A 56,304-nucleotide genomic window follows, 5' to 3' on the forward strand; every position below is an offset into this window, starting at 1 on the left:
CCCGCTGAAGGCATGAAATTCTTCTCAGGATTCTCTGCATTGATACGACATTCAATGGCCCAACCAGTGAACGTTACTTCTTCCTGTGTAAGAGAAAGTTTTTCTCCTGACGCTACGAGAATTTGTTCTTTAATCAAATCGACTCCTGTTACCTGTTCTGTTACAGGGTGCTCTACCTGAATACGGGTATTCATTTCCATAAAGTAGAATGATTGATTTACGTAGTCATATATAAATTCTACCGTGCCGGCACCAGTATAATCAACCGCTTGGGCTGCTTTTACTGCTGCTTCCCCCATTTTAACACGAATTTCTTCTGTTAAAGCGGGTGATGGCGTTTCCTCGATCAGTTTTTGAAGGCGGCGCTGAATCGTACAGTCACGTTCCCCAAGATGGATCACGTTCCCGAAATTATCAGCCAGCACCTGGATTTCCACATGTCTGAAGTCTTCAATATACTTTTCAATGTAAACACCAGGGTTACCGAATGCAGTCATGGCTTCTTGCTGAGTGATTGTTACCCCTTTAACAAGCTCTTCCTCACTTTTCGCAACACGGATCCCTTTTCCTCCACCACCGGCTGTGGCTTTGATGATGACAGGATACCCCATGGATTCTGCAAGCTGTACAGCATCTTCTGCGTCCTTCACGATACCTTTTGAGCCTGGTACGATGGGAACGCCTGCTTCTCTCATGGTTTCACGTGCCACGTCTTTCGTACCCATCTTCGAGATCGCTTCTGGTGAAGGACCAATGAAGATGATGTTACAATCGCGGCACAGATCTGCAAAATCAGAGTTCTCAGCTAGAAATCCGTAACCCGGGTGAATGGCGTCACAGTCTGTCAATTTTGCCACGCTAATGATGTTTGTGAAATTCAGGTAGCTGTCTTTCGATGCAGTAGGTCCGATGCAATAAGCTTCATCCGCTAATTGAACATGGAGTGCTTCTCTATCTGCTTCAGAATATACGGCTACACTTTCGATGCCTAAATCTCGGCATGCACGAATAATACGTACCGCAATTTCTCCTCGATTGGCGATTAATACTTTTTTTATCATATCTATTTTCGCTCCTTATTCAGGTTTGACCAAGAATAACGGCTGTCCATATTCAACCAATTGACCGTCTTTTACTAAGATTTCAGTAATTTCACCTTTTACTTCCGCTTCGATTTCATTAAATAATTTCATCGCTTCTACGATGCATACGACAGAGCTTTCATCGACTTTATCTCCAACTTTCACGTATGGACCTGATTCCGGGGAAGAAGACTGATAGAACGTCCCTACCATAGGAGACGTGATTTTATGTAAGTTTGAATCTTCTGCTTTTGCTTGTGGAGCTTCTTTTTCTTCTGTATTTACGGAAGGAGCTGCTTCCTGTACAGGCGCTGGAGCCTGCTGTACTGCTTGAGCTGCAGGTTTTACTTCCTCTACTGCCTGAACGACTTGTGGTTGCCCGGAAACTGTTACACCATTATTCTTTTTAAGTTTAATTTTCGAACCATCATGCTCGTATGTAAACTCATCAACACTAGAATGATCTACGAGTTTGATTATTTCACGGATTTCTTGAATTTTTAACACGGTTGACACCCCTCTTATAGTTTAAAAAATTATGACTAGCTACTAATATCATACGATAATACCTCGTATAAATTCAATATGCGATTCCTACCATTCTGTAAAGCGCATACAACCCTATTCTCTATTCTAGACCTTTTTAGGAAAAAAATAAAATAATAGAAGAATTTTTTTGTTTTCAGAGGAAGTTTAGGTGTGATGCAAGTCAAAGCATTACCTGCTTGCAAACAAAAAATGGCCGCCTGAAGGTTCCCCTTCGGCGGCAATGGTGTACATGTTAATTTGTTGGTTGGAATTCTACTGCTACCGGTTTCATCTGACCAACTTCACTCATCACGAGGCGGATGATTTCATTAGCATCGGCTGTTGAGTGCTCTTTGTCGGATTTCACTGTAATGCGGATATTTTCACCGTTAGCTCTGACTAACGCATCTTCATAACCCATTGTTTTAATCATGGTTTCCAATACTGATTCTGTCATGGCCAACTCTCTTAAGTTCTCCATTTCTTCATAGGCAGCGCTTTTTTCCTCTGCTGATACATCAGCGTTCGCCACTTTCGCTTCCAGTTCTTCACGAAGCTGTTCGCGTTGATCCAATACTTCAATTCTTAAAGCTTCGAACATTTCATTTCCAGCTGCGTCTGTCACGACTTCCATGTCAGACATGGTTTCCTTCCCATCTTCTTTCGCTTGCTCTTTTCCGTCCTTTTCTTCATATGCCATATCTGTCACTTGCTGTGTAGGAGAAGTAATGTAATACACTGAAAGCACGATCACAAGACTTAACATCGTTAATAACCAAACCGTTTGTTTTTTAAGTAACATCTATCATTTCCCCCTTATTTTTTGGGCAGAACCGATACCCTGTGACTTGGTACGTCTAATCCGCGGGTAACAGCTTCTATGATCCATTTTTTGATTTGTATATTATCGGCCCCTTTTGCTACAACAAGGACACCGCTGACTTTAGGTTTTTTAGTTTCTTTCACAATGGGAACCTCTTTCTCTCCATCCCTGACGATGACCATTTCTTCATCTCGCGATTTATCCTCTATCGATCGTTTTCCACCTTGTTTATCTTCTTCTGAGGTTGTTTGTGACTGTGTGGATTCATTCTTTTCATATACTTTTGACTCTGTTGCCTCTACATTGACCACAACATGTACTTCGCTGACCCCGACAATTTGATCAAGTGCTTCTTTCAATTGGTTTTCGTATTGATCTTCGTACCCTCTCATGGAGCCATCCGATTCCTTATGGCCGGAGCCGAATGTCGCGACCTCTTCAGGTACTCCTTCGTCTACTGATTTCGAGACCTCCAAGCTGCCATCCCTGCTCCAAAGATCACTGATCAGCATAAAGGCGACACCTACTAACAGCACAATGAGAAAGTATTGAAACTTATTCCCTTTTTTATCCTTTGGCGGTGAATTCGAATTTTCTTTTGACAACCATTCCTTCAATGCGTTAAGCGGACTTTTATTAAAGTTCATTGGCTTCCCCAGTCCCCCCTTCAACTGTAATGATTATTTTGTCTGGTGTAAGATTCCATTGCTCGGCAAGTAAGGAGGCCATTGGGGACGTATTTTCTTCAGGGGTTTTCTTTCTCGGCTCAGCTCCCGTATCGATCTCCACGTTTTGAACGGTTTCAATCGTAGTGTTTTCTTGTTTGTCTTTCACTACCACTGTCACTTCTGTGATACTATCCGGGACATTCTCCAAATCATCTGCTTTTACTACAACCTTCTCAATGACCTTACCGTGTTCATCCATCATCTCCTTTTCAGCTTGTTGTTTCATTTGGACAGCCATCTGTTCTAAAATATATGCACGTTGTGAGGCTTGTATTTCTTTTTTCTTCATTTCTATTAAATTTTCTACTGAATTATTCCGGGAATCTCCATTTATATCAATTGACTCCATCACCGTATCAAAATCAGTTGACATTAATTTAAACAAAGGGGTAAGGATAATGGTGATCAACAATAAGCCAGTCACGATTTTCGCATATTTTTGCATGTTGGAACTGGGAAGAAGCATGTCAATGACGGTGGCTAAGAGAACAAAGATTATTATATTTGTAATCCAATCGGTGAGAAATGACATGACGATACTCCTTCCTCTTTATCTCATCATCATCGTGATATTTCCTGCTGCAATGATGACGGTAAGACTTAAAAAGAACATAAAGGATACAATGGCAAGGGCCGCAAAGACATAAATCACACTTTTGGCAATGATATCGAGACATTCTATCACCGGTCCGCCACCGAGGGGTTGCAAGAGAGCTGCGGCTAATTTATAAATAAACGCAATCATGAGGATCTTGATTGCTGGAAAAGCTGCAATGATCAGAACAATGGCGACACCAGCGATTCCCACTGTATTCTTTAATAGAACGGAAGCGCTGATCACTGTGTCCGTCGCATCCGTGAACATTCTGCCGATCACAGGTACAAAATTTCCTGTTACAAATTTCGCTGTTCGAATGGTAATCCCATCTGTCACCGCTGCCGTGGCTCCCTGCACGGATATAACACCAAGGAATACGGTCATGAAGGCTCCTAATAACCCGATACTCCATGTGCGCAATAACTGTGCCAGCTGCGTCACTTTATAATGAGCCGAAAGCGTACTTACGATACTTAATAGCGCCGCCAGAAACAGCAGGGGCAGCACGACATTTTGGATCAACAAACCGCTTGTGTTCATTAAAAAGATAATCACAGGATGGAAAAATGCTGCAGATACAATTCCCCCGGAAGCCGCAATAAGGGCTAACAACAGAGGTATGAGGGCAATGATGAAGTGAATCATGGTGGAGATGGCATCCCGGGTGTAGTCAATCGCCACGTGAAAACTATTTAGGGCGATGATGATCAACACCATGAACACAATGCTGTATGCAACCTTGCTGACACTCCCTCCTTCGAATGCATTCTGCAGGGATTGAAGAAACATACTGAAAATAGTGAGCATAATCAGCGTTCCTAATAGCTTCCCATTCATCACAAGCTCCTGGAAGGCGAATTTGAAGATTCCACTAAACCATGCTTTAAAGGAAAACTCTTTTTCTCCTTTGATAAAATCAACCAAACTGCCCTTTTGACTTTCAGGAAGATAGCCACCGTATTGATCCACGATACTATTCCAGAATCCTTTTAATTCTTCGATTCCTAATTGATCTAACTGCTGATCGATCATTTGCTGTTGAATCGTCGAATCGGGAGGATTCTGTTCTTCCCCTTCTTCAGCTTGTCCACTGGAGGCTCCTACGAAAAAGATTACGAGTGCTATGACGAGTATTCGATATATTTGCAACAATTTTTTCCACCTCTTAACGTTTCGCTTATCCAGTTGGGATCATGTTGATAATCGTTTCGATAATCACCGTTAGAATAGGTACCGCCATTGCTAATATCAAGATCTTCCCTGCAAGCTCCACTTTCGCCGCAAGTGCTCCTTGTCCGGCATCCTTTGTAATGTGAGAAGCGAATTCCGCTATGTAGGCGATGCCGATAATTTTGAGAATGGTTTCTACATACACCATATTCACATTTGCATTCGCAGCAAGCTTCTCAATCATATGAATGATGGAGTAAATTTGATCGATCAGAAATAAAAAAATCGAACATCCTACAAACACAATAAGCAAAAAAGCAAAATTTGGTTTCTGCTCTTTCACGATCAAAGCCAGAAAGGTCGCAACCAGTGCTATACCAACAATTTGAATGATTTCAATCGCGGACGCCCCCTAACCTTGATATAAGAAGACCGATTTAATCTTCTGGAACAGATCATCGACAATCGAGGCTACCATAAACAGAATATAGATGAACCCAAAGAGGGTAACCCACTGTGCATATTCCTTCTTCCCGACCTGATCTAAAATCGTATGCAAAAAGGCCACTACAATCCCCACCCCTGCGATCTTGAAAATAATATCCACATCAATTCCCATATTCATTTCCCTCCTGGTTTCTAAACTTCTCGCAAGCGATTGGCATGTATAAAAGCATTGACCTATGAAGCATCGTTAGAGTAATAGAATAATCAATAATAAACCTGACAAAAACCCCAAGCTCTTCGTCATCTTTTCATATTTTCTCTGCTTTTCTATCGCCTCTGATTCTTCTCTTTCCAGATGTTTTAACGCTAACTGTATATGTTTCTGCTGGGTCATCATGTCGTGTTTGCCCAGGTTTTCTCCAAATTGTTTCAGGATTTCGTATTCACCTGTTTTAAAAGCCGTTAATTTCCATATATCATTCAGGCTTTCTTCCCACGCTTTCTTCACTGAAATCTCCTGCTCCGTTAATTTCTTTGAGAACGTTTCAAAGAACCATGAAACAGGTTTTTGCAACTGCTTGGATATCTTTCTCGTTGCTTCATGCAAAGGGGTATGGCTGTAAGTGATTTCTGCTTCCAATGACTGGAGGGCCACCTTCAACAACCGAAGCTGCCTCGGCCTTTCCGTTAAATATTTAGACGCTTCGAAACCAGCCCAGGAAGTAGAAAGCAGGATGAAAACAGCACCGATTAGTTTAATCATTTATGTCACACTCACTTTTTGCAGAAGAGATTGACCGTGTTCATTCCACACTTCATGAACCTTACCTGGCTCATCCCCTCTCCTTAGTTCAACAAACCGCTCAATGGTTTGAAGATTCACAATGTCTTTGATCACCGGTCTCTTCGCTACTTCCGCAAATGTAGATCCATGAGTCGTCATCACAAGGGTAATACCGGCATTAACGGCTTCCTGGATAGCTTGACCATCTTCCACGCGGCCAATCTCATCCACAATCAGGACGTCGGGACTCATGGAGCGGATCAGCATCATCATCCCTTCAGCCTTCGGACATGCATCCAGCACGTCCACCCTGGGTCCGAACATCAGCTGAGGGATTCCATTTACACACCCGGCAATTTCGGACCGTTCATCGACAATCCCAACTTTAAAAGGAGGGATCTTTTTCTCCGGGACGCCGGTCGAGATCATACGTGCAAGATCTCTTAGCAATGTCGTTTTCCCTGTCTGAGGCGAGCCGATAATCATCGTATGCTTCCAGCCACTATCATAAACATATGGAAAAATTGATTGAGCTATGCCAAGCTTTTGTCTCGCAATCCTGATGTTAAAGGAAGACAAATTCCGAATTCCTTTCACGACACCCCCCTCTAGAATGACCTTGCCGGCAAGACCGACTCGATGTCCGCCTTCAATCGTAATATATCCTCTCTTCAGTTCTTCTTCCAATGTATAAAATGAATGCCTGGACAGTTTGTTAATGAGCTGCTCGCTATCTTCCTCGGTAACAGTATAAGAAAGAAAATATGGCTTCCCCCTGGCCGTGACCTCCAACACACGGTTGGTACGAACCCTGATTTCTTCAATTCGGTCAATAAGATCTTGTGGAAGGGTCAGGACTTTGTCAGAAATAGTGCTGGGTAGTAAGGCTAGAACTTCTTGCATATAGGTACCTCCTAATCTTGTTCCACTTCGGAATGTATGAACATGAAATGAACCTTCGTACATGCTTCCCGATAATACAATGTATTCTAGTGGAATGAGATTATGACAGTAGAGTTGGAAGATTTGGGGTGGGGATTGGGAGATTTAATATAAAAAAAAGCCTGAACGAGAATAATCTCGCTCAGGCTTTTCACATTCAATTATCCACGTGATACGTAAGATCCGTCCGTTGTGTTAATGATCAATGTGTCTCCTTCGTTGACGAAGAACGGTACGTTAACCACTAATCCTGTTTCCACAGTAGCAGGCTTTGAACCACCGGAAGCTGTATCGCCTTTGATGCCCGGTTCTGTTTCAGTCACTTTCAACTCAACTGAGTTAGGAAGCTCGACTCCAAGAGTCTCTCCACCGTACATCATGATAGACACTTCCATGTTTTCTTTCAGGTATTTCAATTCATATTCTATGGAAGCAGCCGGAAGTTCGATTTGATCGTAGCTCTCATTATCCATGAATACATGCATGTCACCATTAGCATACAGATATTGCATTTTACGGTTATCGATTTGGGCTTTTCCTACTTTTTCCCCTGCACGGAACGTTTTTTCCTGAATGGCACCTGTGCGCAGGTTACGAAGTTTGGAGCGAACAAATGCTGCCCCTTTACCTGGTTTAACGTGTTGGAAATCGATTACTCGCCAAATCCCGTTATCGACTTCAACCGTCAAACCTGTACGAAAATCATTTACTGAAATCATTTTTATTTCCTCCTATTGTCTAGTAGAACTGTCTTTCGGACTACAATGGCAGAATGATTAGATCTTTTGTAGAATGTGTCAGTGTTTCATTGGAATCTTCTGTTATGAGTGTATCATCTTCAATACGAACACCGCCAACACCTGGAACATAGACGCCAGGTTCAACCGTTACGATCATTCCAGGCTCCAGTACCACATCGGAACGGGAGGACAATCCTGGTCCTTCATGGACTTCAAGGCCGATTCCGTGTCCCAGAGAATGTCCGAAATACTCTCCATAACCTTTTTCTGTTATGTAACTACGTGCAATAGCATCCGCATCTTTACCTGTCATACCAGGCTTGATTTTTTCCATAGCCAGAAGCTGTGATTGTAGAACGACGTCATAGATCTCTTTCAATTTCTCACTTGGTTCTCCTACAGATAATGTACGTGTCATATCGGAGCAATATCCTTTATAGTATGCACCATAATCCAACGTTACAAAATCACCTTTTTCAATGACTTTATCACTGGCAACCCCATGAGGAAGTGCAGAACGATTACCTGAAGCAACGATGATATCAAAAGATGAAGATGTCGCTCCCGCTTTTCTCATGAAGAATTCTAATTCATTGGAAACTTCTAACTCTGTCACACCCGGTTTAATAAAATCTAATATATGCTTAAATGCTGCATCGGCAATATCCGCCGCATCCTTAATTATCTTAAGCTCTTCAGGTGTCTTAATCAAGCGTAACTTTTCCACCAGCCCTGATACCGGTACAAGTTCTGCTTCCAACACTTCACGATAGCTGTCATACGCACTGAATGTCATGTAGTTCTTCTCAAAGCCCAGTTTCTTGATCCCCAGGTTTTTCACTTGTTTGGCTACTTCATCATGTATCGGTCCAGTATGCTGGACGATTTCAAAATCGGCAGCCTGCTCGGTTGCTTGCTCGATGTAGCGAAAATCTGTTATGAATAATGCTTTCTCTTTAGAAATCAGAACAACACCTGATGAACCGGTAAAGTTTGTCATGTACCGACGGTTGTAGGTACTTGTAAGTAAAATCCCGTCAAGTTCGTTTTCTGAAAAAGTCTCTCTTAATCGTTCAATCTTCATTCAATTCCACTCCCTTAATGTTCTTTATGATCGCTTGTAAAGCCAGTTCGTAACCAAACAGTCCAAAACCGACGATCTGGCCAACCGTTTCAGCTGCCACGACAGATTGATGTCTGAACGCTTCACGGGCATGGATATTAGATATATGCACTTCCACTACCGGTACTGATACCGAAGCCACTGCATCTCTTATCGCATAGCTGTAATGCGTGAAAGCACCGGGATTCAGGATGATTCCCCCATACCCTTCATCCTCTGCCCTGTGTATGTAATCAATCAGTTCCCCTTCATGGTTCGATTGAGCTGAAAAGAGTTGAAATCCTTCACCTTCTGCTTGTTTCGAAAGCTTCCCCTCAAGTTGTGGCAGGGTGACATGTCCATAAATATCGGGTTCACGTTTCCCGAGCCTATTTAAGTTAGGACCATTTAAAAGCAAGATTTTCATCATATGTAAACCCCTAAAAAAATAGAATGTTCATCATGAACATTCTAACACAAACCTTATACCTATACCTACATAATTGTCTGATAATGAGGATTTGTTAATGGGATACTTCCCCTGATTTTTCTTTCTCATTCTGATGTCTCAATTCATTTTCTTCATAAGAAATCGAATAGCCGATAAATACGCCATACAGAATATACAGACAGAAGGTTGTAATCAAAGTGTGATAATCAATGGATGTAAAGGATTTAATGCTTGGGAAAAGCGGATTGAGCAGTAAAAAGAAAGCTAAGTATAACGCTACTCCGTAGGCAACTCCTACCCACATAGACTTGAATTTTCGTAATAAACCATAATAAATGAGGGCCACACCTATAGAAATCACTCCATAAGCCACAATGGAAAGAACGATGCCGATCCATTTGTCCACCCAGTCACCAACCGCCCACGGCTCAAAGATAATATTCGGCTCGATTTTCGTAAAGGAAAAAAAGTAACAAATGTAGGCAATTGAACTCCATAACATCCCACCGATAAAGCCCGTCACCACAACCATTGCCATGAACGATAGTGGTTTTTCACCCTGATTCTGCTCTAAGTGTGGATTTTCCTTACTTTCTTCTGTGCCATCCTGAATCTTTTCATGCTGTCCCTTTTGTTCAGCCATCTGAAACACCTCCATTCGTAGTATGTCCCATTGACTTAAACATTTGCATGTTTTTACTTATTTTTCATCTGTGGTTGATGAGGAAATATGGATGATAAAACCTATCTCTAGTCCTTTGATTCATTTTTTAGTAAAATAGATAATATCTTTTCAAGTTTCAGAAAATAGCCCCAGCAAAAATTCACAGAAAATCGATAACTAATATGGTTAAATAACAAGGAAATTGTCTAGAATAATAGTATAGATATGTATAATGGATTGAATTGTAAGGAGGTGGCTTTGTTGAACGCTCGTAATATCTTTGTTATCACATTAATATTGTTAGCTATTGTTGGGTTGGGAACCTCCCTATTCGGAAATCCTTTAGGGCTAGTCAAACAATTACTTGTTACAGCAGCTGTGATCGGAATCATCTACTTCATTTACCGAAGATGGTTCAGCGGAAGGCGGGCTGGTAATAGTAATGAACAGAGAGCGTTTCTTAAAGCAGCCAAACAATCAAAGAGGCGGCATAAGAAAAAGTCTCCAAGTAAGCCTCAAGTATCAAACGCCTCAAAGAAACGTTCGATACGAAAGAAATCCAATGCCAACCTTACTGTAATTGAAGGAAAAAAGAATAAGAAAAACAATCGAGCCTCGTTTTAGGAGCTCGATTGTTTTATTAAAATGGCCATTTTTGAAGGAATGCTTCCGCTTTTGATTTCCCGTATTGAAAGAGCTCTGCTCTTTTTTCGGGTGTTAATCCGAATTCGGTCGTGAGCACACCTTCAGTAGGAATAAAAATGATGTTTTTTTCAAGTTTTCTGGAAATGTATCTTGAATCATGTGCATCTTTCATCGTAGTAAAGAGGGCTTCATACATATCAATCGCATTTTTGATCTGTTTTTTTGGCTTTCCGACTAGATCGTGACTTAACTTCACCCCGATGACCGGCCTTACCTTTTTCACATTTTCCCGATCAAACAGCCACATAGGAAAGTTACTTAGCACCCCACCATCCACCATGAAACTTATTCCTTCTAAAGATCGCAGCTTTACAGGTTCAAAGAAGTAAGGAAGACTCGCACTCATTCGTATCGCCCTGGCAACGGGAAAGGTTTCTTTCGCTATGCCGTACTTCTCAAGATCATCCGGGAGAACCAACAATCTGCCATTCGATAAATCCGAAGCGATGACCCGGAGTGAATGGGGCGGTAAATCGGCGAACGTATAAATTCCCCTCGCTTTCAGCTTTTCTTCCACCCAGCTTTCAAGCGCCACTCCCTTATATAAACCTAAACGATTGTAAACCCGAAGCCATTTTATTATAGGGAGAGAGATGATCGCGTTTGAGTCCAGCAATTTATTAAAATCTATATCATCCATGATTTTCAAGAGCTCCCTGCTCGAATAACCGGCGGCTATAAATGCTGCAATCACCGCTCCGGCACTTGTTCCTGCGAGCCTCTTAAATTTGTAGCCCTTTTCCTCTAATGCTTGATATGCCCCTATCAACGCGAGCCCCTTTATGCCTCCACCTGAAAAAACTCCATCGATGTCCAAAGGCCCCACTCCTTCAATGTCTCTTACTACATCTTTAATTCACAAAGAAGGATTTTAGACTAAAAAAATAGGAGGGGAACCAGTCCCCTCCTACCTTTCTTCATATATTATAGTCCGCATTTCAGCTGAGCGCCGCAGTTTGTACAAGTATTGCAGCCACCCATATCTTTTACCGTCCCTTTACGGCAGACTGGACACGTATTCCCAACTTCAGAACCGATGGACACGTCTGTTGAACGCACGTCCTGAATCGTATCAAGTAACACGATCGGTTTTTTCGATGTAGGAATGTCTTTTTGTTCCTGTTCGTCCTCGTCATCAAAGCTGTTTTCTTCTGCTTTGAGTGTAAGAACTTGTGAATCACGGCTTCCGTCCACGTACACGGTTCCACCTTTTGCTCCACCTTTATAAAGTCGCTCATACACTTTTTCAACTTGATCAACCGTATAACCACGAGGAGCATTAACCGTTTTCGAAATAGAGCTGTCGATCCAATTCTGAATCACACATTGGACATCGGCATGTGCTTGTGGAGCCAAGCTCATGGAAGAAACAAACCATTCTGGAAGATTGTCAGCATCTGCATCCGGATTTCTCTTCAAGTAATCCTCTACAATATCCGCTTTCACTTCAATGAACTTACCAAGACGCCCGCTTCTGTAGTACGTGAAAGAGAAATAAGGTTCAAGCCCGGTAGATACCCCAACCATCGTACCTGTTGAACCTGTAGGAGCAACAGTTAACAGATGGGAATTCCGGATCCCATACTGTTCAATATCTGTTCGGACATCGTTAGGCATTTTCTTCATAAAGCCCGTTTCCACAAATGCTTTTCGTAAAGCTTTCGTTTCTTCATCGGTGCTTCCAGTCAGGAATGGGAAGCTTCCTTTTTCCTTCGATAATTCAACCGAAGCACGATAAGCGGTTGTGGCGATGACTTCAAACACTTCATCCACAAGCTGATTGCCTTCTTCAGAACCGTATTCTTTCTCACAGTAGATCAACAAATCTGCAAGACCCATTACACCAAGGCCAACACGTCGCTCACCAAGGGCCTGCTTTTTGTTTTCATCCAGGAAGTAAGGAGTCGCGTCGATGACGTTGTCCTGCATGCGAACACCCACTTCAACGGTACGCTTCAATTTATCGAAATCAACGGTTTTCGTCTCTTTATTGGCAAACTGAGCAAGGTTGACGGCTGCCAGGTTACACACGGAATATGGAGCAAGAGGCTGTTCACCGCATGGGTTCGTAGCAACTACCTTTTGACCGTATGCTTTCGCATTCGTCATATCATTCGCGTTATCAATAAAGAAGATACCCGGCTCCGCAGAGTAGGTTGCACACACATTGATAAGATTCCAAAGCTCTTTCGCCTTGATCTTACGGTATGTACGCACTTTGTAGCCGAGCTTTTCCCACTCACGGACATCCCCTACGTTGTGCCATTCTTCATTATAGTATTTCATCTGCTCTTCATTATAGCTTTCTACATCCGGGAAGCGAAGTTCATATTCACGATCGTTTTCCACGGCATCCATAAAGTCGCTTGTCAGGCAAACCGAGATATTCGCACCTGTCAGGAACTCTGAATTATGGACGCTGTATGTTCCACCTGTACGGAGCTTTTCTTCTGCATTCTTAAGGATTTTCGCATCAAACCCACCGTATCCAGGGATTTGTCTATAATTTAGGATTCCTTGATACATCGCTTCCTCTTGTTCTGTCAGAGGTGTGAATTTCAACTTATCCTGAGCTGCTTTTTTAATCGTTTCATCTTCTGTATTTTCAAGGAGATAACGCAGAATACGCGGGTTTTGCATTTTAGAGATGATGAATTCGATAATATCGGGATGCCAATCTGAAAGCATGATCATTTGTGCTCCACGTCTTGATCCGCCCTGCTCAACCAAATGAGTCAATTTAGCGATGTCATCCAGCCAGGAAACCGAACCGGAGGATTTACCGTTCACACCTTTAGCCAGAGTATTTCGCGGGCGAAGAGTCGATCCGTTCGTTCCGACACCACCGCCACGGCTCATGATCTCCATCACCTGCTTGCGATGTTCTGAAATCCCTTCACGTGAATCCTGTACGAAAGGCATCACGTAACAGTTGAAGTACGTAACGTCTGTTCCGGCACCCGCTCCATAAAGCACCCGACCAGCAGGAACAAAATGCAGGTTCACCAATTCATGGTAGAACTTTTCAAACCAAACTTGTCTCTTTTCAGGAGTTTCTTCCACTTCTGCCAAGCCTGTTGCGTTACGCTTCGCAATTTGTTCGTAGTAGACTTCGAGAGGTTTTTCAATAACATCAAGTGTTCTTGAGACGACACCCGTTTCCATTTCTTCAGGTTTGTCGATGGCACTTCTGTACTCTTCTTCGATCCAAACATCTGCTTTCTTCGTTTCCCAATCGATGCTTGTGATGTACCCTAATCCTCTTGCAGGGAATTTAGGATCTTCTTTGATGGTGAGGACCACGAAATCACCTTCTGAAAGAGTGATCTTTTCCGTGTCTTTGAAAGAATAGCGGTCAATCATAACAAGACGGGATACACCCTTATGTGTAGTTCTCATATCCGGGGTTATGGGATGTACTTGAGGAAACAATCCAATATCCTGATTTAATCTTTCGATGTTTAATTTCATTGTGTTTTTCGACGCAACAGTCATAAAGACAACTCCTTCTATCTCAAATCTTTCATTTGTTTGTTGTTAACTTTGATGTGTAATATCAAATAATACGATATCATAGCTCAATTGGAAAAGCAATAAATAAACACAACATATAGTGTGTAAAAAATTATTCGACACACCACATATTGTGTTTCAGGTCAATAGGTCATTTGTTTGTCAAACGGATAATATGCCAATAAAATTAGAAAACAGAAGGAATTAATAGAAAATCATATAATACTCCGACCATTTCTATTAATTTAGAACTTGATATAAATCCAAGTCGCGTAATAGTTGGTAAAACAGGAAAAAAGCGACAAGCATCGCTTTTTTTCTACAAAAAATTTTTTATCGTTTGAAATTCCAGTCATCTGATTCGTACCGGGATTTGGCAAGGTCCACAACATATTGTGTTTCCTCTTCAGAAAGTTCGTATGGCTCCAGGTGAATATTCAATCCTTCTTCGAAACCTTTTTTGAATGCTTCCTTCGCCATATCCATAGTGACCGATTCCGAACTGATTTCGTTCATCGCGACAGCCTTGTTTTTAAATGCCCGCTGCATACGTTCTTTCACCCGGTCAGATGGATAGTTAAACAGGCTGAACAGCTTATCCTCGTCAAGATCCAATAGAATGGAACCGTGTTGAAGGATGACACCTTTTTGGCGCGTCTGGGCACTTCCCGCTACTTTTCTTCCTTCTACCACCAGCTCATACCAGCTCGGTGCATCAAAACAAACGGCCGAACGTGGATTCTTTAACCCTTCCCGCTCTTCTGCTGTTTTCGGAACGGCAAAATAGGCTTCGAGTCCAAGTCCTTGAAATCCTTTTAAGATCCCTTCCGAAATCACCCGGTATGCTTCCGTAACGGTTTTAGGCATTTCCGGGTGCTCTTCAGAAACAATGACGCTGTAAGTCAATTCATGTTCATGCAGAACCCCTCTGCCTCCCGTCGGTCTTCTGACAAAGCCAAGACTGTGCTCTTTCACTGCATCAAGATTGATTTCCTTTTCTACCTTTTGGAAGTAACCGATCGAGAGAGTCGCGGGATCCCAGCCATAAAACCTGATCGTGGGAGGAATCTTTCCCTCGCTATGCCAATCCAATAGCGCCTCATCAAGGGCCATATTATAAGAAGGGGAACAATTCCCTGAGTCAATGAATCTCCATGTTTCTTTTTTCATGCATCATACCTCATTTGCGTCTTCTCTTTGATATTATGTTATGTAAAAAACCAACTTCATTTAAGTCCGTTACTAGTCTATCAAATCCAAAAGAAAAAACAAAGAAAAACAGATTGGAAAGTGTTTGCTGTAAAATAATAAATTTGTTTTGATTCTCGGAGCTTTCATGAATATAATAGAAGTTAGCGCATTTGTAGAAAGGAGCATGAATGATGGAAGGATTATATATTCTTTTAGTCGTACTTGGTGGAATCATTGTTTATTCACTCTTTACGTTCTTCTATCAAAAGAGGATTGTGAATACATTGACTGAAGAAGAATTTCGAGCAGGATATCGTAAAGCTCAGTTGATAGATGTTCGTGAAGCGAATGAATTTGATAACGGTCACGTACTAGGCGCACGAAACATCCCCCTCTCTCAAATTAAAATGAGACAAAAGGAAATCCGTGCCGATCAACCCGTTTACCTTTATTGCCAAAGCGGACTCCGCAGCGGACGAGCAGCTCAAATGCTTCACCGCAAAGGGTACCGGGATCTTCACCAATTGCAGGGCGGCTTTAAAAAGTGGACAGGCAAAGTAAAACATAAAAAATAATGTGAAAGGATTGCCTTTGGGGCGATCCTTTTTTTTAATCGGTGTAAGTAGTGGGTTGGAGTGATGGTTCTATTTGTATTGGTATTGTGCATAATCCGATCAATAAATGGAATTATATGGGATTCGGCTGGATTTTTGGTTGAAACGGCTGGATTTTTGCTCATTTCGGCTGGATTATCGACCAAATCGGCTGGATTCCTGCTCATTTCAGCTGGATTGCCGACCATCACGACCCCATCCCGCACCTATTCTGCTGAGTGAACGACCATAAGGTCCGTCCCCCAACAAAAATCCCCGCAGCGAATTACTGCGGGGAATTTCAATTTTATTTTCTTTAGCTTTCTTTTGTATAACGCAGTACCGGTTTTCTTGCTGCGAGTGTTTCATCCATCCGCTTCACAATTGTTGTGTGCGGTGCTTCCTGGACGATTTCCGGCGTATCTTCTGCTTCTTTGGCAATCTGGATCATGGCATCAATGAAGGAATCCAGTGTTTCTTTCGATTCTGTCTCCGTCGGTTCGATCATCATGCACTCTTCCACGTTTAGTGGGAAGTAGATGGTTGGCGGATGATATCCGAAGTCGAGTAGTCGCTTCGCAATATCCAATGTTCGGACACCAAGCTTCTTCTGGCGTTTTCCACTGATCACGAATTCATGTTTACAATGACGATCGAATGGAAGGTCAAAGTGAGGAGCCAGGCGGCGCATCATGTAATTTGCATTCAGTACGGCATTTTCCGTCACGGCTCTCAAGCCATCCGGACCCATCGTTCTGATATAGGTATACGCACGAACGTTGATTCCAAAGTTTCCATAGTAAGGTTTTACACGGCCAATGGAATCAGGACGGTTGTAATCAAATTCGAATTGGTCGCCGTTTTTCACCAGGATCGGTTTTGGAAGGTATTTAATCAGGTCTTCCTTCACTCCCACAGGACCGCTCCCTGGACCACCGCCTCCGTGAGGGCCAGTAAAGGTCTTATGAAGATTTAAATGCACGACATCAAATCCCATATCCCCTGGTCTGGCTTTTGATAAAACGGCATTTAAATTGGCACCATCATAATACAACTTGCCGCCTGCTTCATGAATGATTGCAGCCATTTCCAGAATGTTTTCTTCAAATAATCCAAGAGTGTTCGGGTTGGTCAGCATCAAGGCTGCTGTATCATCTCCAACTACACGCTTCAGATCCTCCAAATCAACTAAACCATTTTCGTTTGATTTCACCGTTACCGTTTCGAAACCTGCTACAGTCGCACTGGCAGGGTTCGTTCCATGAGCTGAATCCGGTACGATGACCTTCGTACGATGTGTGTCTCCATTTGCTTCATGGTAAGCACGGATCATCATAAGACCCGTCCACTCTCCATGAGCACCGGCAGCAGGTTGAAGGGTGACTTCATCCATGCCTGTGATTTCTTTCAAATGCTCCTGAAGATCATACATCAGTTCAAGGGCACCTTGAACGCTTTCCGCTTCCTGGAGAGGATTGATGTGAGCGAATCCATTCAAGCGTGCCACGTTTTCATTCACCTTCGGATTGTACTTCATCGTACAAGACCCTAATGGATAGAAACCGGAATCCACACCATGATTACGTTTTGATAATGCCGTATAATGACGCATGATATCCAGTTCAGAAACCTCTGGAAGATGCGGTTCTTCCGTACGGATATAATCAGATGGAATGAGATCTGACAGTTCTACCTGTGGTACATCCATCTCAGGTAAGCTATAGCCGACACGGCCTTCTTTAGATAATTCAAAAATAAGAGGTTGATCTTGCTTATTCATGACAATCCCCCAATTCTGCTACGAATGCGTCGATTTCTTCTTTGCTGCGAAGTTCAGTAACAGCGATCAGCATGTGCTGTGATAAGCTGTCATCCATTAATCCTAAATCATAACCACCAATCATTTCTTTACCCAGGAGCTTTTGATTGATTTCTTTGACCGGCCTATTTACCTTTACGATAAACTCATTGAATGATGGTCCTTCAAATGCAATGGAGAATCCTTTTGCTTTAAAGGCTTCTTTTGCATAATGTGCTTTTTGGATATTTTGAAGTGCCATCTCTTTGACGCCCTGTTTTCCAAGTGCCGTCATGGCTACAGATGCCGCGAGTGCATTTAATGCCTGGTTTGAACAAATATTCGACGTTGCTTTATCTCGACGGATATGCTGCTCACGTGCTTGAAGAGTCAGAACAAATCCTCTGATTCCATCTTCATCAACGGTTTGACCAACAAGACGGCCCGGAACTTTACGCATAAGCTTTTTATTCACAGCGAAGTATCCACAGTGCGGTCCACCAAAGGCACTTGGGATACCGAATGGCTGTGCATCACCAATGACGATATCCGCTCCTAATTGTCCAGGAGGAGTAAGTGCCCCTAATGCAAGAGGGTTTGAAGACACAACGAACATCGCTTTTTGGGCATGAGCTACTTCTTCAATGGCTTTTAGTTCTTCTACCCTGCCGAAGAAGTTGGGATATTGAACGACTACCGCGGCAATTTCATTACTCATTAATTTCTTAAGTTCTTCCACATCCGTAACACCGTTATCATGCGGGATTTCCACCACTTCTATATACTGACCTTTTGCATAAGATCGCAGGACATCACGTGATTCGGGATGCACCGTACTTGAAACCAGTACCTTTTTCCTGCGGGTCTGCCCTGCACTCAGCATAGCTGCTTCTGCAAGAGCCGTCCCTCCATCGTACATGGAAGAGTTGGCTACATCCATGCCGGTCAGCTCACATATCATCGTTTGAAATTCAAAAATGGCTTGAAGTTCTCCTTGAGAGATTTCCGGCTGATAAGGTGTATATGCTGTATAAAATTCAGAGCGTGATAATACATGATCCACGATGATCGGCATGTAGTGGTCATATACTCCTGCCCCTAAAAAGGATGTATGACTTTTCAGGTCAGCATTCTTCGCTGCCATTTTGGTCAATTCTTTTACCAATTCCGTTTCTGACTTCGCTTCTTTGATTTTGTAATCCCCTTTGAAACGAACCTGCTCAGGAATATCTTCAAATAGATCATTAACGCTGTCTACTCCTATGCTGTCTAACATTTCCCTTTGATCCTGCTCTGTCATCGGTAAATAACGATGCTTCATGACCGTCATTCCTCCCCTATTTCTTTGGTCTTTTATAGAATGGTGTCGCTACTACTTTCGCTTTTAACTTTTTCCCTCTGATCTCAACCAGTACTTCTGTATCTAAAGAAGTAAACTCTTTATGGAGTAATGCTAATCCTACATTTTTCTTTAATGTCGGTGATTGCGTACCGGTTGTGACTTCCCCTATCTCTTCTTCACCGGCATACACCTTATACCCATGACGGGGAATTCCGCGATCGATCATTTCAATCCCGACGATTTTTCTTGGAGCGCCTTCATCCTTTTGTTGTTTCAGGACTTCCTGACCATTAAATGGAACCTCTTTATTCACTTTTACGGCGAATCCAATACCTGCTTCGATCGGCGTGATCGATTGAGATAATTCTTGTCCGTAAAGGGCAAGGTTCGCTTCAAAACGCAATGTATCACGAGAACCCAGTCCGCATGGAAGCACCCCATGTTCCTTTCCTGCATCCAGGATGGCTTTCCAGATTGCAGCCGCATCACCTGCATCACAGTAAATCTCAAATCCGTCTTCCCCTGTATAACCGGTACGTGAAACAAGTGCATGTCTACCATCTATGTTCACTTCGGTCTGGAATTTAAAAAATCCGATATCGCTTAGTGAATGTTCGTTTGTAAGCTTTTGTAAAACCTGTTCAGCAAGTGGACCTTGAAGTGCCAATTGCGCCATTTGTTCAGAGATGTTGTTAATTTCAACTCCATCGACTTCATGTTTTTTCAGCCACTGAAAATCTTTATCTATATTTGCCGCATTAACCACGAGCAAATAATCATTATCTTTTATTTTATAAACTAATAAGTCATCGACCGTCCCACCGTTTTCGTAGCACATAGCCGTATACTGAGCTCCTCCATCTTTTACTTTGGAGACATCATTTGTCATCATTCTTTGTAAGTAGTCAAGAGCCCCTTCACCCTTCACTTCAATTTCTCCCATATGAGAAACGTCGAATAGTCCAGCCCGGGTTCGTACCGCTTCATGTTCTTCTTTAATACTTGAGAATTGCACTGGTAAAGCCCAGCCACCGAAGTCGATGGTTTTTCCTCCATACTCTTTGTACACTTCGTATAAAGGTGTTTGTTTTAACTCTGACATGACTTTTCCCCCTTTATCTTCCTTACATGCATAATCCTTAACCAAGTTTTATCCCATGAAAAAAGGACAGAAAAACCCCTTTTCATAAAGAAGTTTTCTCTGTCCTTGCACCTGAAAGTTTACCGAAGAACGGCTTTCCCCTTTGGTGGTTCCCGGGTACCGGAAACACTCTCCAGAGTTGCGTCCAACAAGAGTCTTTTTGCCTGAGAGATTCACACTTAAATGTGCTTGCTCCTTCGGCGCTGTATGCACAGTCTCTCCCCTTGTTATCATTCGCCAATATTCCTTGAAACATTTGGTCATACTAGAAATATACAGAAGAAATGTTGTAAATGTGAATGTTCGGATTTTCGAGTTTTTTAAACATTAGAAAATCTATTTTCATCCTACCATTAAATACGAGGATTGAGCAATCATTTTTATTAGAATTAAGGAGATGTTTTTCAGATGAATGTTGAGGTTTTATTTGATGAAGAATGGGGCGAGGGTCTCGAGAATTTAATTGATAACGATGGCCCATGGGGAAATTGGGAGCTATATAAGCTGGCCATCGAATTTGAACATCATCTTGCAATTCCGAACTTTGAAGGCCTACAAGCACCAAAACATTTGGCTAATGTCACTCCGCTCCCCCATCAGTTGGAAGCAGCAAAGCAGGTTGTCGAAACGATGAACGGGAAAGCGATCCTTGCAGATGAGGTCGGATTAGGTAAAACCATTGAAGCCGGATTGATATTGAAAGAATACATGATTAGAGGATTAGTGAAGAAAGTATTAATATTGGTTCCTGCATCCCTGGTCTCTCAATGGTCCTATGAATTGAACAGTAAGTTTTTCATTCCGGCTGTTCCGCAACGAAAAAGTTACGTATGGGATCAGTGCGATATTGTCGTATCATCCATGGATACCGCTAAGCGTAGCCCTCATCGGGAAAAGGTGTATGAACAGGACTATGATTTGGTGATTATCGATGAAGCTCACAAACTAAAAAATCATAAAACAAAAAACTATGAATTTGTCCAAAACCTAAAAAAGAAATTCTGCTTACTGCTGACAGCGACACCTATTCAAAATCGTGTCGAAGAGATTTTTCATCTGGTTTCTCTCCTTAAGCCGGGACATCTCGGAAATGAATCCGGGTTTTCCGAAAGATATAAAAAAGGGGACCGTACTCTTCAAGAGGATGAACATTTAAAAAGTCTCATTAACAAAGTGATGATCCGTAACAGACGCAGCGATACGGGTATAGAATGGACAAAACGGCACGTAAAGACGGTCTTAATCGATTTTAACGAGGCTGAAAGGGATTTATATAACAGCATCGATTTGCTCAGGGGGAACTATGATGACTGGGCTAATTCAAGCTCCTTCTCTCTTTTAACGCTTCAAAGAGAAGCATGCAGCTCTCGTGAAGCAGTGTTTTATACTCTTAAAAACATGCTGGAGAAGAAAGAAAACCCGACAGCAGGTTTTGAGAATACAATTGGCACTCTTATGAAAAAAGTAGAAAACGTGACAATGAACTCCAAGGCTCAGAAAGCACTTGAAATCGTCCAATCGATCAATGACAAAGTGATTATATTTACAGAGTACCGGGCAACACAGCTCTATCTGCAATGGTTCTTAAAACAACATGGAATAAGCTCCGTACCGTTTCGAGGTGGATTTAAACGGGGGAAAAAGGATTGGATGCGTGAACTCTTTCAAAAGCATGCACAGGTGTTAATTGCTACTGAGGCAGGAGGGGAAGGAATCAACCTCCAATTCTGCCATCACGTGATCAACTTTGACCTGCCATGGAATCCCATGAGGTTAGAGCAGCGAATCGGTCGTGTCCACCGTCTTGGACAGACAGAGGATGTTCATATTTACAATTTTGCTACCAGAGACACGGTTGAAGAACATATATTGAAGCTTCTTTATGAAAAAATCAATCTCTTTGAACGGGTGATCGGAGAATTGGATGAAATCCTGACCCGTCTGGATTTCCGCGACTTCGAAGAGCATGTAACCGATATTCTTTCTTCATCCAGAACGGAAGGGGAAATGAAGATTAAAATGGAGAATTTAACGAGTATGATTCAATTTGCCGAACAATTAAAGGAGGAGAAATCAAATGCAGCAGCACGAAATTCATCAATTTCTTGAGAGATACTTCGTGGCTAATGGATGTGACCTGGTTGCGAACGGAGACGGTCATATGACCGTCCAGCTAACGATTGATTTGGATAAGGAGCTGATGAACCGTCCGTTCTACTGGCACTACCTTGAGAAAACGGGAGGTATTCCAAATCCAATGACACTATCCCTTATAACGAATCCGGATAAAGCACCTGAAGACTTAAAAGGAGAACCTATTCACTTTGGTTCTCCGCGGTTACACCAAATCTTCCATTCAACACGAAATTTAGCAGGATATATCCGGTTATACGAAAACCGGCTAACACCGAGTGGTCAGCAAACCCCTCTTCATCCATGGCTTGGACTGAATATCAAAATTTCGTATCAATCCAACCGAAAGAAAGACAGCATTCGAAGCATGGGATTGAACCTGATCAATGGAGTCATTCAGGAAAACTTTCATTCGTCATTGATGTCCAGAAACCTGACACCTAAGATTCCTGATTTCTCGTTCACATTGACACCGATCATTAAACCGAAAAGCGGAGTGAACCGCATTCAAACGTTCCTGTATGAAGAAATCAAAAAAGAACCTGTTGAATGGGCTGAGCAGGCACGAAAGACGTGGGAGGAAGATTTACAATTGTTGAATCACTTTTATGGAGATCAAGAGGAAAAGCCCGAATCCTATTTTATGGAACAACAAGCATTGAAAGAGCAGTATGAGCCCAAGATTTCCATCGATATCATCAATGGCGGGATTTTTTATTTACAGCATTCAAGTTAACCGGTAAACGGAGTGAGTAAATCACACACTTACTCCGTTTCACTCCAAAAAAAAAGACTGCCTAAAGGCAGCCGTTCCCTATTTATTTTTCTTAAACATGATCATGAAAGCATATGGGATGATCCCGAACCAGCGAAATAAGAATGGTTCTCTCTCATTCTTCCGTTGCTTCTTTATACTTTTACGTTCATGAGGTGATTTTTCATAATGTTGGACAAATGTTTGTGTTATGAATTTAACATAATCATTCACTGACATAAAAGCACCACCTCCTGCTTTTATCAGTATGCCCGGCTATAGGTAATTTATTCAGCTTGCCCATTTAGATGAAGCAGTATTTCTTCAATGACCTCTTCTATCGTTTTATTGTCTGTATGAATCGTTATGGAGCTTCCACTCTCATAGAGCGGGAAGCGGAGGTTGAATAAACCCGATAAACGTTCCTTGGAGTTATTTTGAACGAGTGGACGATTTTCATCGCCTTCTAAACGGGACCATAATGAAGCAAAAGGACAAGTCAGGTGGAATACGAAATCCTGTTGTCGTAAGAACTCCCGGTTCTCTTCCCTTTCAATCACTCCGCCACCCGTAGTGATAATCGCTTGCTTGTAGGCTAAATCAAGGAGCACTTTGTTTTCCAGATCCCTGAAATGTTGTTCTCCCTGCTGATTAAAGATCTCTTTAATAGACTTTTTCTCTTTGTGTTCAATGTAACTGTCCATATCAATGACCGGTAGATTCAGTAGTTCCCCAAGATGCTTCCCAATCGTCGTTTTTCCTACCCCCATAAATCCAATAAAGAAAATCGGTTTCATATTCTACTCCCAACTTATTATGTGTTTTGTTTCCCTATTATACACAACCGTCGTTGGAAGAAAAAGCTTCTCATCCCGTTTGAATGTCACTTCCAGTCGTATTTCATCCGGGTTGACCATTTCGCTGTGGGTCACGATTTCACCATAATTCCCTTTCAATTGTTTGGAAGTAAGCATCCCACTATCCATCTCCAACAGGATAGCATGGGATACACTCACGTTTCTTTCATAAATGTTTTTCATATTTGTTAAGTATAGATATTTACTAATAAAAAGATCCTTTGCAGCGAACCCTACAGATAAAACAATCATCAGAAGGAATAAAGTGTATGGCAATATAAACCCCTTATTGTTAAGGCATTCCTTCTCCTTGTTGGGTTGAAAAGTAAAAGAACTCCCCCTCGACTTTTTCTCCACCCACAAACTCCAAATCCATATGCACTCCCTGAATAATAGATGCAAAGCTAAATGAATCCACTGACTGTAGAACCACTTCATGCCCTTGATTATTTACCCTCCTTCGAATGGATTGATTATACTTTTCATACGAAATGGATTCACCACTCACCAGAAACGAAATCTTATCAGGCGTGATTACTACACTTTCCCCTCTCCAAAGTTCATTTCTCAAACTTTCATTGAATAGATTCCATTCATAATAATGTGGAGGAATCATATCATTTTTTATCGAAGAGAAGCCCTTCATAATGAGTGGAATGCATAGTGAAATCATGCAAAATACTGTAAAGCTTAACAGAGCCTCGATTAATGTAAACCCCTTGTTATTCAGCCTTTGAGATACAAACTTCATGGGGATCCGCACCTCTTTTATGATAGTGGACACACGCTTCTTCATTGACTCCCCCTTTCCAATCGAGTTCATATCTGACACCTTTATACATTCTTGAATGATTCACATACTCGTGAGTGACGATTGCCTTCTCCATCCCTTCTTCAAGAAATCTCAAAGCCTCCACTTCATACTGAAGTCGTTGAAGTTGAGAAGCATGTTGAATCAGAAAAGGTATAAATACGCCTGCTATCAAAAGGATGCAACTGAAGGCAATAAGGGTTTCCGGAAGTGAGAAACCTTTAATACTCCTGTACATAGAACCTCCCTTGCCCAATTTGAAACATGAGCTGAATCATGGTATCTCCCATTTTAAAGTTCAGCTTGCCGAATCGATTTGTATTTCCATCCGGATAGAATGTGATGTCTGATAAGCTGTTTATTGATGTAATCTGAATGGAAGATGATATCTCTCTTGAGACAATCGTTTGTCTAGTAGCGGTTTTCGCAACGTATTTATTTGTTCCAGGGTAAAAGGTCACGGTGATGGGAATTTGATGACTAATGCTGTAGCTTTGGATCTGGTAGAGGTCTGATTGGAGCTGTGAAAGAAATAAGTCCTTTTCATTCATTTCTTTCATAGGAAGGATGGAAAAGCTGACCCAAGACATAAGGGTCGTGAAAATCAATAAGACGACAAGCATCTCAATAAGTGTATACCCTGCTTCCCCATATCTTACGTCATTAATTAGAGGATACCTTCCCTTCGACATCAATGGTGATGGCACTTCCGTCGGGGCAGGCTTTATAATCCTCATTTAAATACCCGTCTGTGACGAGGGTATCTATTGTGACCGGAAGCGCATTCCCTTCCATTTTGTAGGCCTCAACCTGGCCTTCCACCATGTGGACAAATGCTTCGCAGCCTTTGGAATTAATTGAATTGCTTTGATTAGTGACGTTGGGTATCGTAATAAAAAGCAATACAGATATCACTAATAGAACAATCATCATTTCGATCAGGGTGAAGCCTTTTTGGTTTATGAGCATGGTGTTCCTCCTTGGGTTTTGGATATTTGTTATTGGTGTGATTGTAGTGCACAAGGGATTGTATTTTATTAGCTGTGGTCTCAAGGAATTGCAGGTATTGGCCATTTTCAGATATCTTTCTAAATCCCCTGCATCATCTGAAATAACGGCATCATAATGGAGAAGTAAATCGCCATGATGAATAGACCTACAAAAGTGAAAATCATGGGCTGAATATATTTAAGCAGTGCATTGGTATTCTCCTCTAATTCTTGAAAGCATATCTCGCTATAAAGTCGCAGCTCTTCTGCTAATCGTCCATTGGATTGCCCGTGATGCACCACAAAAGATAACTCTTTTTGAAAAAACGGAAGCGAGGAGAAACATTCATGAAATGGTTTCCCTTCTTTTAATCCTTTGATCAATTTTTTTGAAATGAATTGTAGGGTTGGTCGGAAGGATTGACTTTCAATGATGAGGAGGGACTCTGTGATGGATACCCCGCTTGTGAGAAGGAAGCTTAGTTCCCTCGCAAAAAAGTGTGAGTGACTAAGCCTTAAATAATTTGAAAGATAAGGAATTTTGCATAGGGTGACTGATATTTTAATAGGTGAAATTCTTTTTTTGAACAGGAAGAATAATATGGTGCAGATAATGAGTGATAGTAAAAAGCTACTGAAAATCATTGGGAAGCTTTCGATGAAGAGTATGAGGTAATTTAGATTCGCTGAAGGTTCATATCCAATAGAAGTATACAGAGACTGAAATCTTGGAAATAGCACTTTTCGAAGTAAGACCATCATAAATATCGAGACGATGATGAGCATTAATGGATACTGAATGACTTGTTGTATTTTCTGCTGGTTTTTCCTTCTTTTTATCAGATATTTTCCCGCCTCTGATAGAGTGTGGCCCATTTGACCATGATGCTCAGCGAAATAAATCTGTGCACTGACGTGACTCGGGATATTCAACTGTTTGTTGATGACCGTAGAGACGGACTCTCCTTTTTGCAAGGATCCAATCATTCTCTTTTTTAATTTAATCGTATTCTTTTCTTTAGGGAGCAAGAGAAAATCGATGGCTTCCGAAAAGCTATACCCCTTTTGGAGAAGGTCTCCAAGTCTTTTAAGAAACTTTCCTTGATCATCGCTTTTCTTCATGTACCCATTTCCTATATTCAAGTTCTGAAACAAATCCTAGTGCCACCCCCTTATTGATCAAAGTCTGGAGTGTATGATACTGATACTGGACAGACTCCCCCTTCGCCTCCTTTAATACTTCTTTCAAAGCACTTCCGGTTACAATTTCATATACAGATGCCATGTTCAGAGTCTTTACCCGATGGCACTTCCCACCACACTCTGCTTTGCAAACCGGACAGACTAACCTTAGTAATCTCTGGGCTGAAACTGCCAGCAGCGTCTGTTCAATGTCATGCCACTCAACTCCTAATTCCATTAAACGATAAATCGCCCCTTTTGCATCTCTCGTATGCATCGTTGAAATGACCAAATGACCAGTAATAATAGTAGGACCATACAATAAAAAAACCCCTTCATTATCAAAAGGGGTAATACTGTGTTTGCTGGAATACATCAACCACTCAAGACCTTTTATTGATCTTAGAAATTAATTAACATTTATTAATTCGTGTCATCAATGTGCTCAGATTTTGAAACTCCAGGTTCATAATCCATAAAACCAATGATGTCATCAAATATCGCTATTGTGTCTTTATCTTTGTCTGCAATATGTAAATTATACTTCTCTAAATTATTCGTAATATCATTTACCTCTTGTGGACTTATATCTGATTCAACTTTTTGTTTAATTATGACCTGGTAATTCATTTTATTATTCATCGGTTCTTCTGATTTTACTAATGTAGAGAAAGGTGTTTCATAAATTGTATGCACATTCTCAGGGTATTCTAATGAAAAATACATTTCTTGATTCCCTTTAGTCATACTCTCATAAATATCTAAATCCATTAAATAATCTACTAGATATTTCACTTCTTTTTTTGAAGCATCATAAGCAATCTCAAAATTTGTGATAATAAATTTTGGTGGTAATAGTTTTTTTTCTAATGTGTATCTGTTATCCAGATGAGCTTGTGCTAAATCCTGTTTTGGCTGTGCTTCTTGTTGACTTACTGCTTTATCTTGATTTGTGGCTGTCGCTGTCGTTTCTTTTTTTGTTTGGTTATCAGAAGATGAAGATTTTTCTATAGTTGAACATCCTAGTAAGGAAAACATGACCATAAGAATAACCACAAACATTTTAGTGTAATTTAGCATTTGTGTATTTCCCCCGTTATTTTAAAGATTTATATATGTATTTAATTTAGTTCTTAAATAAGCCGACCCTAAAATGATCATTTCCTTTAAAAAGAAAACCCAATGAATGTACTTCTTCATCGAGTTTTCTAAATTTATTTTCTTATTGCTCAGTTTTAGAACTCCATGTTGCATAAGTATAGTTTGCAGTGGTTGTTTGTCCATTAGTTAGGTTACATGGTGGGGAGATGTAGTAACGAGTCCCAGTAGACTTAACCCATTTACTTCCAGCAGTTAACTTCCAACTTCCTTTTGGAATTGACCAAGTCTTAGTTATTGTTTTGGTATTATTATATCCATACCCCACGTTTGCAGTAATTTCAGCACCTGCTACCAAAGCATCAAAAGATGCCTTTCCACCTAGTGATACTGTTGCCTGATGGGAAATTGCAACTGAATGACTGACTGAGTCATTACTAGAACTACCATTATATGCATAGTGTGTGAAATCTGTTTTACTTGAAGTAGTTTTACTTCTATAAGAAGTAGTATATGAACCTACTTCCGGACAAGCGTTGGGCTGATCAGAAATTTTTAGATCCGGGTTTTTTTGTGCACTTACCGAGCTTAGAGAGAAACTTGAAAGTGATAATGCAAGACCTAGTGATAATAATATTTTCGATGATTTCAAACTGAACATCCTTTCACTGATAGTATTATATTCGCTCAAATTCTAATAAAAAGATAAAAAGTTACTTTACTTCATATATGAAATAAAACTGCGTAAATTTAATCAAAAATGAACTTACATAGAGGTATTTAGGCCTAAATAGTCTCTAAAGCGATTATAATCCATTAGTTTCTTGAATTGTATAAATATTCCTAAAAGAATAATTATTCTTACGGGAATAATTATTGTAATACTTAAAAAATTCATGTAAGATTTAGAAAAATTAGCAGTTTAGAAATAATTATTCTTACTAAAGTGCATTTTTTCACATCACATTTATTTATCTTGGAGGGCAACCATGAGTAAGAATCTAATGTATTTATCTATTTGTTTTTTAGGAGTTTGTATCCTGTTAGGTTCCTGGCTAATTTCGAATTCATTACAGAAAGATTCTGTTGCAAAAGACGAACCTAGATATGAACTAGTTCCAGTGAACGAACAAAATATCATTCTTTATGATAAACAAACTGGTGAGTATTGGAGAAAATTCATTGAACCAAACGAGGGTCCAACTAATTGGGAAAAACAACCTTCTCCTATTGCTTCAGAATAAGATTAAAACCTGAACATCACTTTGTGTGATGTTCTTTTTAATGCTCCTACACATAAAATAGTAAATTTTACATATATATTTGTAATTTGCGCAGGAAAATAGTATCACTTCCTTGAATATTTTATTAACAAAGTAAAGGAGGAAGTATATTGAAGAATAAAATTAGATGTGTGCACTGTAAGGAATATTATCAACCACAAGATCAAGTCGCTCTAAATTATGCCAACAGCATTTTACACTTTGATTGCCCAGACAATGAGAACCTTCCAATAGTTGATGAAGGAACCTTTGAAGAAATCGTAAAGAGGTATTCTTTTTTTAGTGACAGTTTGCTTGACTAAGGCTTCTATTGAGGATCGTTGTTGAGTTTTAACTTGGAGAACATATACATGAAATGTAAAGAGCCCAACTCAATTGAGTTGGGCTCTTGTTTATTTACTCTTATTGATAAGTTTTTGTAGTAAATCATTAGCTTTTTGCTTAGCAGCTGAAGTTTCCTTAGCTAACACCTTAGTTGACAGTATTTCGTTAGTCTCTGAAAAAGTAACCTCAAGAATATCCCCTTCCTCTGCAGGAAGTACTATATCCTTATCAACGATTAATTCCTCTGATTCATTTGATCTCAAAAGGAGTGTTGCTTTATTTCCTTCTATTTGATCCAATGTGTATTTTTTAATATTCACTTACTAACTCTCCTTGAGAATTGTATAGTTTAGCAGTATCTCCCGCATTATTCCAGATATAAGCTCCAGTCCATTTTAAATAGGTAGGAGGATTGTTAATTGCATTCGCTCCAGAAGTAATATGCACTGAGCTCCCTGATTTAAGGATGAAGTTTGCTGGAAAATTAAAGGTTTGATTACCTTCAGCACTTACTAAAGTCCATCCTGTCATGTTAGTGTCATTGCTACCATTATTTTTCACTGTTACAACCTCTGTGCTCAGATTAACGCCTGTTAGTGAAACATCAGCAGTTGGTTCTGGAGTCGGCTCTGGCGTTGGCTCTGGATTGGGATTGGTAGGTTGTTGGCCAATATAAATATAATCCCCATCGTCAGACATTTCTATTGTACCATTAACTGTAGAGATTAAATCTACACCATAGTCCATTAATCTATTGTAAACTTCACTGTGGGGGTGACCGTACTGATTCCCTTCACCGTAAGATAGAATCCCAAAAATAGGGTCTACTGCTTCAACAAAGGCTTGTGATGTGCTTGTGTAAGAGCCGTGATGACCTACTTTCAGTACTTCGGCATCTAAGTCATATTCTTGAATTAAACGTTCTTCTACGTCTACTCCCGCATCTCCGGTTAACAAGTAATCAACTTCTTCATGAGATACCATAAGTACGACACTAGCATCGTTGTTATCTGTATTATTAGCACCGCTATTCAGCACTTCTACGTTTACAGCCTGATCTAATTCAATAAAGTCGCCTTCTGCTGCAACCTTAAAGGGAATATTCTTCTGATCAATTAATGATAAATATTCTAGATAAGTCTCTGAAGTATGCGGTTTTCCACTATCGATTACTTTACCTACTGGAAACTCATTAAGAACATCAATTAATCCTCCGATGTGATCAGCATCTGGATGAGTCGCGACCATTACATCAATCTTATTAACTCCTTGTGACTTTAGGTGACTTAAAACCTCATCACCTGCTGATTTCTTACCTCCATCAACAAGCATCGTCTTACCATTAGGCATTTCAATGAAGATACTATCACCTTGTCCTACATCAATGAAATGCACCAATAGTCTCCCTGGAGAATCATAGCCTAATTCATTTAGGGCATTGGTTGAAATCGCATTTTCTCCTCCTAATACATATGTATTAAGAGTTTTATCGCTTAAATATTGTTTTGTTTCACTGGCTGAATGTTCTGGGTGAATCAAGAGTATTCTTGCATTCATTTTATTAGCTAAACCAGAAGCAGCAACTGCATCAGGATAATCTTGTTTTGTAGAAGATGAAGACGTTCCACGAACTAAAATTATGTTATCTGAATTAATGTTCAAATTTTCTGCTGCAGCTACGCTTGTTGCGTAACGATTGATTCCTGAAATTCGTTTTACTGAAATCCCTTTTGCCTTTAATTCTTTTTCAACATTAGTTGAAATAACACCTACTCCTCCATATACATCTACTTGTTTAATAGAAGAAGGTAAATTCACACTAAGTTGATTTTTTTCTGTTAGGTAAATAGGAACTTGATTAATAGAGGATGCTGCGGAAGCAGATAGGGCATCGGCAACAGTGTATCCATTAGCAAGAATTGCTTTGGTACCTTTCGAAGTCCCTGCCACTTTATTTATCTCAGAAGCAGTTTCGAATCTACTTTTACCTGCTACACGTTGTACATCATATCCCTTTGATCTTAGAGAGTTTTCTACATTAGCAGAGATAGCAGCAGCTCCACCAAGCAAATAAACCTTTTTAGTACCTAAACGTTTTAATTCGTCTACTACAGATTGATCTAATTTTGTTGGATATGTAAGTAGAATGGAAGCATCCTTCACTCCAGCTAAACTCGCTGAAGCTAATGCATCAGCCGGATTGTCAGCTCTTGCTAACACAACCGCTTTTTCAGAAGATGTAAGTCCATTTGGCCACCCTTCTTTTGAAACTTCAATAGCTGTGTCTAACCTAGTGCTTCCAGAAAGTCTTGTGTAATCACTTGCTGCTTCACTAGAAAACGGATAAACAACGATACTACTAATCACTAAAATAATAGAAAATAATACAAACGATACTTTTTTCATACGATACCTCCTTAAAATGGAAAATACTATATAATTCTACCATACTGGTAGATTCAGGGAAAGTACATTTGAATCATATGGTTATAGGAAGGCTGGAGTAGTTAGTGAAAATTTGAGTGGGATGAGGATAATAACCAAGAGGACAAAATTGCCCTCTCCATTAGAAGAGGGCTTAACTTATGAGCCATGCTATTTCTTGATGGTGTAATTTTATTATCCACTAAGTACTTCTCCTTTATTCACATTACTTTCCTAAATAATGAATAACTTTCTTACGAGTATCCCATCGATCTTTACCAGACAGAGGAATCACACGATTCGTTTTCTTCTCCAGTCCTTCAGTCGGACCACCAACCACCATGAGTTCGTTAATTTTCATCTCTTCGTTTGCTAAAGCCTTTCGGTTATAGAGTCCGCACTTCTTTTCATTTGCCAAATCATACCCCACGCTTAAATCTGCATCTGAATATACTACTACCGCCATTTTAATCATCTCTTCTTCCTCCTTTTGTTGTGGTTCCGCTACTGGATCCCTTAGTGGTTTGTATTTTAGTCCAAAGTATTCTAGTACTCCTTGAGCTGTCTCACTAGCCACTTCCTTTTGATAATCTTTGTTCAGCATAAGATCGGCTTCTTCTGGATGATCCATGAACCCGTTCTCAGTCAAAATTCCTACACCTTGAAATTCTCTAGTGATATGAAGATTCTGCTCAACAATTCCCCTCCATACCTGCTTAGTACCTTTGCGAAGGTATTTACCTACGCATTCAGCTAACTTTCTTGCATGATTACTCTCAGGTTGAATATGAACGGAAATACCACTTGGGTTTGAACCATAAAAAGAACCATCAAAGGCATTAAAGTGAAAGCTTACTAATACCACTCTTACGTTGGATGCTCCGTATTTACGAATGTAGTGATTGAGCAATCGATTGGCCTCATTTGTTCTTTTTGTAAGTGGAGTGTCATTTGTTCCTGGAGAAATATCATGGACAATGACCCCGTGCCTTTTCAGTTCATCTTCAAAGTAGTGAGCTGTAGGTTCATTGAACTCATTTTCGCGAATTGCTCTTCCTAATGAATTAATGTAAGGTGTACGCTTGCCAGGTGTATCCCATAACCCATGCCCTGCGTCTCTTAATACTACATAAATCATGTATATCTCTCCTTTCAAATTAAAAAAGCCACCTCATTGGTAGCTCTTATTTCTTAATCAATTCCTGCTTCTTGAGTACATTCTTTTTTATTCGATTGCACACATGAGTGTTTTTCCAGACTGCATAAAGGTTTAGCACTAATGACCCTGCTGCAGCTGCCATGAACACAAACGCATCAATGCTCGTCTGCGTGAACCAATCAAAGCTGACTCCTATTGTTCCTAAAAATAAAAAGACTGAGGTAAGAAAGCCCCCTAGCAATGTAAAAATGTCTTTTTTCATTTAAAAATCCCCTCTCTATTTCTGAATAAACCCATAAAAAATAGCAATTGCTCCTCCTATAACTCCAGAGCTAATTGCCGTAATAATCGCGCCAGTAATTTTCCTTTTGATCCAAGTTGTATTTTCATCAATTTTGTTAAGTGTTTTGTTGAGTGTGGTGATCTGTTCCTCATGCCTTGTAGTTGTGCTTTTAAGGTCGCTGACTTCTTTTTCAAGTATTTTAATGTCGCTCTTCATTTCAACAATGTCTTTTTCATAGTGGTTCATTTCATACTGTACCTCCGCCGTGTTTGACATTTCTACTGCTCCCTTCTCTATTTGTCATGAGTGGGATCACCTCCTGCCATCCATTGAATACTTACAAGGTCATTGGGAAATCTAAATTTATATCAATTCAACAAAGGAGAAAGCCACATGAAGAAAACATTACCTTCATTACTATTAATGATGTTCTGTACACTCGTTCACTTTTATTTCACCCATTTAGGTCAAGAACTAAATAGAAAACGTTTCATTGTAAGTGGAATAATATTGACTTTCTTAGGATTGCTTTATTCAACTTTACAAACCACCATCATTATTAAATCTGTCAATTCATCAAAGAAACCACGATTTGAAAAATAAAAAAGACTTATGAAAAGACTTTAAACTTGTTCTTTATTTTCTTTAAAATTCGTTCTCCCTTGATACTTAGCAACCTCTTGGGATAAGGCAGCATTCTTCTGATGAAATTCTTGTAATTCAGCTCTTGAAAAAGCTAAATCACCTTCTAGTTGACCAATCTTGGCTTGCAGCTGTAGAATCACCTTTTCCTCTAGTGTAAATGTTTTTTGTTCCATAAGAACTTCCTTTCTAATTCATGTGGCTATGCCACCCCTGTTTCAACATATTGATTTCTTTTATGGCTTCCTGTAAGACTTTCCAGAGGTAAGTATTCATGGCATATAAGTCAATACCTAACTCATCGCCAAAATCACTTCTGACCTCTTCTGGAGCTTCTTGGGCAGATAATCCAATCCTCATTGTATGTGTTTCATCTGTGATGAGACTATATTGTTTCGGTGTGATGTTTAAAAACTCTTGAAGAATCTCATTTTTCTCGAACTCAATTATGTTCTCTTTCAATCGCTCATCTGATACAGTCCTAAAATCTGATGCATCAATACGTGCGTATGCAGTGTTAGCTCTATTTCGTATCTGTGCTGCAGGTGTTGAACCGTTTAAGCCTTGGATGGTTGTTTCGCCAAGCACAAAAGCCATGTGGCCATAATCTTCAAATTTCTTATAGATCTCAACACCAATGATGTCGTCAAAGTAAAAATACATTGAACCTCTTCTATCACCAGTTGACGATCCGTTTTGATAAATATAGTTTCCATTACCGGCTTTCCATCTTGCATGTCCACTAGATGGATCTATCTCGACACCATTAGGGAAAACTAAAGATCCTGCGTATAGTTTTGAATTGCCTGGAGCTTTATAACTCGAATCGGAAACAAAATGCCAAGCGTTTGCCCCATCATCATGCCATAAGTGGTCAGTGTTTGTACCACTTCCTGAAGCAATTAAAGCATTGTTATTAAAGTAGATGTCACTCCCCGATACAACCCTTTCTGACGCCTCAATATTTCCTCTAGAACTTATACTGTCAGAAGAAAATGGCCCACCTTTTAAATCCATTGACCTAGCACTTACATTAAATCTTGTTAAATAATCTGCTCCTCCACCGTCTTTACGATGATATATTGTTAACCCTCCAGCCCATCCTTCAAAAGCCATAATACCGTCCGTGTAGAAAGTATTTCCACCATCAGCAGTATTGTTATATTGAAGTCCAAAAATAGTTGGGGACCCTGACTCATTGTTTAATGGACCAACCTCCATTTGAGTGGAGTTTAGCTTTCCTGAGAAGCTTCCTGTTGCTCCGTTTAGGTGTCCTGAAAATGATACATTACCAGAACCATCAACCTTGAACTGATTATTTATGTTTAAACCATTCAAAGATTTGATCATATTTGCTTCTAACCAATCAACACCAAACGTGGTATGTTCATCCACCACATTAGGACCTCTTGAACCAGAAGGAGAAAAGAATATGTCATATATCTGATAACTTGATTTACTTGAGGAACCAGAAAACATCGCTGAGAAACTAATATCTGGACTCTTACTTATAGTTCTTTTAAGGTTTCCATTATGATAATACTTAACGGTTTCTCCATCATAAATAATGACGAAACTGTCTCCTGCCGAGTAAGATCCGTGATCAATGGAATTTCCACCATTATATCTGGTCTCAAATGTCCCACCATTTTTTAGATAAAACATATGATCCATGTTGTAATAGTAATAGTTTGCTGTATCCGCTGAGGAATCGATCCCAAACATAATTGAATTATTTGTCTGGGCAGGTTTAAAGCTTAAGAAACACCCACCAACATAACTTTCAATTGAATAAGCACCTTCATACCAGGATGTTCCACCTTCTTTATAAATCCTACCTTGAGCATCGACTTTTCCATACGCTGAAGTTACCCAATTCAATTTGAAGCCTGGTTCCCCCTGAGATCCTCCAGGCCCTGTTGGACCAGTAGGTCCTGGCGCTCCGGTATCACCTTTATCTCCCTTAATTTGTACCCATGAATACTTTGACGGGTCCTCAGAATCGGCAGAAGTGAAATCTGTATAGGTGCCGATATAGGTTTTACCTAAAGCACTTGTGGTAGAAAATTCACTTGTTCCAGTAGAATTATTCGCCCAAGCTGTATGAAAGTAAGGGGTCTGTCCATTTGAGCCTGGTGGTCCTTGAATGCCTTGTGATCCGTCAGCTCCTTTAATTAAGGACCATTTATAGATTGAAGGATTCAAGCTATCGGTTGATGAGAAGTCAGTGTACATACCAATATATGATTTACCATTAGAATCACTTACTGAGAATCCACTTGTACCCGTGGAATTATTCGCATAAGCTATGTGAGTGTAAGACGTTCTACCGTCAGCTCCCGTGGCTCCTTTAATCCCTTGGTCTCCCTTAGGTCCCTGTATGCCTTGCAGTCCAGTAGGTCCTTGAGGTCCAATATCACCTTTATCCCCCTTCTCACCTTTGACTAGAACCCATTTATAGTGAAGTGGGTCATTACTCTCTGTTTCTGTCGATTGATTAGGAGATAGACCAACATACTTTTTGCCAGTGGGATTGTCACTAATACCATTTCCACTAGCATCATCAGCATACTTAATCCATGTATATGTCGGTTGCCCCTCTTCGCCCGGCAGTCCCGGAACACCTTGGTCTCCTTTTAGCAACATCCATTCATATTCAATTGGATTCATAGAAGGAGTCTCTTCTGTTTTATTGTAGGCAAATCCCACATAGGATTTACCTACTGGAGAAGATGATATTCCCGCACCATGTTGGTTATCCGCATACATGACCCATGTGTATAAGCTCCCACCGGTCGGTACCCACTTATTTATTTCAGGATTCCATGTGTGAGCAATTTCAACACTTCCACCAGTTTGAATCCAAATGATATTACTTCTCCCTCTTGGAGGATATGGTGATTTGATAACCTTTGTTCCATATAGAGCCTGAAGGTCTTTCCAGACACGGAATATGTCCTCTATTTTATGCTCTATTACCTCACCTAAAGTAAAGTCTTTTTGAGAATCATCAAAGATTGATCTGAAGATAGAAATAACCCTCGATTCTAAATACATCGGAGGGTTAAAACGTTCATCCTTTATTCTGGCGGTGTCTCCTAGACGCCACCTTTGTAAAGATTCTGCGGAAACTTCATATTGGACAGCTGCACTGATTCGTTTCTTTAACTCCGTCTCACCTAGCTGTATTAGTTCCTCTTCAGTCGTATCTTCATTAATAGATTGAGGTTCATACGTTTGAATCAGATGTTGACCTCTCCAATTCCAATTTTGAAAGGCTGCCTCATCTTTGACTGTAACCGTTAACCTTTCCCCATTATCTTGTTCTGGTCCTATACAAAGTAGGGCCGTCACAAGCTTATCGTTATTAACGGTTCTTCTGATCCCAATCAGATCTTTATGAAATTCAATCTCGTTCCCTTGGTCTTCTCCCTGCCTTTTCAAGAAATCTACATAACGGCCCGTTACCTTGTTTCCATTTATCTCAATCCGAAAACGTAGCTCGCAATCGAATAGCGAAGAAAGAGCTACCAAGGCATCAAATCCATCTAATTGTTTTTCAATTACCCATTTCCGGATACCGCTATATTCAACAGTCCCAATTTCCCAGATTAAACCTTCAAGAACGTAATTTGCTGCACTCCTAATGGTTTGCCCTTCTAATACTTGAGCAGGGATAGACTTTAAATTATTCATGTCTTTATACGATGGGTAGGTGCGAAACTCTTTTATATTTTTCTCTGTGTCGTCTCTTGATTCCCACAATATAAATTCATGATAGATTCCTTTATCTTCACCTGGAATAATGAATCTACTACGACTTTGGATTTTTTCAACATCTCTGGCAAAAGCCGATACCTCAAAGTCATATTGTTCTTTTTCATCAAACCCCAAATGCTGATGGTGACTATCTGTGTAAACTTCATCAATCCACCCAATAATTTCGTCCCTTTGGTGGTGAAGAATGTGTATTAAGTTTCTTGAACTCATGTACCTTTATCCCTCCATTCCGCACGTATTTCACGTATGACTTCAGGTGGATTTGCAAGAAAGACATTCTCTCCTGGTCTCAGGTGGAAAAATCGCGCTCCAAAGTCCTTACCGAAGAATAGATCGCCATTCTTATATATTTTGGATTCTCCATTGAAAAACTCGAAAATGTCTCCTGTTGTTCCAATGAAAGGGATACCTTCTGGTTGGCTATTAATCTTTTCAACTTCAATTTTTCGTATGTTAGCTTTAGACGGTGTGGGGTAATTACTATGAGTTCCAATATGCATCCCGATAGCTGCTAAACTTTTTTGGAACTCACTGTTATCATCCTCAAAAGTGAATTTGGGTTTGTGTCTTGTATAAACACTACCGTCTGCTCTATAGCCCTGCTGCGCTATATAGAATGTAAATTCCTTTCCCTTCTTGATAATGTCCATATATCCAAAGAACTCTTTATAGGTCCAATCCATCGATACAACATAATGAACATTTGATCCGTTACGGAGTGCGATTTCTACATCAACTTCCCCGGAGGACTTTCGAAGAACGGCTGCCACTTTCCCTATAACATTTGAAGCAGTGTCTAATAAATAGACTTCTGTTCTAGCTCTTTGACTTGGATTTGACCCTACATTAAAGTACGCTCTCACTTTGAAGTCTGGGATGACCACACTTCCATTTAGTGATTTCGCCAAAGTGGGGCCATGCCAATTGGTACCTGAGCCAAAACTAGTTGCTATAAAGTTTCCGCTATCAACCCCCATAGTTCCGGATTTAGTTCCTCCGTCGGGTGTAAATAAAGCAGTTGTCCAATCGGTTAAAATGAAGCCGTCTTCATTGAATACATTTTCATATTCTTTGAAGGTGACATCGTCAACAGTAGCCGGTCGGCCAATTCTCATGTAATCCTCATCTCCTATGATATCTAGGAGAGTTGTTGGACCTGATAATTCTATTGTAAAGTCTGGAGGGGTTTCCTCCATTCCGTAGTTTCTTAGTACAAACGGGGCAGTGGGGTTCTCTATAACCGCTGTCCGTTTTTGTCCATAGATGAATGGGTCCAACATCGTGAGAGTGATGGAAAAGTCCGCATCACTCTCTGTAATGTTATCAAAATCATATTCTCCTTCTTGTACAGCAAATAGAAACTTAGTTGGGATCAAATCCCGAATGATTTTGAATTGTTTTTTTCGATAGAAGGTGTGGAATATGGTGTGCTTTAAGGTATCTAATTCTTCAGGGCTCTCCGTTTCAACCTGAAAAGAGATGTCTATTTTTCTTGTGGTTAATCTGCTTGAAGTCTGAACCGCTCCATCTCGCCCCTGGATTTGGGAATATTTTCGCTCCACGTTTGGAGAGTAGATATGAAAGGATTCAACCCACAATCCTAACTCATCCATATCCGCGATAGATCCATCTTCGTATTCAATGACGAAATTATGCTCACTTTTCAATCCAGTCACCTACCTTACGGACGTTGCTCATTGCTATCGATCTCCTGTTTCACTGGTTTCCAAACAATTTTACCTACTGCTCGACCATCCATGATGACGTCACCTGCTTCAACATTGACTGAAATCAAGTTACTAATCACTTTATCTACTACTTGGTTTGACGCTTCTGCAATTTTGTTTTGAGCTTCAGCTATTAATTTTGCAATCTTCATGGCATGAGGTCCTTCAAAAGGAACGATGCCTTCCTCAACATCTCCAAACCCTGCATTCCCTGCTACAACCGGTTTGGTGAAAACTCCTCCTGTTTTATGCCAAGTGACATTAAATTTAGGATAAGGAATATCGATCCCCGCAATGGTCTTAATTCCCTTACTAATGTCCACCTTTGGAAGCTTCGGTTTAGGGATGGTTATCTTCATATTACTGAAGGCACTTTTAATAACCGATATGATCCCTAAGACTTTATCTTTCGCTGATTGAATCGGGTTTGTTATGGCTGAATGTACTCTGTTAAAAATTGATACTGCTTTCGCTCGGATATCTTCAAAATTTTGAATAACATAAATAACTAGGGCACCGATAGGACCTGTGATTACAGAAAGAACGGTAACTCCCCATTTTCGGAAGAATCTTACCAAGAAGGTGAAAATTGAAATGGCAACTGACTGCATTTGTGTAATGAGTAGTTTAAAAACCAGGGAAAGATTGTTCCATAAATTGATGAAAAAATTACGGAAGGATTCATTCTTTTTCCACAAGATCACAATTGCCGTTACTAGTGCTGCTATAACTGCTATCACAATTCCTACTGGTCCAGTGATCGCAAGCATTGCCATCCTTAAAATATTGAATAAAGGACCGAGTTTACTTAGCCATCCCCATACCGTCGTAAGGATAGGGATTAACGGCATGAGTCCCTGAACGAAGAATCCGAAAATGGTTATGAGCGGGCCCAATAAGGTGATCAATATACCCAAAACCACAATCACTTGTTGAATAGAAGGCGCTAGTGTTTGAAACCATGCTGAGAACTGTTCGAGGTATGGCTTCAATGATAACAGCATACCAACCAAGATTACTCCTATCGGTTCCAGCGCTTGTCCAATTGATCTCATGGCACTTTGTAGTTGAGTACCCAGTGACTCTACTTGAGTACTACCTAATTGATCTATAGCACCTTTAGTATTATCTAAAGACGTATTAACATCGTTTAATGCATACACTGTCTTTGTTCCGAGATTCTCAAACTTTGTTCCAAATAACCCTACTCCGATTTGATTGGCCAATACTTGATCATCCATTTTTTCTAATTCTGGAAGGACCGTATTAAACAATTCTTGAGTGGTGACTTTACCGTCCTTGAACTTCTGGAACATATTCTGCGAATTTTGAGACATTGATTTGAATGCGTCGGCAGTTGTCTTAGAACCATCACGCATTCGAATATCAAATTCCTTCATAACGTCATTGATATAATCAAGGTTGTAAGCCCCATTTTGGCTCCCATTCGCTAGAACAGTAAAGTACTCACTTGCTGAAAAGCCCATCTGTTTAAATAAGGGCGCATACTCTGAAATGTTATCGAACATTTCTTGTGAAAAATTTAAGCCTTCAGCCTGTCCTTTTGCGAACAGGTCCATCGCTTCTTTTGAGGTCAAACCGAAATTGTGCATTAATTGGTTTACACCACGAGTGACTTCACTTACATCCGCTTCCGTTACTTTTGCCAATGTTAGTGCATCTTTCGTCACTTCTTGAAGAGGTTTACCTTCATTAATGCCCTGTATGTTTTGTTTAACCATCATCATAGCTCGTGCAGCTTCTTCAGGGTTCTCCCCAAATCCTTCGCTCCACACAGCTCTTAAATCGGATTCTAACAATTTTGCTTCTTCCCCTGTCTTACCAAGAGCTCCGATCATGAGTCTTACCGCTCCGTCTATGTCAACAGCCGTTTTACCAGCTGCGACTCCAATTCCTCCAAGAGGGAGAGAGACGCCTGCAGAAAGATTTCCTCCCGCATCTTTCGCTTTATCTGATACCTCATCAAGAGCACTAGATAAGCTTTTGGCATCTTTAACAGCTGATACCATTTCTTGACTTTGCTTATGAATATCAGATTTAGCTTGTTTAATGGCATTAGACATTTTCTGTTCACTTATTTGAAGATCTAATAGCTTATTAGATAACTTGTTCGCCTCGTTAGAATTCTCTCCATAATAGCTTTTTGCTTTCGCTAATTGTTCAGCAGTTGCCTTAATCTTTTGCTTTGTAAGATCTTGTTCACCAGATAGGCGTTTTATTTTATTTTGTAGAATATCTGTTGCAGAGCCATTTTCTTTGAGTTGTTCTTCTTGGAGTTTAAACTCTTTTCGGAGAGTTGTAGACTTTTTGTTTATTTCACTAATGCCTTCATTGAATTCTTTATTAAAAATACTGAATTTCACTTTTGTTTCTGGCTGTTTTGCCATGCCCTCACCACCATTTATTAATACTTAGGATTATTCACCCAGTGGTCCCAGGCTTGTTTGTTTTCAAATATTCGATCCACGTCTGCAATTGGAAAATCCCAAAACGTTCCGGGGTCAATTTCATAAACAAGCACATAGAGCGTATATAAGTCTTCGACACATTCAATATTTAGTGTTGGAGGTTTGGGCGTCTTTTCGCCCTTCCCTACTTTTTTTTGGTGCTATTAACCAGACCTGCTTTGAATTGATTAGAATCTTGTTGTAAGTAAGGAATGATTAAGGCAATGTAATCCTGCATAATCTGTTCCAAATCTCCCGGATATTGATCTAAGAAATCCTCATAGCTAAGATCTAGACTTTTGTTTGCTCCAATAATTCCAAGGTATATTACTGGTAGATACTTATCGGTATCGATATGTTCTGCTTGTTCAGAAGATAAATTTTCAGTATCAATTTCTCCATCTTCTCCTCGTAAACTATTCATTTTAATTAGTTCACTAATTAGGGAAGATTTCGTAATACCTTCATTCCTCCCTTTAGCAAGAGATCTATGTGTTAAAAATGCAGGATATTTTTTGGGGTTAACATATCGTCCCTCAAATTCTCCATTTTCAAGTTGGGTCATTTCTAATTCTTTTAGAGTGATAGTTGATACTTTGATTCCCATTTTTTCGCCTCCATGACAAATAAAAAAGAGCAGGTATTCCCTGCCCTCTTATCTATTAAACTGTTGGAGTTGTCTCCACCAATTCACGATTAAATTGAGTATGCCACTGAGTAGCAATTGTCGGATCTTCCAATTCTGAAACAAATGCATCGTACATAATTTGTCTAAACTCATCTGGGTAAGCAGTTAATTGAATTTCCATTAAGGCGACTTCGTCTGCCCCGTTCTCAATCGTAAACTTAAAGCCAGTGGTACTTACGCATTTTGGGAAGGCTACCAGCTTTGTCACGTCCTCAAATTCATCAATGACATCTGCCGTGAAGACAAATTCTTTCCCATTGGAATCTTGCCCATATTGATAAACGCCCGGTTTTAACCCCGTAGAATTAATTCCGAATAATCCCCTAATGACCTTAACCTTTATATGTGCGGAAACGGTCAAATCCATTTTCTCCGGCTTTGTCTTCTTTTTAACTTCAACGCCTTCGCTACGTTTAATGACTTCTTTTAATGTTGTCTCACCCTCAATAGATCCAAGAGACCCGAATTTTTCGCCAGCCTGCTGTGTTCCACTTTCAATAAATTGGATGCTTGAATTCGTAATTCTCATAGAATCGAATTCTTCGATAATCGTTGTCATTTCATTCCAACTCCTTCCTTATTCGTTCTTCCACGCGTTCATTTAACTCTTTTAATACCGGGGACGTAGATTTATATAATCCACTTTCCATAAACCTCTGTTCCAGAGGATTGGAAGGTCCCCGTCCTTCGTTTGGGAAAACAAGATAACCGAAGCTTCCTGGTTTATTAGCAGCTCCACCCTTTGCTTTTATCGTGAATTCAAGATTACCATTCTCACTTTTAGACCAATCGCTTAATTTAGCGTGACGCTTGTCTCCTCTAGACATGGGCATATCTTGAGTAATGTGTTTGACAACCTCTTTAACACCAAAGGAGTGCAAAACGCTATTTATTGTTTTTTCTACGTTACCGGGTAACCGTTTGAATTTTTCAAGGAGAGTATTTACTTCTCTATAATCAAATTGAAACCGAACGCTCATACTTAATCATCCTCGAAAAGATTAATGTAACCCTGTCCACATACTCAGAAGTTTCTGCTTTCTGGACCCGTTCCTTTGTGGTCCTTTGAAACGATATGGCTTTTACTTCTTCAAGAAGTGTAATGATATCAATACAGTTCTCATCTACTTCATCATTGTTCTCTGAAAGGTAGACCACGTATATATCTTGTGACAAATGCCTACCTGTAGCCTTTTGATTTTCAGACCGGCTGATATCTCCGTACACGACCAAAAAGTAATTATGGTCAGGTGGGACCTCATCATTATTGATATTGTCCTGGAACACCGGAAGTTCAAAGTGATCCGCCAGCACTTGAGGGATCGTTCTATTTTGTTCTTTGATTAACTCTTTGGATCGCTCATTCATGCTTCACACCTACCCGTTGAAGATAGAAAAAGAGATAGCGCCTGCTTGGGTCGCTATCTACTTCAATCACATCGTATTCTACTGATTCGATGGCCACTTTCAAATTGGAATTCGACTGTTTCCTAAATAACGGAGGGGAAAGGGTCTTAATCTTACGATCCAACCTGGAATCCAAAGCACCGGCTAGTTCATAATCCCGATCACGACAACTCAGCTCTTTAAAAGCGAGCTTTCCTTCAGGAGAAAAAACCTTTCCCATATCTTTCCCGCTTTCGGACCGAGTCGTTTTGGTATACCCATATTGCATCATGCCGTCATTAAATGTTTCACGATGTGGTCTCATTTGACTCACTCGCCTTTCGGACTGCCTCGTTCAAGATAAACCTGCCTAACTCTGTTTCAAAATTAGGTTCAAATTCATCTGCTACGTTGTTATATAGATATCGACAGCGCTCAAGTAGCAAGTCTCTTGCTTCTATATTCGAAACAAAATCAAGAGACGTACCTGATAATCCTTGAAGGTACGCCTCTGATCGTGTGATGAACTTTTCTAATTTACGGTTTGTACTTTCATCATCCCAGGTAATGTCGAGATTGTCTTTTAGCTCAACGAGGATGGATGCTTTTGCCACTTCATCCATTTTCCATCCCTACTCTCTAGATTTTAAGATGAGAGTAATAAGGTCATCCTTTTTGGCAGAAGATTTGTATTCAAGCTCCTCGCTGTCCAGGTAAGCTTTTAATTGGGGGATTGTCGTTTCCTCTTCCAATTGTTCCTTGGTTAGTGACTGGATTTCGACGAGGACTTCATCCGGTTCCCCTTGGCCATCCCCTTTATGGTCCTCTTGGTCACCATCAATCGTTTCCGCAACAATAAATGAACGCTTGTATGTTGGATGGATACTCTGCAAGGACTTAATCCGCTCTGGGTTTTCTTCATATCCCTCTTTTGGATAGATATCCCCTTTTTTATAAAGAACATTATGTTCAGTGTCATTGTAAGTATTAATCACTTTATACGGCATGTTGAAATCTCCCTTCAATTAGTAAAATTTTAAACCGTTGGTACTTCTTCTCCGATTTGGCTGATATCAAAAACAGTGAATGAATCGGGATCCAGTGGACGACCATTTGCTAATTGACGAATGAGGTATAAACGCTGATCTTCAATCATACGAAGAACATCGGTCGTTTCAAGCTTTTGTTCTGACCCTACACCCATGAAGTAGTCTTTCGGTTTACCTGAAATCATTTGACCTAGTTTAACCGCCGGTGATTGGACAATGGTTAAGCCCGGAACAGAGAAATTATCATATGTCCAAGTTCCATCATCTTTTTGCTTCGCTCCTAATGGGAAGAACCGGGTTGCGTAATCCATTGGGTTAACGATCAGAGATACCCCTGTATAACGACGTGTTCCGTTTTTTGTTGTCGGAGCCAAGATTTCCTTACCAATTGTTTTTGGAGTGAAATCTGTCAATGCGACAGGAGTTTTTAATGGGTACTGCCCGTTTGTGATGGCTCCTTCTAAATCGCGAGTCATACCAATAGGCTTTTTATTTCCGTCACCATTCACAATGACATCCTCTAATTCGTCCGCTACTACCTCAGCCATGAACAAACGTACGTAACGATCAAGCCACTTAGGTCCAAGTTCAAACATTGCTTTTGAGACAACCAAGAATCCGCTGAGTTTGAACATCCCTTGCTCCACAGTACGGAAACCTTCATTCAACATTTCTTGAATGGCCGATGTAACATCTCCCCAGAAAGCAACCGGTGCGCCTGGTTTACGAAGTACCCATGCCGTCGTTGCCCCTGTACGCTGGAAGTTCACTAAGGATAGCAGGGGATGCTCTTTCTCTAGGTCTTCAAATACTCGCTCGAAAACGGTAGGAGGCATTAACTTGATTACTTCATCAAATGACTGAGCTTCAATGGCAGCATTATAAAATTTCTTCTCTTCAGTGGTTAATACTCGTACTCCACGGGAAGCAAGAACTTGCTCATCCCACTGTTCAGCACTCGCTTGCTTTGCTTCTTTCGTAACTTGGCTCATCATGTCTTGAATATGAACCATATTGTTCTCAATGTTTGAAACGATGTTTGCCGCGACTACTGCCGGATCAGTTGATTCAAAGGCTTCTTGCATCGCTTTGATTTGTTCTTCTTTATTTTTGATGACCGGCTCGTCCGGGTTTTTGATACCTGCAAAGTATTGAATGTTTAATGGTAATAATTTCGGTTTGTTTTCTACCTTCATAATGGGTAAACCTCCAGTTTTATTCAAAATAAAAAACGCCTATGCCTGGCGTTTGAATCTGTTTAATATTGTTTGTGTAGGTTGTTGCTGAGGCTCTGGTTTTTGATTTCGAATTCTATTTAGAATAGAATTCTTGACCTCTTCAGGATCCGATTCAATTGACTTCGTTTCATTCACCTTATCGGCAAGTCCTGCATCAACCGCTTCGCTAGATGTAAACCATGTTTCATTTGTGATCATCCTATCGATGTCTGCGCGATCACCAGCAAACTTTGTCATGTAAATATCAGCAATCGATTTATCGATGCCTTCCAATGCGGTTAAGGTTTTCCGAACATCTCCTTTGTTCCCCCATGCCATTGTAGATCCTTCATGAATCATCAGCATTGATCCTATATTCATTACTACTTCGTCACCGGCCATTGCGATAATGGACGCTGCGCTTGCTGCAATACCGTCAATATGAGTGGTAATTGTAGCTTTGTGATTTTTCAACTGGTTGTAGATGGCGATTCCATCAAATACATCTCCACCATAACTATTGATATGAACGTCAATGTGACTAGCAGAGATATTTTTGAGTATGGCCTCTACTTCATTTGCCGTAACGTAATCCCCCCACCAGGACTCACCGATATCACCATAAATCGTTAACTTATGAGTATTTTCATTTACATCTTCGGCTTTGAACACTTTACCAATTGTAGGTGCGTTGTTGTATTTCTCGTTCTTAAATCGTTTGTTCACTACTCTCATTCTGTCTCACCTCCTTCCAAGTTCTCGGCATCTTGATAATTTTTAGTGACATATCTTTTTCGAGACCATTCTGTATTCAATGGTTCTTTACCAAGTAGCTCCAAGATGTCATCGATACATAGTCCACCAACTGCAAATAGTTTATCTACAGCACTCGCTAATTGAACAAGATCCACCACTTTAATCCTGGAAGCATCAATTTTTAAATAGGTGCGCTTTAAATAACTTTCTTTCTTATACATCTTTCTATTAAACTCAGCTTCTATCAGTTTCACTAGGGGGAGAATACAAAACATCAAGAAACTGTCTACTTGTTTTTCGATGTCCGCTACATCACCTTTGATGATCCCCCGTGGTACATGTAGCCCCATTGCCACAAAATCAACCACATCATTGACCAATTCACGAATGTCTCGGCTCGTCCCAACATTCCCAGTGCTCTTTTGACCGTCACTCATATCCTCCATCTTGTACTCTTTTGAAAGTTGGAAGGCTGCACCTTCTTTGTCTGGGTTAAACCAATCAGAAAGCTGATTTTCAAACATCGCATTAACGGCTTTTTGCGTATCATCTGTTAGTGACTTTAGAAAGTCTCCCTCAATCAGATAACGCTTATTGTTTTTTCTTTTGTAATAGCTAATTCCGGAGGCTAATAACTTTCCATAGTCTTCGTACAAACTATCAATTACTTTCATGATATTTCTGTCATTGAGTTTAAAATAAAAGACATCTTCTTCATAAAAGTACTTATCAAACTTAAAATCATCGATTATTACATTTTTATAAAGGTTAGGTTTTACCGCATATGTTTGTCTGTCAAATGAATCAGCAATTAGAAGTTGCTTGTCTAACTGGACAACTAAACATTCATTTTCGTTTATCAGATGAGTAACAAGGCTATGAAAAAACTCTGTAGCATTCTGATTTTGATTTGGAGCTACATTTAATTGATAATGTACTTCCCCACGCAATTCCTTCCCGTTCTCAAATGTAGTAAAGTCACATCTTGTCAAGGCGTTCGCAATTAGGTCAGTACAAGTATCAATGGCTAATCGCTTATAATGAGCTTTTACTACTAACTCTGAGAACTGAGCATCTAACGCTACATAATCCTTGCCTTGGAAAATGGAATTAAACCAATCGAATATCCCCATTTATTCACCTCCTTTTAATAAGAGAAGGATTTAAAGATTTTTTTAATATTTTCTTCCGTTAACGGAAGCATTTCCTCCAGCTCTGCATCATGTTGCAAGGCATGTAGAAATGCAAAAAAGCCATCCGTCTTTCTGAGACGTGGCTCGATTTTTTCATAAGTGATGTTCCCTTTGCTATCCCTCTTAATATAGACATTGTTCGTAAACCAACGCATCATCAGATCGTCTTCAGCGAACACCACATTTTCATACGCAAATAGGTCTTCTACTATTGGCTCTAGTTGTGTATGAGTTTTGCTTCCGCTCCTGGCAATGACCAACTTATCAAAGCCCGCATTTTCAAACTCTTCCCTTAAGTAATTGATTCGGTACATATCTGCCGTAATAAACTTTATGTCATGGAACTGGGCTTGTTCAGCAAACCACTTCACCAAATATTCCGGCTTGTTCGTTTCTTCTTTGATGATAGTGACAAGTCCTTCCTCAATGGCTAACTCAATGTCAACTTTGAAGTTATTCATTAGTAAGGATTTATGATTGATGAACGTATGTTGTTTAAAGAAACGCTTCTTACCCTGTTTAAAAAACAATCCTACCACAGCAAAGTCTTGAGTATCAGAATAATCAATCGCCCCAATACAAGCAGCATGTTTGAATTCTGGGAACTGATGCTTAGTAGCAGCCTCTATCTTTTCCCAAGATGCTACAAGGTCGTAGGTGTCCTGTGATGGGATATTCATTCGCTTTGTCATAAATTCAAGTTTTGCTGACTTACGATGCTCGATATTCTTGTACTCCGTTTCCATCTCCAGCTTCAAGTGCGGAAAGGAGTTAATGGATGGATTTGCTTTCTCCCACATTGAGAAGTCATGAACTTCTTCCGAATCATCAAGTTTACAGATGAAGGGGAATAATCGACTGTTTTTTATTTCTCCAGTGAGGACCATTTTGGCTTCTTCTTTCATTTGATCTAAGAAACCGCCACGAATATTCCCATCAGTAGTAATGTAAAACCGTCGTGGCCGAGGGACCTTCCCCAAGGCGGAAGTGAATACTTTTATATTTTCTTCATCTTCATAGGCATGGACTTCATCAAATATGATGGCTCCTGGTCTAAGACCATCCTTTGTTTTCGCATTGTTTGTAAAATACTGAAGCTTAGACTTTGTTTTATAAAAACCGATGGACTTCAACGTTCGTTTAAAGAGCTTCTCTAATTTTCGCCAATGGTTATCTAGTGCTTCCCACACATCCATAAATGAGGTCTTTGCTTGCTCCTGGCTTGTAGCAACGATGGCCACATCGTACTTGCGGATTTTTTGTTTGGAGATCAGATAAAAAGCAAGCGCTGCAATGAATCCGTTTTTCCCGGCACCTCGACCCATCATTAAAAAAAACTCATTAAATACCAATGAGCCATCTTCTTTATAAGTGAGTCCCACCACAAAAGCAGTAACGAATTTTTGCCATACTAACAATTTAAAAGGGAAATACTTTTCAATGCTACTGATCGCTTCCTCAATTTCATCATGGTCAATGTGGATCCGGTCTTTCTCATCTTCCAGTTTCTTTTTTAGGTATTCGATTAGTTGCTGTACTTCTTTTGAAACAATGATCTTACCTTTTTCAACTTGATCAAAATAGAAATCAATGTGCTTATTGTATTTCACTTTACCATTCACCGTTATCACCATCATCATCTGGTGCAGCTTTCAAACCTAACTCGGATAAGATTTTCAGCATTTGACCATTGGTTTTATTTAGGTCATTAATAGCTGGATTCGATTTGTAGCCTTGTGAGGACAGAACTTTGACTCCCAACTCTTCGATATCTTCAATGAGCTTATTTTTCAAATCCCACATAGCAAGATAGTCTTGTACCAAATCTTCATAATGAGTACCTTTGATTTCCTTATCCTTAAGTTGCTTGGTTAGATCTGCTTCAATTCTTTTCCTTTGCGCTGCACTCGTTTTTCTCGCCAAACATCCTCCCTCCCTTCCATTTATTTTCCAATAAATGTAATTTAGCATAAGGACAGCCGAAAAATATATTTAATCGTCACCCTCCCCCGTTGTACGGGTTCCCAAATAATTCGGCAAATTATTTGACCGGGGGTGTTTTAGTCACCACCTTTCTTCATTGATGAAGAATGATTTCTTCTTATTTATCTCTAGGCGATCATGTTCATCGTTGTGACAATGAATGCAAAGTGTTTCTAGGTTCTCCATTGATAAAGCGAGTTGTGGATGTGTCTTAACTTCTTTCTTGTGATGAACCTGTAGAGAAGTTAGTGTAACTTTTCCCTTACGTTTGCATCTCTGACATTCATTGTTATCACGCTCTAATGCTTTCTTTCGTAAATTCCTCCACTTCCTACAGTTATAAAACTTTATAAGTTCATTCTCGTTTATTAGTTTGATAATTTGTTCTTTATTCACAGTAAATACCTCTCCAAAATAAAAAGCACCCTTTTTATTGGATGCTGACAAGTATTTAAACCCATATATAATTTAATTTGCTGCCTTTCTTTTTAACCTTCCTACCTTTTTGTAAGTCAGAGAACCAACTTCTTTCATTTCTACTAAAGATACTTTGGAGTAAAAATAATTTTTGTTATAAGGAGCTACAATTAAGTATTCATTATATGAATCAATCACAATATAATTCTGCTTATCTTTATTGAAAGTAAAGTATTTTTCAGTCATTCCTGCTGATCCGAAACCATATGAAGCAGTTACTGCACATAAGGTTAACCAGAGAATAACAACTGACAGATAATATCTCCCTTCCCTATAAAACTTATATAGGAACAATGCAATGATTGGAACAAGCGCTCCTGTAGAACTGCTAAGTAGCATATACACACCATATATTTTATACATTCCAAATACCATATAACCACTAAGTAACGTAACTATTAATGATGATATAAATGCAAGCTTCCGTAAATATTTTCCCTTTTTCACATTTTTATTATTTTGTTCACCTATTTTTTTTGCAGTCTTAAAGAATATTAATGAGCAAATTGCTCCCAAAAAAAGAATAGGTGAAATCTTTAATAATGTTGATGTTATTCTAGTTATACTCAAATCAATCCACATACTAGGAACCTTATAATAAGCTAAGTAGGAAACTTTAAATAAATATGTCAGTGCATAACTAAGTGCAGTCAATGGAGCTATAAAGAGTAAAATGTCTTCTTTTGAGAGCCTGGAGTTCCCTGACCTTTCTTCACCAACCTCATTACACTGTTTTGAAACTTCCAATAAAATAACAACCTTTCTATATAGTGTAATATCACTATACCAAAAGGCTTAATTCAGGAACACCATATATCACTCACTTTTTTATGTTTTTGTACTGCTTTTGAGCTTATTTTTAGGATGATTTACAACAGTTGAATTATCTTCGTTATATAGACTGTTAAATTGGCGTAGCGCTATTTATTCCAGTCATACTAACGTTTAAGTCATTTTCCCTCTATGAGCTTGATATAGGTAAAATGAAGACAATTAAAGAAGTCATAAAAAAAAGAACTATAGCACCAAGTTGCTTCTACGCTTGTCTTTTTCATCCTGGCTTATGCCAATATAGCGTAATGTATAACTTGGATCCGCATGTCCCATTTGTCCTTGCAGGTCTGCAACATCGTTGAATTTTTTGTAATAAAAATAGCCCCAGGTTTTACGCATTGAATGCGTCCCGATGGCTTCTAGTCCAAACTCTTCAGCTGCTTCTCTTAAAATCACATAAGCCATTGCTCTTGTGATCGGTTTGTTTTTTCCATTTCTGCTCTTAAAAAGGAATTCATCCTTAGGCTTATCCTTCGTGTATTCCCTTAGTTCTTTCTTTACCGCATTGGATAATTTAATTCTCTGGGCTGGCCGTCTCTTCTTTAATGTCTTTTGCCTCTTATAAACAATGTGCCATCCTTCTACATCTCTCACTTTAAGCTTAAGAAGATCAGCAATGGCCATCCCGGTATTGATTCCTAATAAGAACAGGATATAGTTTCGCCTGTTTTTCTGTTTTAAATAGTCCTTGATGTCTTGAATGAGCTCTTTGTCTCTAATGGGCTCGACTAAATTCATGTTTTAACCACATCATTTCAGTCCTCCTTTGGAACATAAAAAAATAAATGACTCCATATAGTGCCGTGACATTCATTGGGAAGAAGATTAATCCGTTATTATGTGAGTAATGAACGACAGAATCAACAACGCAACTTACTCTACAATTTTATTTTTGAAAGGAGGACGCAGAGAGCCACGGAACTATATGCAGTCATTTAATTAAATATCTGACTTGCTTCAATCACCCAAGAGGAATAGCTAGGATTAAAGTCAGTCACAATTGAGATCCATTACATTACTGGACACACTCAAAAGCTTTTGCAAAGAATTTCACTTTGCTCCCCCGTAGCTATCGTGCGCAATACAGCTAGACTCCAGTTGCTCCCCTTGTTCAGCTGGCAACCTTCTTAGTCATTCGATACACCCGAGCACGTCAACGATATGGGGTTAGACGCTTTTCCCAAGAATTTCTTCCTAAGACAAGCGTACTTTTTTTAAAAGACAAAAAAGGTCCCCAATTTATCCCCCATTTTGTCGGCATTTTCTCGGTAAATTATCGGTAATTTGTCCGGTTTCTCTAGGTTACTTCTCTATTAGTCCAAATCAAAGTTAACAGCCAGCGCCTCCAGAGCGTCGTTTTTAGTAGAATAATAGATGTCTTTCTTGAGGTGAAGCTCTTCCATTATGAATAAATCACTTTTGGATTGTACATCCAAATACTTCATTTCAATAATCTTTCTCTCACCTTCCTGCAGGTCGTCCATAATTGCCCTAAATTGGTGATATGTTAATTCCTTGCTCTTCCTTTTGTTCGCATTCTGTCCTTCGTTGAATAATGATTGCTTGACCCCATGAGACTCGGCAACTTCTTTATTCTTGTACCAAGTAATCAATGGACGCAATTGTTTCAACTTTTTAACTGTCAATTTTCTTCTCTCTTTAGCTTCCTTCTCATGAACCATATTGCTCATCCCTTTCCGAAATCTTTACTGCTTCTTTAAATAAATGCTGCATTCACTTTCTTCTTGGTATTGGATAAATTGTCCCAGTTCGTTTGCCTAAGAGATACTGGTTGACCACAAAATTAATTGTATAAACCAATACCTTTTCATTTACACATCAATCACCTTCTCAAAATAAAAAGGACACCAATCAAAACACATTTGTAATGTGCTAGATTAGTGTCCTCCAGTTGGCTAGTAGAACATTATATTTTTTTTCTATGCTTTTTCAGATATTCTGAAAACTTTTCAAAAACCTCTTCTATTTGCTTTATATTATTTATTATCTCTTGAACACTTGTAGGACCATAATATATTTCTGGATTTTTTAGATCATTATTCAATTTATTTAACACTTCTTTTAAAAGGACATAATTAATAATATTATCCAAATCAATATCCTTAGCATGATATTCGTTAACCAAAGTATTAAGTATCTTCAACTTTTTTAAAATATCATTATAAACAAGATCTCGTTCATTATCAGGAGTACCAGTATAACCCAAAGGAGTAATAACCTTTAGATATAATTGTAACGCATTTAGTATATCCGTCCTAATATACTCTAGTTGTTTTGCTAATTTTATAGTAGGGATTAGTTCAGACCTTTTTCTTTCCTTCTTAAGTTGGCTATTTTGCAGTAACATAATAAATATTGCTGTTCCACCAGTGAGAAGCCCACTAATCAACGCCCCCCAAAAACCATCTGACAAACCAAACCACTTCAAAACTCTTCCCCCTCATTCCACCTAATACGTTTTACTTTCCCCTGATGCGTAACAATATTCGTTTCCCCGTGAGGAGGTAACTCAGCAACCTTTGCCTTCCCATCACACACCACAACCGCAAAGCTTCCTTCTTTATCCATTATATCAATTTCTAGTTTTAAAGTACTAGGGTTAATTTCCAAGTCTGATAGTCTCACTAAGACCCCTCCGATGTTATAATTAAGCTGGCTGGCCGGGAGAAATCCTGGCTTTTTTCATTTAATTCTAAATAAATTATCTATTGTTATAAATTTACTATCTAAACCTCTTCCAATTATAATGGTATGGGGTGATTTTAATTGAAAGAATGCGAGATACTATTAGCTATAAAGAGATTAGGATTACTATTTAAAGAGTTTAAATCTTGCAACTCTCCTAAAGCGAGAGAAAAAATAGATAAGGAAATTAAAGTCATAGGTGAGAAGATTCATCCTCGAAATGATTAATAAATACAATCTGTTAATTCCATTTCTACAAAAATGCATAAAATAATATATTCCATTAAAAATGGAAGTATTTCAATGTATTAGCTGGATTAACTAGGCTATTTGAGCCAAAATAACGAATTAACAACATCTCACCAAATGGTAAAATATACCCATAAATAATTAAGTGGGGTAAATACATGAAATTCAACTTAGGTGATAAAGTCATATACGAAAATGAAGAGTATACAGTTTATTGGATTTATGATAGTGAATACATTGAAATAGCCCAGGGATACTCTAACATTAAACTTGTTCATTTCTCTGAAATCGAGCAGAAGATGTTGTGAATTTGTCACTTTTTTCATCAAAAATCATTTTAACTATTCCATTATTCTGTAAATAAAGGTAAAATTATCCTAGTAGTTATTTCGGCAATCGTAAGAAAGGTGATTTTATTGAACTCATTAATTGTTTTATCAGAAGAAAAGCTTCAAGATATACTAGTAGATTCAAAAAGAGTTGGAACTTCCATAGACTTCATAAGACTGGTTGAAGATGCAATTCAACTTAAAATAGATTTAAAAGAAATGAACACGTTCCTAAACTAATCATTACTTAGAAATCTTAGAACTTCTAATTCTATTAACAGGAGAAACGATGCTCATAGTCGTTTCTCCTGTTTTTTTATTGATCAATGGGTACCACCATAATCTAAATCCGAGGCTTTTCGCTGAACCACTTACTAGCTAATAACTCCACTACCTGGCTATCATCCTTCCAGAGGATCTGGTTACAAGCGTCTTTGATTCCTTTCACGTAGTTGTCTACATCAGGTTTTGTCACTGGTCTTAATTCACCACTCTCAGCTGCAGCTAACTTCTTTTTGCTGAAGTTCTTTAACGTTGGCTTATATACCCTGATAAACAACTGAAGTGGTCCTTCAAACAGTTTCTTCGGTCGATGCTCAGCAGCAACCAGCTTTACATACTTCTTAAAGTCCTTAGATTTCTTAGGATCATATGCCCTGGCAAATCCTCCTTGAGAGCTAAACCGAGGTCTCCCTTGGGCTACAGGAGTTCCATAGACCGTAAATTGAATCATCTTCATTACTCAAAACCACCCATTCTCAGAACTCTCAACATTCCTGTTTCTAAATTTTGCGATGGCTAATTCTTGCCTTAAATCATAATAATTCAGGTTATAAATGCTTGTCCCACTCTTCGTTTCAGTAACACCTAACGTAAGGAGCTCACTGATCATCCCCTGTGACTTCGTTTCCTGACTAAATTTAATAGAATCAAATAATACACCCATTACATTACCCCCTTTTAAATGCTAAAAGCTCTGCTTCAAGCTTTGCCTTTTCTTTCTCAAAGTCATAGTCACTAGGCTCGCTGCGTTGATTCTGTGTAGAATTCTTATTCTCCTCAAACCAATCTGGTAATCTCTCAGTACGAATGGGTCTGACTTTTCCGGAAGACCTCACAGGTGTTCGCTTTGTCCTCTGCTCCTTAAATTGCTGTTGCTCTGCTCGAGACTGCTCCAAAGT

General features: G+C 39.7%; 71 protein-coding genes and 2 riboswitches (2 of these 73 only partly in view). Of the genes, 10 read left to right on the forward strand and 61 right to left on the reverse strand.

Translation table 11 applies throughout. The features are described 5' to 3' along the window. The 14 genes from accC to ACOSV2_RS08395 all read right to left on the reverse strand — a co-directional run. On the reverse strand, positions 1-1,061 hold the 5' portion of the coding sequence (gene accC, locus ACOSV2_RS08330) for an acetyl-CoA carboxylase biotin carboxylase subunit (RefSeq protein WP_428974714.1). It extends 292 nt beyond the left edge of the window; the window shows 1,061 of its 1,353 coding nt (coding positions 1-1,061); its start codon is at positions 1,059-1,061; the stop codon falls past the left edge of the window. 15 nt (positions 1,062-1,076) lie between these two features. Beyond that, on the reverse strand, positions 1,077-1,589 hold the full coding sequence (gene accB / locus ACOSV2_RS08335; protein ID WP_324744499.1) for an acetyl-CoA carboxylase biotin carboxyl carrier protein: 513 nt from the start codon (positions 1,587-1,589) through the stop codon (positions 1,077-1,079). Positions 1,590-1,863: 274 nt separating this feature from the next. Further along, positions 1,864-2,412, reverse strand: a complete 549-nt coding sequence (locus tag ACOSV2_RS08340) for a SpoIIIAH-like family protein (protein ID WP_044340042.1) — start codon at positions 2,410-2,412, stop codon at positions 1,864-1,866. 14 nt (positions 2,413-2,426) lie between these two features. Further along, on the reverse strand, positions 2,427-3,080 hold the full coding sequence (gene spoIIIAG / locus ACOSV2_RS08345; RefSeq protein ID WP_428974715.1) for a stage III sporulation protein AG: 654 nt from the start codon (positions 3,078-3,080) through the stop codon (positions 2,427-2,429). After that, positions 3,070-3,693, reverse strand: coding sequence for a stage III sporulation protein AF (gene spoIIIAF / locus ACOSV2_RS08350; protein ID WP_428974716.1), 624 nt, complete (start codon positions 3,691-3,693; stop codon positions 3,070-3,072). Before spoIIIAF ends, spoIIIAG begins: the two co-directional genes overlap by 11 nt. Positions 3,694-3,711: 18 nt before the next feature. After that, positions 3,712-4,908: a stage III sporulation protein AE gene (gene spoIIIAE / locus ACOSV2_RS08355; protein WP_428974717.1), complete on the reverse strand. Its 1,197-nt coding sequence runs from the start codon at positions 4,906-4,908 to the stop codon at positions 3,712-3,714. A 28-nt stretch (positions 4,909-4,936) separates the two neighbouring features. After that, the gene (gene spoIIIAD / locus ACOSV2_RS08360; protein ID WP_172655798.1) at positions 4,937-5,329 is read right to left on the reverse strand and encodes a stage III sporulation protein AD; all 393 of its coding nucleotides are present in this window, start codon (positions 5,327-5,329) and stop codon (positions 4,937-4,939) included. A gap of 12 nt (positions 5,330-5,341) precedes the next feature. Further along, positions 5,342-5,548 (reverse strand): stage III sporulation protein AC, encoded by a 207-nt coding sequence (spoIIIAC, locus tag ACOSV2_RS08365; protein ID WP_034758004.1) that lies wholly within the window; start codon positions 5,546-5,548, stop codon positions 5,342-5,344. A 75-nt stretch (positions 5,549-5,623) separates the two neighbouring features. Next, positions 5,624-6,139: a stage III sporulation protein SpoIIIAB gene (gene spoIIIAB / locus ACOSV2_RS08370; protein WP_148969590.1), complete on the reverse strand. Its 516-nt coding sequence runs from the start codon at positions 6,137-6,139 to the stop codon at positions 5,624-5,626. After that, the gene (spoIIIAA, locus tag ACOSV2_RS08375; protein ID WP_428974718.1) at positions 6,140-7,063 is read right to left on the reverse strand and encodes a stage III sporulation protein AA; all 924 of its coding nucleotides are present in this window, start codon (positions 7,061-7,063) and stop codon (positions 6,140-6,142) included. It lies immediately after the preceding gene. A gap of 200 nt (positions 7,064-7,263) precedes the next feature. Beyond that, positions 7,264-7,821, reverse strand: a complete 558-nt coding sequence (gene efp, locus ACOSV2_RS08380) for an elongation factor P (RefSeq protein WP_113970469.1) — start codon at positions 7,819-7,821, stop codon at positions 7,264-7,266. 40 nt (positions 7,822-7,861) lie between these two features. Then, positions 7,862-8,926 (reverse strand): M24 family metallopeptidase, encoded by a 1,065-nt coding sequence (locus ACOSV2_RS08385; RefSeq protein ID WP_428974719.1) that lies wholly within the window; start codon positions 8,924-8,926, stop codon positions 7,862-7,864. Then, positions 8,916-9,374, reverse strand: a complete 459-nt coding sequence (gene aroQ, locus ACOSV2_RS08390) for a type II 3-dehydroquinate dehydratase (RefSeq protein WP_397553418.1) — start codon at positions 9,372-9,374, stop codon at positions 8,916-8,918. Before aroQ ends, ACOSV2_RS08385 begins: the two co-directional genes overlap by 11 nt. Positions 9,375-9,468: 94 nt before the next feature. After that, positions 9,469-10,038, reverse strand: coding sequence for a YqhR family membrane protein (locus tag ACOSV2_RS08395; protein ID WP_428974720.1), 570 nt, complete (start codon positions 10,036-10,038; stop codon positions 9,469-9,471). 282 nt (positions 10,039-10,320) lie between these two features. Between ACOSV2_RS08395 and ACOSV2_RS08400 the strand changes: the two genes are divergently transcribed. After that, positions 10,321-10,683, forward strand: a complete 363-nt coding sequence (locus ACOSV2_RS08400; protein ID WP_258549694.1) for an SA1362 family protein — start codon at positions 10,321-10,323, stop codon at positions 10,681-10,683. Positions 10,684-10,699: 16 nt separating this feature from the next. Here ACOSV2_RS08400 and ACOSV2_RS08405 read toward each other — a convergent pair whose 3' ends face one another. From ACOSV2_RS08405 to ACOSV2_RS08415, 3 genes are all read right to left on the reverse strand, one after another. Continuing rightward, positions 10,700-11,581 carry a patatin-like phospholipase family protein gene (locus tag ACOSV2_RS08405; protein ID WP_428974721.1) on the reverse strand — a complete coding sequence of 294 codons (882 nt, stop codon included), beginning with the start codon at positions 11,579-11,581 and terminating at the stop codon, positions 10,700-10,702. 107 nt (positions 11,582-11,688) lie between these two features. Beyond that, the gene (locus ACOSV2_RS08410; RefSeq protein WP_428974722.1) at positions 11,689-14,259 is read right to left on the reverse strand and encodes a vitamin B12-dependent ribonucleotide reductase; all 2,571 of its coding nucleotides are present in this window, start codon (positions 14,257-14,259) and stop codon (positions 11,689-11,691) included. Positions 14,260-14,610: 351 nt separating this feature from the next. Then, on the reverse strand, positions 14,611-15,447 hold the full coding sequence (locus ACOSV2_RS08415; RefSeq protein WP_428974723.1) for a lipoate--protein ligase family protein: 837 nt from the start codon (positions 15,445-15,447) through the stop codon (positions 14,611-14,613). Positions 15,448-15,659: 212 nt separating this feature from the next. On the opposite strand from ACOSV2_RS08415, the gene ACOSV2_RS08420 reads away from it, so the two are divergent. Beyond that, positions 15,660-16,043 (forward strand): rhodanese-like domain-containing protein, encoded by a 384-nt coding sequence (locus ACOSV2_RS08420; protein WP_113970477.1) that lies wholly within the window; start codon positions 15,660-15,662, stop codon positions 16,041-16,043. A gap of 63 nt (positions 16,044-16,106) precedes the next feature. Beyond that, positions 16,107-16,304, forward strand: a complete 198-nt coding sequence (locus ACOSV2_RS08425) for a hypothetical protein (RefSeq protein ID WP_428974724.1) — start codon at positions 16,107-16,109, stop codon at positions 16,302-16,304. Between the two features lie 73 nt (positions 16,305-16,377). On the opposite strand, the gene gcvPB is transcribed toward ACOSV2_RS08425, so the two are convergent. From gcvPB to gcvT, 3 genes are read right to left on the reverse strand one after another with little or no spacing between them, the layout of a single operon-like run. Beyond that, positions 16,378-17,841: an aminomethyl-transferring glycine dehydrogenase subunit GcvPB gene (gene gcvPB / locus ACOSV2_RS08430; protein WP_428974725.1), complete on the reverse strand. Its 1,464-nt coding sequence runs from the start codon at positions 17,839-17,841 to the stop codon at positions 16,378-16,380. Beyond that, positions 17,834-19,180, reverse strand: coding sequence for an aminomethyl-transferring glycine dehydrogenase subunit GcvPA (gene gcvPA / locus ACOSV2_RS08435; RefSeq protein WP_428974726.1), 1,347 nt, complete (start codon positions 19,178-19,180; stop codon positions 17,834-17,836). Before gcvPA ends, gcvPB begins: the two co-directional genes overlap by 8 nt. A gap of 16 nt (positions 19,181-19,196) precedes the next feature. Beyond that, positions 19,197-20,303 carry a glycine cleavage system aminomethyltransferase GcvT gene (gene gcvT / locus ACOSV2_RS08440; RefSeq protein ID WP_428974727.1) on the reverse strand — a complete coding sequence of 369 codons (1,107 nt, stop codon included), beginning with the start codon at positions 20,301-20,303 and terminating at the stop codon, positions 19,197-19,199. A 97-nt stretch (positions 20,304-20,400) separates the two neighbouring features. Further along, positions 20,401-20,481: riboswitch (glycine riboswitch) on the reverse strand. 3 nt (positions 20,482-20,484) lie between these two features. Beyond that, a riboswitch (glycine riboswitch) is annotated at positions 20,485-20,576 on the reverse strand. A gap of 174 nt (positions 20,577-20,750) precedes the next feature. On the opposite strand from gcvT, the gene ACOSV2_RS08445 reads away from it, so the two are divergent. Further along, positions 20,751-22,451 carry a DEAD/DEAH box helicase gene (locus ACOSV2_RS08445; RefSeq protein WP_428974728.1) on the forward strand — a complete coding sequence of 567 codons (1,701 nt, stop codon included), beginning with the start codon at positions 20,751-20,753 and terminating at the stop codon, positions 22,449-22,451. Further along, positions 22,420-23,211 (forward strand): YqhG family protein, encoded by a 792-nt coding sequence (locus tag ACOSV2_RS08450; protein WP_113970482.1) that lies wholly within the window; start codon positions 22,420-22,422, stop codon positions 23,209-23,211. Before ACOSV2_RS08445 ends, ACOSV2_RS08450 begins: the two co-directional genes overlap by 32 nt. Positions 23,212-23,289: 78 nt before the next feature. On the opposite strand, the gene ACOSV2_RS08455 is transcribed toward ACOSV2_RS08450, so the two are convergent. The 11 genes from ACOSV2_RS08455 to ACOSV2_RS08505 form a co-directional block, all read right to left on the reverse strand. Then, positions 23,290-23,469, reverse strand: coding sequence for a YqzE family protein (locus ACOSV2_RS08455; protein WP_044340022.1), 180 nt, complete (start codon positions 23,467-23,469; stop codon positions 23,290-23,292). Between the two features lie 47 nt (positions 23,470-23,516). Next, positions 23,517-24,026, reverse strand: coding sequence for a shikimate kinase (locus ACOSV2_RS08460; protein WP_428974729.1), 510 nt, complete (start codon positions 24,024-24,026; stop codon positions 23,517-23,519). A gap of 3 nt (positions 24,027-24,029) precedes the next feature. Next, positions 24,030-24,362 (reverse strand): hypothetical protein, encoded by a 333-nt coding sequence (locus ACOSV2_RS08465; RefSeq protein ID WP_428974730.1) that lies wholly within the window; start codon positions 24,360-24,362, stop codon positions 24,030-24,032. A gap of 16 nt (positions 24,363-24,378) precedes the next feature. Then, positions 24,379-24,837: a competence type IV pilus minor pilin ComGF gene (comGF, locus tag ACOSV2_RS08470; RefSeq protein ID WP_428974731.1), complete on the reverse strand. Its 459-nt coding sequence runs from the start codon at positions 24,835-24,837 to the stop codon at positions 24,379-24,381. Continuing rightward, positions 24,809-25,135: a hypothetical protein gene (locus ACOSV2_RS08475; protein WP_428974732.1), complete on the reverse strand. Its 327-nt coding sequence runs from the start codon at positions 25,133-25,135 to the stop codon at positions 24,809-24,811. Before ACOSV2_RS08475 ends, comGF begins: the two co-directional genes overlap by 29 nt. Then, complete coding sequence (comGD, locus tag ACOSV2_RS08480) at positions 25,119-25,589, reverse strand: competence type IV pilus minor pilin ComGD (RefSeq protein ID WP_428974733.1); 471 nt, start codon at positions 25,587-25,589, stop codon at positions 25,119-25,121. The genes ACOSV2_RS08475 and comGD overlap by 17 nt, the downstream gene beginning before the upstream one ends. Next, positions 25,561-25,866, reverse strand: a complete 306-nt coding sequence (gene comGC, locus ACOSV2_RS08485; protein WP_428974734.1) for a competence type IV pilus major pilin ComGC — start codon at positions 25,864-25,866, stop codon at positions 25,561-25,563. Before comGC ends, comGD begins: the two co-directional genes overlap by 29 nt. 119 nt (positions 25,867-25,985) lie before the next feature. After that, entirely contained in the window at positions 25,986-27,008 is a 1,023-nt protein-coding gene (gene comGB, locus ACOSV2_RS08490; RefSeq protein WP_428974735.1) for a competence type IV pilus assembly protein ComGB, read from the reverse strand. Beyond that, positions 26,992-27,390, reverse strand: a complete 399-nt coding sequence (locus tag ACOSV2_RS08495; RefSeq protein WP_428974736.1) for an ATPase, T2SS/T4P/T4SS family — start codon at positions 27,388-27,390, stop codon at positions 26,992-26,994. The genes comGB and ACOSV2_RS08495 overlap by 17 nt, the downstream gene beginning before the upstream one ends. A gap of 101 nt (positions 27,391-27,491) precedes the next feature. Then, a complete protein-coding gene (locus ACOSV2_RS08500; RefSeq protein WP_428974737.1) occupies positions 27,492-28,148 on the reverse strand; it encodes a hypothetical protein in 657 nt (218 codons plus the stop codon). A 142-nt stretch (positions 28,149-28,290) separates the two neighbouring features. Then, positions 28,291-28,818 carry a hypothetical protein gene (locus ACOSV2_RS08505; RefSeq protein ID WP_428974738.1) on the reverse strand — a complete coding sequence of 176 codons (528 nt, stop codon included), beginning with the start codon at positions 28,816-28,818 and terminating at the stop codon, positions 28,291-28,293. A 337-nt stretch (positions 28,819-29,155) separates the two neighbouring features. Here ACOSV2_RS08505 and ACOSV2_RS08510 point away from each other — a divergent pair, with 337 nt between their 5' ends. Both ACOSV2_RS08510 and ACOSV2_RS08515 read left to right on the forward strand, forming a co-directional pair. Continuing rightward, the gene (locus tag ACOSV2_RS08510; RefSeq protein ID WP_428974739.1) at positions 29,156-29,410 is read left to right on the forward strand and encodes a hypothetical protein; all 255 of its coding nucleotides are present in this window, start codon (positions 29,156-29,158) and stop codon (positions 29,408-29,410) included. Between the two features lie 149 nt (positions 29,411-29,559). Then, entirely contained in the window at positions 29,560-29,751 is a 192-nt protein-coding gene (locus ACOSV2_RS08515) for a hypothetical protein (protein ID WP_148995666.1), read from the forward strand. Positions 29,752-29,841: 90 nt separating this feature from the next. On the opposite strand, the gene ACOSV2_RS08520 is transcribed toward ACOSV2_RS08515, so the two are convergent. The 5 genes from ACOSV2_RS08520 to ACOSV2_RS08540 form a co-directional block, all read right to left on the reverse strand. Beyond that, positions 29,842-30,093, reverse strand: a complete 252-nt coding sequence (locus tag ACOSV2_RS08520) for a DUF3006 family protein (RefSeq protein WP_428974740.1) — start codon at positions 30,091-30,093, stop codon at positions 29,842-29,844. Further along, complete coding sequence (locus tag ACOSV2_RS08525) at positions 30,083-32,179, reverse strand: cell wall-binding repeat-containing protein (RefSeq protein WP_428974741.1); 2,097 nt, start codon at positions 32,177-32,179, stop codon at positions 30,083-30,085. Before ACOSV2_RS08525 ends, ACOSV2_RS08520 begins: the two co-directional genes overlap by 11 nt. Before the next feature lie 244 nt (positions 32,180-32,423). Further along, complete coding sequence (locus tag ACOSV2_RS08530) at positions 32,424-33,335, reverse strand: N-acetylmuramoyl-L-alanine amidase (protein WP_428974742.1); 912 nt, start codon at positions 33,333-33,335, stop codon at positions 32,424-32,426. Between the two features lie 46 nt (positions 33,336-33,381). Next, on the reverse strand, positions 33,382-33,618 hold the full coding sequence (locus ACOSV2_RS08535; RefSeq protein ID WP_428974743.1) for a PTS mannose transporter subunit IID: 237 nt from the start codon (positions 33,616-33,618) through the stop codon (positions 33,382-33,384). A 15-nt stretch (positions 33,619-33,633) separates the two neighbouring features. Further along, positions 33,634-33,915, reverse strand: a complete 282-nt coding sequence (locus ACOSV2_RS08540; RefSeq protein ID WP_148995670.1) for a hemolysin XhlA family protein — start codon at positions 33,913-33,915, stop codon at positions 33,634-33,636. Positions 33,916-34,032: 117 nt separating this feature from the next. On the opposite strand from ACOSV2_RS08540, the gene ACOSV2_RS08545 reads away from it, so the two are divergent. Further along, positions 34,033-34,242 carry a hypothetical protein gene (locus ACOSV2_RS08545; protein WP_148995671.1) on the forward strand — a complete coding sequence of 70 codons (210 nt, stop codon included), beginning with the start codon at positions 34,033-34,035 and terminating at the stop codon, positions 34,240-34,242. Between the two features lie 20 nt (positions 34,243-34,262). On the opposite strand, the gene ACOSV2_RS08550 is transcribed toward ACOSV2_RS08545, so the two are convergent. The 22 genes from ACOSV2_RS08550 to ACOSV2_RS08655 form a co-directional block, all read right to left on the reverse strand. Further along, positions 34,263-34,457: a hypothetical protein gene (locus ACOSV2_RS08550; protein WP_428974744.1), complete on the reverse strand. Its 195-nt coding sequence runs from the start codon at positions 34,455-34,457 to the stop codon at positions 34,263-34,265. A gap of 13 nt (positions 34,458-34,470) precedes the next feature. Further along, positions 34,471-38,271, reverse strand: a complete 3,801-nt coding sequence (locus tag ACOSV2_RS08555) for a phage tail spike protein (RefSeq protein ID WP_428974745.1) — start codon at positions 38,269-38,271, stop codon at positions 34,471-34,473. After that, positions 38,268-39,728, reverse strand: a complete 1,461-nt coding sequence (locus ACOSV2_RS08560) for a distal tail protein Dit (RefSeq protein ID WP_428974746.1) — start codon at positions 39,726-39,728, stop codon at positions 38,268-38,270. The genes ACOSV2_RS08555 and ACOSV2_RS08560 overlap by 4 nt, the downstream gene beginning before the upstream one ends. A gap of 14 nt (positions 39,729-39,742) precedes the next feature. Next, positions 39,743-42,196, reverse strand: a complete 2,454-nt coding sequence (locus ACOSV2_RS08565) for a phage tail tape measure protein (protein WP_428974747.1) — start codon at positions 42,194-42,196, stop codon at positions 39,743-39,745. Positions 42,197-42,401: 205 nt separating this feature from the next. Beyond that, on the reverse strand, positions 42,402-42,863 hold the full coding sequence (locus tag ACOSV2_RS08570) for a hypothetical protein (RefSeq protein WP_428974748.1): 462 nt from the start codon (positions 42,861-42,863) through the stop codon (positions 42,402-42,404). A gap of 55 nt (positions 42,864-42,918) precedes the next feature. Beyond that, complete coding sequence (locus tag ACOSV2_RS08575) at positions 42,919-43,503, reverse strand: phage tail protein (RefSeq protein ID WP_428974749.1); 585 nt, start codon at positions 43,501-43,503, stop codon at positions 42,919-42,921. A gap of 1 nt (position 43,504) precedes the next feature. Next, entirely contained in the window at positions 43,505-43,924 is a 420-nt protein-coding gene (locus ACOSV2_RS08580) for a hypothetical protein (protein WP_428974750.1), read from the reverse strand. Then, a complete protein-coding gene (locus ACOSV2_RS08585) occupies positions 43,902-44,312 on the reverse strand; it encodes a hypothetical protein (protein ID WP_428974751.1) in 411 nt (136 codons plus the stop codon). Before ACOSV2_RS08585 ends, ACOSV2_RS08580 begins: the two co-directional genes overlap by 23 nt. Next, positions 44,305-44,655 (reverse strand): head-tail adaptor protein, encoded by a 351-nt coding sequence (locus ACOSV2_RS08590; protein ID WP_428974752.1) that lies wholly within the window; start codon positions 44,653-44,655, stop codon positions 44,305-44,307. The genes ACOSV2_RS08585 and ACOSV2_RS08590 overlap by 8 nt, the downstream gene beginning before the upstream one ends. Then, on the reverse strand, positions 44,639-44,953 hold the full coding sequence (locus ACOSV2_RS08595; RefSeq protein ID WP_428974753.1) for a hypothetical protein: 315 nt from the start codon (positions 44,951-44,953) through the stop codon (positions 44,639-44,641). The genes ACOSV2_RS08590 and ACOSV2_RS08595 overlap by 17 nt, the downstream gene beginning before the upstream one ends. A 9-nt stretch (positions 44,954-44,962) precedes the next feature. Continuing rightward, positions 44,963-45,337, reverse strand: coding sequence for a hypothetical protein (locus tag ACOSV2_RS08600; protein WP_428974754.1), 375 nt, complete (start codon positions 45,335-45,337; stop codon positions 44,963-44,965). A 29-nt stretch (positions 45,338-45,366) separates the two neighbouring features. Continuing rightward, entirely contained in the window at positions 45,367-46,575 is a 1,209-nt protein-coding gene (locus tag ACOSV2_RS08605) for a phage major capsid protein (RefSeq protein ID WP_428974755.1), read from the reverse strand. Positions 46,576-46,614: 39 nt separating this feature from the next. Continuing rightward, positions 46,615-47,331, reverse strand: a complete 717-nt coding sequence (locus ACOSV2_RS08610; protein WP_428974756.1) for a head maturation protease, ClpP-related — start codon at positions 47,329-47,331, stop codon at positions 46,615-46,617. Then, positions 47,328-48,485 carry a phage portal protein gene (locus tag ACOSV2_RS08615; protein ID WP_428974757.1) on the reverse strand — a complete coding sequence of 386 codons (1,158 nt, stop codon included), beginning with the start codon at positions 48,483-48,485 and terminating at the stop codon, positions 47,328-47,330. Before ACOSV2_RS08615 ends, ACOSV2_RS08610 begins: the two co-directional genes overlap by 4 nt. A gap of 14 nt (positions 48,486-48,499) precedes the next feature. Beyond that, positions 48,500-50,185, reverse strand: a complete 1,686-nt coding sequence (locus ACOSV2_RS08620; RefSeq protein WP_428974758.1) for a terminase large subunit domain-containing protein — start codon at positions 50,183-50,185, stop codon at positions 48,500-48,502. Continuing rightward, a complete protein-coding gene (locus ACOSV2_RS08625; RefSeq protein ID WP_428974759.1) occupies positions 50,157-50,468 on the reverse strand; it encodes a P27 family phage terminase small subunit in 312 nt (103 codons plus the stop codon). The genes ACOSV2_RS08620 and ACOSV2_RS08625 overlap by 29 nt, the downstream gene beginning before the upstream one ends. A gap of 141 nt (positions 50,469-50,609) precedes the next feature. Then, positions 50,610-50,924 carry an HNH endonuclease gene (locus ACOSV2_RS08630; protein WP_428974760.1) on the reverse strand — a complete coding sequence of 105 codons (315 nt, stop codon included), beginning with the start codon at positions 50,922-50,924 and terminating at the stop codon, positions 50,610-50,612. 72 nt (positions 50,925-50,996) lie between these two features. After that, positions 50,997-51,752, reverse strand: coding sequence for a hypothetical protein (locus ACOSV2_RS08635; RefSeq protein WP_428974761.1), 756 nt, complete (start codon positions 51,750-51,752; stop codon positions 50,997-50,999). A 270-nt stretch (positions 51,753-52,022) separates the two neighbouring features. Then, positions 52,023-52,577, reverse strand: coding sequence for a tyrosine-type recombinase/integrase (locus ACOSV2_RS08640; protein WP_169212201.1), 555 nt, complete (start codon positions 52,575-52,577; stop codon positions 52,023-52,025). Positions 52,578-53,152: 575 nt separating this feature from the next. Further along, positions 53,153-53,521 carry an ArpU family phage packaging/lysis transcriptional regulator gene (locus tag ACOSV2_RS08645; protein ID WP_428974762.1) on the reverse strand — a complete coding sequence of 123 codons (369 nt, stop codon included), beginning with the start codon at positions 53,519-53,521 and terminating at the stop codon, positions 53,153-53,155. 245 nt (positions 53,522-53,766) lie between these two features. Beyond that, positions 53,767-54,288, reverse strand: a complete 522-nt coding sequence (locus tag ACOSV2_RS08650; RefSeq protein ID WP_428974763.1) for a hypothetical protein — start codon at positions 54,286-54,288, stop codon at positions 53,767-53,769. Beyond that, positions 54,285-54,485 (reverse strand): XtrA/YqaO family protein, encoded by a 201-nt coding sequence (locus tag ACOSV2_RS08655; RefSeq protein ID WP_428974764.1) that lies wholly within the window; start codon positions 54,483-54,485, stop codon positions 54,285-54,287. Before ACOSV2_RS08655 ends, ACOSV2_RS08650 begins: the two co-directional genes overlap by 4 nt. Positions 54,486-54,952: 467 nt before the next feature. Here ACOSV2_RS08655 and ACOSV2_RS08660 point away from each other — a divergent pair, with 467 nt between their 5' ends. Next, a complete protein-coding gene (locus tag ACOSV2_RS08660) occupies positions 54,953-55,102 on the forward strand; it encodes a hypothetical protein (protein WP_428974765.1) in 150 nt (49 codons plus the stop codon). Positions 55,103-55,210: 108 nt separating this feature from the next. Continuing rightward, positions 55,211-55,363, forward strand: a complete 153-nt coding sequence (locus tag ACOSV2_RS08665; protein ID WP_428974766.1) for a hypothetical protein — start codon at positions 55,211-55,213, stop codon at positions 55,361-55,363. A gap of 103 nt (positions 55,364-55,466) precedes the next feature. Here the strand turns inward: ACOSV2_RS08665 and ACOSV2_RS08670 are convergent, their stop codons facing one another. The 3 genes in view from ACOSV2_RS08670 to ACOSV2_RS08680 are tightly spaced (at most 9 nt apart) and all read right to left on the reverse strand, a layout consistent with a single transcriptional unit that may run on beyond the window. Continuing rightward, complete coding sequence (locus tag ACOSV2_RS08670) at positions 55,467-55,856, reverse strand: RusA family crossover junction endodeoxyribonuclease (RefSeq protein WP_428975087.1); 390 nt, start codon at positions 55,854-55,856, stop codon at positions 55,467-55,469. Between the two features lie 9 nt (positions 55,857-55,865). Beyond that, positions 55,866-56,069, reverse strand: a complete 204-nt coding sequence (locus tag ACOSV2_RS08675; RefSeq protein ID WP_428974767.1) for a hypothetical protein — start codon at positions 56,067-56,069, stop codon at positions 55,866-55,868. Between the two features lie 4 nt (positions 56,070-56,073). Continuing rightward, on the reverse strand, positions 56,074-56,304 hold the final stretch of the coding sequence (locus ACOSV2_RS08680; RefSeq protein WP_428974768.1) for a DnaD domain-containing protein. 627 nt of this gene lie beyond the right edge of the window; the window shows 231 of its 858 coding nt (coding positions 628-858); the start codon falls outside the window, past its right edge — the gene reads right to left on this strand; the stop codon is at positions 56,074-56,076.

This window comes from Rossellomorea sp. DUT-2 (genome assembly GCF_052665285.1).

Bases quoted from the DNA above. Each gene is read 5' to 3' on its own strand.
- aroQ (WP_397553418.1), bottom strand. From the start codon at position 9,374: ATGATGAAAATCTTGCTTTTAAATGGTCCTAACTTAAATAGGCTCGGG.
- ACOSV2_RS08555 (WP_428974745.1), bottom strand. From the start codon at position 38,271: ATGAGTTCAAGAAACTTAATACACATTCTTCACCACCAAAGGGACGAA.
- ACOSV2_RS08670 (WP_428975087.1), bottom strand. From the start codon at position 55,856: ATGATTCAATTTACGGTCTATGGAACTCCTGTAGCCCAAGGGAGACCT.
- ACOSV2_RS08385 (WP_428974719.1), bottom strand. From the start codon at position 8,926: ATGAAGATTGAACGATTAAGAGAGACTTTTTCAGAAAACGAACTTGAC.
- ACOSV2_RS08415 (WP_428974723.1), bottom strand. From the start codon at position 15,447: ATGAAAAAAGAAACATGGAGATTCATTGACTCAGGGAATTGTTCCCCT.
- ACOSV2_RS08645 (WP_428974762.1), bottom strand. From the start codon at position 53,521: ATGGTTCATGAGAAGGAAGCTAAAGAGAGAAGAAAATTGACAGTTAAA.
- ACOSV2_RS08450 (WP_113970482.1), top strand. From the start codon at position 22,420: ATGCAGCAGCACGAAATTCATCAATTTCTTGAGAGATACTTCGTGGCT.
- spoIIIAG (WP_428974715.1), bottom strand. From the start codon at position 3,080: ATGAACTTTAATAAAAGTCCGCTTAACGCATTGAAGGAATGGTTGTCA.
- ACOSV2_RS08445 (WP_428974728.1), top strand. From the start codon at position 20,751: ATGAATGTTGAGGTTTTATTTGATGAAGAATGGGGCGAGGGTCTCGAG.
- efp (WP_113970469.1), bottom strand. From the start codon at position 7,821: ATGATTTCAGTAAATGATTTTCGTACAGGTTTGACGGTTGAAGTCGAT.
- ACOSV2_RS08425 (WP_428974724.1), top strand. From the start codon at position 16,107: ATGGTTCTATTTGTATTGGTATTGTGCATAATCCGATCAATAAATGGA.
- ACOSV2_RS08600 (WP_428974754.1), bottom strand. From the start codon at position 45,337: ATGCCGTATAAAGTGATTAATACTTACAATGACACTGAACATAATGTT.
- ACOSV2_RS08610 (WP_428974756.1), bottom strand. From the start codon at position 47,331: ATGAGAGTAGTGAACAAACGATTTAAGAACGAGAAATACAACAACGCA.
- ACOSV2_RS08580 (WP_428974750.1), bottom strand. From the start codon at position 43,924: ATGAGCGTTCGGTTTCAATTTGATTATAGAGAAGTAAATACTCTCCTT.
- ACOSV2_RS08395 (WP_428974720.1), bottom strand. From the start codon at position 10,038: ATGGCTGAACAAAAGGGACAGCATGAAAAGATTCAGGATGGCACAGAA.
- gcvPB (WP_428974725.1), bottom strand. From the start codon at position 17,841: ATGAATAAGCAAGATCAACCTCTTATTTTTGAATTATCTAAAGAAGGC.
- ACOSV2_RS08585 (WP_428974751.1), bottom strand. From the start codon at position 44,312: ATGAATGAGCGATCCAAAGAGTTAATCAAAGAACAAAATAGAACGATC.
- comGF (WP_428974731.1), bottom strand. From the start codon at position 24,837: ATGAAGTTTGTATCTCAAAGGCTGAATAACAAGGGGTTTACATTAATC.
- ACOSV2_RS08475 (WP_428974732.1), bottom strand. From the start codon at position 25,135: ATGTACAGGAGTATTAAAGGTTTCTCACTTCCGGAAACCCTTATTGCC.
- ACOSV2_RS08455 (WP_044340022.1), bottom strand. From the start codon at position 23,469: ATGTCAGTGAATGATTATGTTAAATTCATAACACAAACATTTGTCCAA.
- ACOSV2_RS08545 (WP_148995671.1), top strand. From the start codon at position 34,033: ATGAAGAAAACATTACCTTCATTACTATTAATGATGTTCTGTACACTC.
- ACOSV2_RS08615 (WP_428974757.1), bottom strand. From the start codon at position 48,485: ATGGGGATATTCGATTGGTTTAATTCCATTTTCCAAGGCAAGGATTAT.
- spoIIIAC (WP_034758004.1), bottom strand. From the start codon at position 5,548: ATGGGAATTGATGTGGATATTATTTTCAAGATCGCAGGGGTGGGGATT.
- ACOSV2_RS08675 (WP_428974767.1), bottom strand. From the start codon at position 56,069: ATGGGTGTATTATTTGATTCTATTAAATTTAGTCAGGAAACGAAGTCA.
- ACOSV2_RS08640 (WP_169212201.1), bottom strand. From the start codon at position 52,577: ATGAATTTAGTCGAGCCCATTAGAGACAAAGAGCTCATTCAAGACATC.
- ACOSV2_RS08660 (WP_428974765.1), top strand. From the start codon at position 54,953: ATGAAATTCAACTTAGGTGATAAAGTCATATACGAAAATGAAGAGTAT.
- ACOSV2_RS08510 (WP_428974739.1), top strand. From the start codon at position 29,156: ATGAGTAAGAATCTAATGTATTTATCTATTTGTTTTTTAGGAGTTTGT.
- ACOSV2_RS08530 (WP_428974742.1), bottom strand. From the start codon at position 33,335: ATGATTTATGTAGTATTAAGAGACGCAGGGCATGGGTTATGGGATACA.
- ACOSV2_RS08550 (WP_428974744.1), bottom strand. From the start codon at position 34,457: ATGGAACAAAAAACATTTACACTAGAGGAAAAGGTGATTCTACAGCTG.
- spoIIIAA (WP_428974718.1), bottom strand. From the start codon at position 7,063: ATGCAAGAAGTTCTAGCCTTACTACCCAGCACTATTTCTGACAAAGTC.
- ACOSV2_RS08410 (WP_428974722.1), bottom strand. From the start codon at position 14,259: ATGACTGTTGCGTCGAAAAACACAATGAAATTAAACATCGAAAGATTA.
- comGB (WP_428974735.1), bottom strand. From the start codon at position 27,008: ATGAAGAAAAGCGATGATCAAGGAAAGTTTCTTAAAAGACTTGGAGAC.
- comGC (WP_428974734.1), bottom strand. From the start codon at position 25,866: ATGCTCATAAACCAAAAAGGCTTCACCCTGATCGAAATGATGATTGTT.
- gcvPA (WP_428974726.1), bottom strand. From the start codon at position 19,180: ATGAAGCATCGTTATTTACCGATGACAGAGCAGGATCAAAGGGAAATG.
- ACOSV2_RS08500 (WP_428974737.1), bottom strand. From the start codon at position 28,148: ATGCTAAATTACACTAAAATGTTTGTGGTTATTCTTATGGTCATGTTT.
- ACOSV2_RS08340 (WP_044340042.1), bottom strand. From the start codon at position 2,412: ATGTTACTTAAAAAACAAACGGTTTGGTTATTAACGATGTTAAGTCTT.
- ACOSV2_RS08595 (WP_428974753.1), bottom strand. From the start codon at position 44,953: ATGGATGAAGTGGCAAAAGCATCCATCCTCGTTGAGCTAAAAGACAAT.
- spoIIIAB (WP_148969590.1), bottom strand. From the start codon at position 6,139: ATGATTAAACTAATCGGTGCTGTTTTCATCCTGCTTTCTACTTCCTGG.
- ACOSV2_RS08525 (WP_428974741.1), bottom strand. From the start codon at position 32,179: ATGAAAAAAGTATCGTTTGTATTATTTTCTATTATTTTAGTGATTAGT.
- ACOSV2_RS08575 (WP_428974749.1), bottom strand. From the start codon at position 43,503: ATGACAACGATTATCGAAGAATTCGATTCTATGAGAATTACGAATTCA.
- ACOSV2_RS08540 (WP_148995670.1), bottom strand. From the start codon at position 33,915: ATGTCAAACACGGCGGAGGTACAGTATGAAATGAACCACTATGAAAAA.
- ACOSV2_RS08605 (WP_428974755.1), bottom strand. From the start codon at position 46,575: ATGAAGGTAGAAAACAAACCGAAATTATTACCATTAAACATTCAATAC.
- spoIIIAF (WP_428974716.1), bottom strand. From the start codon at position 3,693: ATGTCATTTCTCACCGATTGGATTACAAATATAATAATCTTTGTTCTC.
- ACOSV2_RS08420 (WP_113970477.1), top strand. From the start codon at position 15,660: ATGGAAGGATTATATATTCTTTTAGTCGTACTTGGTGGAATCATTGTT.
- ACOSV2_RS08590 (WP_428974752.1), bottom strand. From the start codon at position 44,655: ATGAGACCACATCGTGAAACATTTAATGACGGCATGATGCAATATGGG.
- ACOSV2_RS08620 (WP_428974758.1), bottom strand. From the start codon at position 50,185: ATGATGATGGTGATAACGGTGAATGGTAAAGTGAAATACAATAAGCAC.
- comGD (WP_428974733.1), bottom strand. From the start codon at position 25,589: ATGTCGAAGGGAAGGTATCCTCTAATTAATGACGTAAGATATGGGGAA.
- gcvT (WP_428974727.1), bottom strand. From the start codon at position 20,303: ATGTCAGAGTTAAAACAAACACCTTTATACGAAGTGTACAAAGAGTAT.
- ACOSV2_RS08565 (WP_428974747.1), bottom strand. From the start codon at position 42,196: ATGGCAAAACAGCCAGAAACAAAAGTGAAATTCAGTATTTTTAATAAA.
- ACOSV2_RS08535 (WP_428974743.1), bottom strand. From the start codon at position 33,618: ATGAAAAAAGACATTTTTACATTGCTAGGGGGCTTTCTTACCTCAGTC.
- ACOSV2_RS08460 (WP_428974729.1), bottom strand. From the start codon at position 24,026: ATGAAACCGATTTTCTTTATTGGATTTATGGGGGTAGGAAAAACGACG.
- ACOSV2_RS08570 (WP_428974748.1), bottom strand. From the start codon at position 42,863: ATGGGAATCAAAGTATCAACTATCACTCTAAAAGAATTAGAAATGACC.